Source organism: Pantoea sp. 18069 (assembly GCF_902706035.1).
Taxonomy (GTDB): Bacteria; Pseudomonadota; Gammaproteobacteria; order Burkholderiales; family Burkholderiaceae_C; genus Comamonas.
Genome location: NZ_CACSJA010000006.1, coordinates 113,374 through 169,069, shown reverse-complemented (window position 1 = coordinate 169,069; position 55,696 = coordinate 113,374). Strand labels below are relative to the sequence as shown.

Annotated in this window: 52 protein-coding genes and 11 pseudogenes (2 of these 63 running past the window's edge); 29 read left to right on the top strand and 34 right to left on the bottom strand. The window is 62.5% G+C overall.

Features of this window, described 5'->3' with window-relative positions:
• From GVL12_RS07450 to GVL12_RS07435, 4 genes and pseudogenes are all read right to left on the bottom strand, one after another.
• On the bottom strand, positions 1-880 hold the 5' portion of the coding sequence (locus GVL12_RS07450; RefSeq protein ID WP_159912432.1) for an IS30 family transposase. It extends 281 nt beyond the left edge of the window; the window shows 880 of its 1,161 coding nt (coding positions 1-880); its start codon is at positions 878-880; the stop codon falls past the left edge of the window.
• A 62-nt stretch (positions 881-942) separates the two neighbouring features.
• Positions 943-1,230, bottom strand: a pseudogene (locus GVL12_RS26525) (transposase); the annotation flags it as partial.
• Between the two features lie 68 nt (positions 1,231-1,298).
• Positions 1,299-1,526 (bottom strand): annotated as a pseudogene (locus GVL12_RS07440) (transposase); the annotation flags it as partial.
• 59 nt (positions 1,527-1,585) lie between these two features.
• Positions 1,586-1,829 (bottom strand): annotated as a pseudogene (locus GVL12_RS07435) (DUF2958 domain-containing protein); the annotation flags it as partial.
• A 242-nt stretch (positions 1,830-2,071) separates the two neighbouring features.
• Between GVL12_RS07435 and GVL12_RS07430 the strand changes: the two are divergent.
• Positions 2,072-2,377 carry a helix-turn-helix domain-containing protein gene (locus GVL12_RS07430; protein WP_159912428.1) on the top strand — a complete coding sequence of 102 codons (306 nt, stop codon included), beginning with the start codon at positions 2,072-2,074 and terminating at the stop codon, positions 2,375-2,377.
• A 33-nt stretch (positions 2,378-2,410) separates the two neighbouring features.
• On the top strand, positions 2,411-4,129 hold the full coding sequence (locus GVL12_RS07425) for an Alw26I/Eco31I/Esp3I family type II restriction endonuclease (protein WP_159912426.1): 1,719 nt from the start codon (positions 2,411-2,413) through the stop codon (positions 4,127-4,129).
• Here the strand turns inward: GVL12_RS07425 and dcm are convergent.
• Together dcm and GVL12_RS07415 are read right to left on the bottom strand one after the other, a co-directional pair.
• Complete coding sequence (dcm, locus tag GVL12_RS07420) at positions 4,119-5,300, bottom strand: DNA (cytosine-5-)-methyltransferase (protein WP_159912423.1); 1,182 nt, start codon at positions 5,298-5,300, stop codon at positions 4,119-4,121. The two genes, GVL12_RS07425 and dcm, sit on opposite strands and share 11 nt — an antisense overlap.
• Positions 5,290-6,966, bottom strand: a complete 1,677-nt coding sequence (locus tag GVL12_RS07415; protein ID WP_159912422.1) for an N-6 DNA methylase — start codon at positions 6,964-6,966, stop codon at positions 5,290-5,292. Before GVL12_RS07415 ends, dcm begins: the two co-directional genes overlap by 11 nt.
• A 668-nt stretch (positions 6,967-7,634) precedes the next feature.
• Here GVL12_RS07415 and GVL12_RS26520 point away from each other — a divergent pair.
• A pseudogene (locus GVL12_RS26520) lies at positions 7,635-8,408 on the top strand (transposase); the annotation flags it as partial.
• Between the two features lie 231 nt (positions 8,409-8,639).
• A pseudogene (locus GVL12_RS26515) lies at positions 8,640-8,911 on the top strand (transposase); the annotation flags it as partial.
• A 37-nt stretch (positions 8,912-8,948) separates the two neighbouring features.
• Here GVL12_RS26515 and GVL12_RS26510 read toward each other — a convergent pair.
• The 15 genes from GVL12_RS26510 to GVL12_RS07330 all read right to left on the bottom strand — a co-directional run bounded on the left by GVL12_RS26510 (position 8,949) and on the right by GVL12_RS07330 (position 22,093).
• The gene (locus tag GVL12_RS26510) at positions 8,949-9,176 is read right to left on the bottom strand and encodes a hypothetical protein (RefSeq protein WP_235033820.1); all 228 of its coding nucleotides are present in this window, start codon (positions 9,174-9,176) and stop codon (positions 8,949-8,951) included.
• Positions 9,177-9,206: 30 nt separating this feature from the next.
• On the bottom strand, positions 9,207-9,371 hold the full coding sequence (locus tag GVL12_RS07395; RefSeq protein WP_159912416.1) for a hypothetical protein: 165 nt from the start codon (positions 9,369-9,371) through the stop codon (positions 9,207-9,209).
• A 22-nt stretch (positions 9,372-9,393) separates the two neighbouring features.
• Positions 9,394-10,260: a class II aldolase/adducin family protein gene (locus GVL12_RS07390; RefSeq protein ID WP_159912414.1), complete on the bottom strand. Its 867-nt coding sequence runs from the start codon at positions 10,258-10,260 to the stop codon at positions 9,394-9,396.
• A 414-nt stretch (positions 10,261-10,674) separates the two neighbouring features.
• Positions 10,675-11,589 (bottom strand): LysR family transcriptional regulator, encoded by a 915-nt coding sequence (locus tag GVL12_RS07385; protein WP_159912412.1) that lies wholly within the window; start codon positions 11,587-11,589, stop codon positions 10,675-10,677.
• 84 nt (positions 11,590-11,673) lie between these two features.
• Positions 11,674-13,473 (bottom strand): ABC transporter ATP-binding protein, encoded by a 1,800-nt coding sequence (locus tag GVL12_RS07380; protein WP_159912410.1) that lies wholly within the window; start codon positions 13,471-13,473, stop codon positions 11,674-11,676.
• On the bottom strand, positions 13,452-14,297 hold the full coding sequence (locus tag GVL12_RS07375) for an ABC transporter permease (protein ID WP_159912408.1): 846 nt from the start codon (positions 14,295-14,297) through the stop codon (positions 13,452-13,454). Before GVL12_RS07375 ends, GVL12_RS07380 begins: the two co-directional genes overlap by 22 nt.
• Positions 14,294-15,289 carry an ABC transporter permease gene (locus GVL12_RS07370; RefSeq protein ID WP_159912406.1) on the bottom strand — a complete coding sequence of 332 codons (996 nt, stop codon included), beginning with the start codon at positions 15,287-15,289 and terminating at the stop codon, positions 14,294-14,296. Before GVL12_RS07370 ends, GVL12_RS07375 begins: the two co-directional genes overlap by 4 nt.
• Before the next feature lie 60 nt (positions 15,290-15,349).
• Positions 15,350-17,002 (bottom strand): ABC transporter substrate-binding protein, encoded by a 1,653-nt coding sequence (locus GVL12_RS07365; protein ID WP_159912404.1) that lies wholly within the window; start codon positions 17,000-17,002, stop codon positions 15,350-15,352.
• An 87-nt stretch (positions 17,003-17,089) separates the two neighbouring features.
• Positions 17,090-17,338: a hypothetical protein gene (locus GVL12_RS26505; protein ID WP_235033819.1), complete on the bottom strand. Its 249-nt coding sequence runs from the start codon at positions 17,336-17,338 to the stop codon at positions 17,090-17,092.
• A 76-nt stretch (positions 17,339-17,414) separates the two neighbouring features.
• Complete coding sequence (locus GVL12_RS07355; protein ID WP_159912400.1) at positions 17,415-18,041, bottom strand: bifunctional 2-polyprenyl-6-hydroxyphenol methylase/3-demethylubiquinol 3-O-methyltransferase UbiG; 627 nt, start codon at positions 18,039-18,041, stop codon at positions 17,415-17,417.
• Positions 18,042-18,177: 136 nt separating this feature from the next.
• Entirely contained in the window at positions 18,178-19,536 is a 1,359-nt protein-coding gene (locus GVL12_RS07350; RefSeq protein ID WP_200843565.1) for a cell wall metabolism sensor histidine kinase WalK, read from the bottom strand.
• On the bottom strand, positions 19,533-20,225 hold the full coding sequence (locus tag GVL12_RS07345; RefSeq protein WP_159912398.1) for a response regulator transcription factor: 693 nt from the start codon (positions 20,223-20,225) through the stop codon (positions 19,533-19,535). The genes GVL12_RS07350 and GVL12_RS07345 overlap by 4 nt, the downstream gene beginning before the upstream one ends.
• Positions 20,226-20,235: 10 nt before the next feature.
• Positions 20,236-20,544 carry a hypothetical protein gene (locus GVL12_RS07340; RefSeq protein WP_159912396.1) on the bottom strand — a complete coding sequence of 103 codons (309 nt, stop codon included), beginning with the start codon at positions 20,542-20,544 and terminating at the stop codon, positions 20,236-20,238.
• A 4-nt stretch (positions 20,545-20,548) separates the two neighbouring features.
• Positions 20,549-21,019, bottom strand: a complete 471-nt coding sequence (locus GVL12_RS07335) for a Spy/CpxP family protein refolding chaperone (RefSeq protein ID WP_159912394.1) — start codon at positions 21,017-21,019, stop codon at positions 20,549-20,551.
• Positions 21,020-21,397: 378 nt separating this feature from the next.
• Positions 21,398-22,093, bottom strand: a complete 696-nt coding sequence (locus tag GVL12_RS07330) for a FadR/GntR family transcriptional regulator (protein ID WP_159912392.1) — start codon at positions 22,091-22,093, stop codon at positions 21,398-21,400.
• A 185-nt stretch (positions 22,094-22,278) separates the two neighbouring features.
• Between GVL12_RS07330 and GVL12_RS07325 the strand changes: the two genes are divergently transcribed.
• The 9 genes from GVL12_RS07325 to eda all read left to right on the top strand — a co-directional run bounded on the left by GVL12_RS07325 (position 22,279) and on the right by eda (position 30,554).
• Positions 22,279-22,962 carry an amino acid ABC transporter permease gene (locus GVL12_RS07325; RefSeq protein ID WP_159912390.1) on the top strand — a complete coding sequence of 228 codons (684 nt, stop codon included), beginning with the start codon at positions 22,279-22,281 and terminating at the stop codon, positions 22,960-22,962.
• Between the two features lie 13 nt (positions 22,963-22,975).
• Positions 22,976-23,626, top strand: coding sequence for an amino acid ABC transporter permease (locus GVL12_RS07320; RefSeq protein WP_159912388.1), 651 nt, complete (start codon positions 22,976-22,978; stop codon positions 23,624-23,626).
• Entirely contained in the window at positions 23,610-24,338 is a 729-nt protein-coding gene (locus GVL12_RS07315; RefSeq protein WP_159912386.1) for an amino acid ABC transporter ATP-binding protein, read from the top strand. Before GVL12_RS07320 ends, GVL12_RS07315 begins: the two co-directional genes overlap by 17 nt.
• Before the next feature lie 37 nt (positions 24,339-24,375).
• Entirely contained in the window at positions 24,376-25,143 is a 768-nt protein-coding gene (locus GVL12_RS07310; RefSeq protein ID WP_159912384.1) for a transporter substrate-binding domain-containing protein, read from the top strand.
• A gap of 62 nt (positions 25,144-25,205) precedes the next feature.
• Positions 25,206-26,216, top strand: coding sequence for a zinc-binding alcohol dehydrogenase family protein (locus tag GVL12_RS07305; protein ID WP_159912382.1), 1,011 nt, complete (start codon positions 25,206-25,208; stop codon positions 26,214-26,216).
• A gap of 5 nt (positions 26,217-26,221) precedes the next feature.
• Positions 26,222-27,367, top strand: a complete 1,146-nt coding sequence (locus tag GVL12_RS07300; RefSeq protein ID WP_159912380.1) for a mannitol dehydrogenase family protein — start codon at positions 26,222-26,224, stop codon at positions 27,365-27,367.
• A 38-nt stretch (positions 27,368-27,405) separates the two neighbouring features.
• Positions 27,406-28,944: a UxaA family hydrolase gene (locus tag GVL12_RS07295; RefSeq protein ID WP_159912378.1), complete on the top strand. Its 1,539-nt coding sequence runs from the start codon at positions 27,406-27,408 to the stop codon at positions 28,942-28,944.
• Positions 28,944-29,903 (top strand): sugar kinase, encoded by a 960-nt coding sequence (locus GVL12_RS07290; RefSeq protein ID WP_159912376.1) that lies wholly within the window; start codon positions 28,944-28,946, stop codon positions 29,901-29,903. Before GVL12_RS07295 ends, GVL12_RS07290 begins: the two co-directional genes overlap by 1 nt.
• 6 nt (positions 29,904-29,909) lie before the next feature.
• Entirely contained in the window at positions 29,910-30,554 is a 645-nt protein-coding gene (gene eda / locus GVL12_RS07285) for a bifunctional 4-hydroxy-2-oxoglutarate aldolase/2-dehydro-3-deoxy-phosphogluconate aldolase (RefSeq protein WP_159912374.1), read from the top strand.
• Positions 30,555-30,618: 64 nt separating this feature from the next.
• On the opposite strand, the pseudogene GVL12_RS07280 reads toward eda, so the two are convergent.
• Positions 30,619-30,738: pseudogene (locus GVL12_RS07280) on the bottom strand (transposase domain-containing protein); the annotation flags it as partial.
• Positions 30,732-31,190 carry a transposase gene (locus GVL12_RS07275; RefSeq protein ID WP_159912456.1) on the bottom strand — a complete coding sequence of 153 codons (459 nt, stop codon included), beginning with the start codon at positions 31,188-31,190 and terminating at the stop codon, positions 30,732-30,734. The gene GVL12_RS07275 and the pseudogene GVL12_RS07280, both read right to left, overlap by 7 nt.
• Positions 31,191-31,234: 44 nt before the next feature.
• Between GVL12_RS07275 and GVL12_RS27020 the strand changes: the two are divergent.
• Positions 31,235-31,420, top strand: a pseudogene (locus GVL12_RS27020) (AlpA family phage regulatory protein); the annotation flags it as partial.
• Positions 31,421-31,467: 47 nt separating this feature from the next.
• Here the strand turns inward: GVL12_RS27020 and GVL12_RS07265 are convergent.
• The 4 genes from GVL12_RS07265 to GVL12_RS07250 all read right to left on the bottom strand — a co-directional run bounded on the left by GVL12_RS07265 (position 31,468) and on the right by GVL12_RS07250 (position 34,173).
• A complete protein-coding gene (locus GVL12_RS07265) occupies positions 31,468-31,782 on the bottom strand; it encodes a DNA-binding transcriptional regulator (protein ID WP_159912370.1) in 315 nt (104 codons plus the stop codon).
• A complete protein-coding gene (locus GVL12_RS07260; protein WP_159912368.1) occupies positions 31,779-32,117 on the bottom strand; it encodes a type II toxin-antitoxin system RelE/ParE family toxin in 339 nt (112 codons plus the stop codon). The genes GVL12_RS07265 and GVL12_RS07260 overlap by 4 nt, the downstream gene beginning before the upstream one ends.
• A gap of 395 nt (positions 32,118-32,512) precedes the next feature.
• Positions 32,513-33,172 carry a flavin reductase family protein gene (locus tag GVL12_RS07255; RefSeq protein ID WP_159912366.1) on the bottom strand — a complete coding sequence of 220 codons (660 nt, stop codon included), beginning with the start codon at positions 33,170-33,172 and terminating at the stop codon, positions 32,513-32,515.
• A gap of 5 nt (positions 33,173-33,177) precedes the next feature.
• Positions 33,178-34,173, bottom strand: a complete 996-nt coding sequence (locus GVL12_RS07250; RefSeq protein ID WP_159912364.1) for a tripartite tricarboxylate transporter substrate binding protein — start codon at positions 34,171-34,173, stop codon at positions 33,178-33,180.
• A gap of 385 nt (positions 34,174-34,558) precedes the next feature.
• On the opposite strand from GVL12_RS07250, the gene GVL12_RS07245 reads away from it, so the two are divergent.
• From GVL12_RS07245 to GVL12_RS07225, 5 genes are all read left to right on the top strand, one after another.
• A complete protein-coding gene (locus tag GVL12_RS07245; protein ID WP_159912362.1) occupies positions 34,559-35,767 on the top strand; it encodes a CaiB/BaiF CoA-transferase family protein in 1,209 nt (402 codons plus the stop codon).
• Between the two features lie 121 nt (positions 35,768-35,888).
• The gene (locus GVL12_RS07240) at positions 35,889-37,109 is read left to right on the top strand and encodes a CaiB/BaiF CoA-transferase family protein (RefSeq protein ID WP_159912360.1); all 1,221 of its coding nucleotides are present in this window, start codon (positions 35,889-35,891) and stop codon (positions 37,107-37,109) included.
• A 1-nt stretch (position 37,110) separates the two neighbouring features.
• Positions 37,111-37,575 carry a MaoC family dehydratase gene (locus GVL12_RS07235; protein WP_159912358.1) on the top strand — a complete coding sequence of 155 codons (465 nt, stop codon included), beginning with the start codon at positions 37,111-37,113 and terminating at the stop codon, positions 37,573-37,575.
• Positions 37,576-37,612: 37 nt separating this feature from the next.
• Positions 37,613-38,587, top strand: coding sequence for a tripartite tricarboxylate transporter substrate binding protein (locus tag GVL12_RS07230; RefSeq protein WP_159912356.1), 975 nt, complete (start codon positions 37,613-37,615; stop codon positions 38,585-38,587).
• Positions 38,588-38,593: 6 nt separating this feature from the next.
• Entirely contained in the window at positions 38,594-39,547 is a 954-nt protein-coding gene (locus GVL12_RS07225; RefSeq protein WP_159912354.1) for a D-2-hydroxyacid dehydrogenase family protein, read from the top strand.
• A 110-nt stretch (positions 39,548-39,657) separates the two neighbouring features.
• Here GVL12_RS07225 and GVL12_RS07220 read toward each other — a convergent pair whose 3' ends face one another.
• Entirely contained in the window at positions 39,658-41,949 is a 2,292-nt protein-coding gene (locus tag GVL12_RS07220; RefSeq protein WP_159912352.1) for an acyl-CoA dehydrogenase, read from the bottom strand.
• Between the two features lie 306 nt (positions 41,950-42,255).
• A pseudogene (locus tag GVL12_RS26855) lies at positions 42,256-43,291 on the bottom strand (transposase).
• A 235-nt stretch (positions 43,292-43,526) separates the two neighbouring features.
• Here GVL12_RS26855 and GVL12_RS07210 point away from each other — a divergent pair.
• Positions 43,527-43,789 (top strand): annotated as a pseudogene (locus tag GVL12_RS07210) (IS21 family transposase); the annotation flags it as partial.
• Positions 43,790-43,941: 152 nt separating this feature from the next.
• On the opposite strand, the pseudogene GVL12_RS07205 reads toward GVL12_RS07210, so the two are convergent.
• Positions 43,942-44,085: pseudogene (locus tag GVL12_RS07205) on the bottom strand (IS3 family transposase); the annotation flags it as partial.
• A gap of 492 nt (positions 44,086-44,577) precedes the next feature.
• Here GVL12_RS07205 and hisD point away from each other — a divergent pair.
• Genes hisD through GVL12_RS07165 form a run of 7 tightly spaced genes read left to right on the top strand, consistent with a single transcriptional unit; the run spans position 44,578 to position 51,302 of the window.
• Positions 44,578-45,897 (top strand): histidinol dehydrogenase, encoded by a 1,320-nt coding sequence (gene hisD, locus GVL12_RS07195; RefSeq protein WP_159912350.1) that lies wholly within the window; start codon positions 44,578-44,580, stop codon positions 45,895-45,897.
• Between the two features lie 2 nt (positions 45,898-45,899).
• The gene (locus tag GVL12_RS07190; RefSeq protein ID WP_159912348.1) at positions 45,900-46,661 is read left to right on the top strand and encodes an SDR family NAD(P)-dependent oxidoreductase; all 762 of its coding nucleotides are present in this window, start codon (positions 45,900-45,902) and stop codon (positions 46,659-46,661) included.
• Positions 46,658-47,671: a LacI family DNA-binding transcriptional regulator gene (locus GVL12_RS07185; protein WP_159912346.1), complete on the top strand. Its 1,014-nt coding sequence runs from the start codon at positions 46,658-46,660 to the stop codon at positions 47,669-47,671. The genes GVL12_RS07190 and GVL12_RS07185 overlap by 4 nt, the downstream gene beginning before the upstream one ends.
• A gap of 51 nt (positions 47,672-47,722) precedes the next feature.
• Complete coding sequence (locus GVL12_RS07180; protein ID WP_159912344.1) at positions 47,723-48,706, top strand: tripartite tricarboxylate transporter substrate binding protein; 984 nt, start codon at positions 47,723-47,725, stop codon at positions 48,704-48,706.
• A 25-nt stretch (positions 48,707-48,731) separates the two neighbouring features.
• The gene (locus GVL12_RS07175; RefSeq protein ID WP_159912342.1) at positions 48,732-49,742 is read left to right on the top strand and encodes a tripartite tricarboxylate transporter substrate binding protein; all 1,011 of its coding nucleotides are present in this window, start codon (positions 48,732-48,734) and stop codon (positions 49,740-49,742) included.
• Positions 49,742-50,452: an RraA family protein gene (locus tag GVL12_RS07170; protein ID WP_159912340.1), complete on the top strand. Its 711-nt coding sequence runs from the start codon at positions 49,742-49,744 to the stop codon at positions 50,450-50,452. The genes GVL12_RS07175 and GVL12_RS07170 overlap by 1 nt, the downstream gene beginning before the upstream one ends.
• 52 nt (positions 50,453-50,504) lie before the next feature.
• The gene (locus GVL12_RS07165; RefSeq protein ID WP_159912338.1) at positions 50,505-51,302 is read left to right on the top strand and encodes an HpcH/HpaI aldolase/citrate lyase family protein; all 798 of its coding nucleotides are present in this window, start codon (positions 50,505-50,507) and stop codon (positions 51,300-51,302) included.
• 63 nt (positions 51,303-51,365) lie between these two features.
• Here the strand turns inward: GVL12_RS07165 and GVL12_RS07160 are convergent.
• From GVL12_RS07160 to GVL12_RS27015, 3 genes and pseudogenes are all read right to left on the bottom strand, one after another.
• A pseudogene (locus GVL12_RS07160) lies at positions 51,366-51,527 on the bottom strand (IS30 family transposase); the annotation flags it as partial.
• Positions 51,528-51,732: 205 nt separating this feature from the next.
• A complete protein-coding gene (locus tag GVL12_RS07155) occupies positions 51,733-52,683 on the bottom strand; it encodes a D-2-hydroxyacid dehydrogenase (protein WP_159912336.1) in 951 nt (316 codons plus the stop codon).
• 121 nt (positions 52,684-52,804) lie between these two features.
• Complete coding sequence (locus GVL12_RS27015; protein ID WP_368855040.1) at positions 52,805-53,257, bottom strand: hypothetical protein; 453 nt, start codon at positions 53,255-53,257, stop codon at positions 52,805-52,807.
• 467 nt (positions 53,258-53,724) lie between these two features.
• Here GVL12_RS27015 and GVL12_RS07145 point away from each other — a divergent pair, with 467 nt between their 5' ends.
• On the top strand, positions 53,725-54,483 hold the full coding sequence (locus GVL12_RS07145; protein ID WP_159912332.1) for an HpcH/HpaI aldolase/citrate lyase family protein: 759 nt from the start codon (positions 53,725-53,727) through the stop codon (positions 54,481-54,483).
• Positions 54,484-54,558: 75 nt separating this feature from the next.
• Positions 54,559-55,557 carry a tripartite tricarboxylate transporter substrate binding protein gene (locus GVL12_RS07140; protein WP_159912330.1) on the top strand — a complete coding sequence of 333 codons (999 nt, stop codon included), beginning with the start codon at positions 54,559-54,561 and terminating at the stop codon, positions 55,555-55,557.
• Positions 55,558-55,676: 119 nt separating this feature from the next.
• Here the strand turns inward: GVL12_RS07140 and GVL12_RS07135 are convergent, their stop codons facing one another.
• Positions 55,677-55,696, bottom strand: the final stretch of a protein-coding gene (locus GVL12_RS07135) for a LysR family transcriptional regulator (RefSeq protein WP_159912328.1). 916 nt of this gene lie beyond the right edge of the window; only the last 20 of its 936 coding nucleotides appear in the window; its start codon lies off the right edge, out of view; it ends in the stop codon at positions 55,677-55,679.

Sequence of the window (55,696 nt, the reverse complement as noted above, 5' to 3'; positions counted from 1 at the left end):
TCAGCGATTTCATCAAGCCTTCTGGGAGTCTTTTGACTTCACGCGTTAAAGCCTTTACCACGCGGAATGTGTCCTTACCATCAACCTGAACCAGTAGCGCGAAGCGCGAATGACGTTCCACCAGCGTTGCGATGTGGCTGTTCTTCGTTCCTGTGACCAAATCACCTTCCCAATGTCCAGGAACCGCGCGGTCCTCGATCTGCGCGGGACGGTTGTGGATAGACACGGCGTCAGTAATCTGCCCACGAGGAGACTCCTTGCCCAGGCCTGCGCGTGCCCGCCGCATTGAGCGACGAGTACGAAGATGCGCCATCAGCTCCTTCTTCAACACCCTGCGTGCCTGCACAAAGAGGCTGCGATAGATCGTCTCGTGCGATACCTGCATGCTGGCAGTATCCCGGTGTTCTCGTCGCAGCCATCCAGAAATCTGTTGAGGAAACCACTGCCGTGCCAGTTTCTGAGCCACAAGCCGGTTCAGCTCTGGATTTAGTGCCAGGGCACAAGGCTGGGGGCGGCGTGCTTGCTCCCAGGCCCGCTCCTCGGCTAATGCCGCACGATACTGCCCGACACCACCATTGCGATAAACCTCTCGGCTAATCGTTGAGGGAGAGCGGCCAAGTCCCGCGGTGATCTGCCTGAAGGAGTGCCCGGCCGCTAAGCCGCGAGAGACCTGCTCGCGATCATGTGCCGACAACGCCGAAGCTGCTCGTTTACGCGCTGGTCTGTAGATACCTCCTGCCAGCGCGAGAACTCCATGCACCGACCCAGGATTTTTGAACAACGCACGACCGAGGTCACTGATGGAATCTCCCGCTTTCCATCGCTCCCACAATTCGCGCCTCTGCGCATCAGACAGTCCGGGACGTCCCAATCTAGCCATAAATTTCCACCTCGCTGCAACCTTGTACCAAAGGTGTTGCAGTGACGGGTTGAATCCAAGGCGGCTTTTTTTGCGATATCGCGCTCCATCGTGAGCCTAGCTACTTGCGCTCTCAGTCGAGCAATCTCCGCCTGCTCGGGCGTGACTGCCGGAGCCTTTGCCTGTGCCTTGTCTTCGGGCACTCCTGCCGCCTGGCACTTTGCATCGGCCCTGACCCAGTTCGTCAAACTGGCCTTGGGCATGCCCAGCGTCGCAGCCACGACCGACGCAGCGCGCCCGGCCTTTACCTGCCGCACGGCCTCCTGCTTGAACTCCAGCGTGTACTTCGCTCTCGTTTGCTTCTTGTTCAATTCATGCTCCTGTCCCGGCATTCTCCGGGCTGGGGCTATGCACTCCAGAATTCGGGGGCAACCTCATCTTGCCACTCTCGCAAACGTCTCCAGCATGTCATGCCACTGCCGTAACCCAGAGCTTGCGGCAGGTCTTCCCAAGGGATTCCTGTCTCCAAAACATAAAGGATGCCTTGGAAGGCGGCCTCATCGCTGACCGCCCGCGTGCGAGGGCCTCCTTTTGTTGAAGGACTGAACACTGGGATCAACGGCTGCAGCTTCTGCCACAGCTCTTTGCTAACGCGACGACGGGCCATGAGAGCGCGAATCTTACCCACAAAGCAGGCTTGAGCAGCGGTCGTGTTAGCGGCTCTTAGGAGATAGCGGCCAGGTCAGACAGCTTCGCAGTGCCCAGTGCAGGCATGCCAATTCCCACGTCGATCAGGCAGAGGGCGACATCGCCGCCGGCTGGGTCGAGCGAGGCCGAGAGCTCAGATCACATGAGCATCCGGAGTAAATAGACGTACCACGGGTTTCGGGTCGGTGTACTGCCCGGCGGCGCGGGCCTGACTGCTCATCAGCAGGCGCATGCGCTCGTCGGTGGTGATGAGCGTGGTCATGTGGCTGCACTCCCACAAATGTACCGAGCCTCCGATGCGCTTTTCTGCCCTTGTACGAAAGCACGGATGCGTAAGCCCACGCATCCACAAAAAAGTAGAAGCACAAAAGCGTATGTACGGAAGTCAGGAAAGAGACTGATCAGGCTCTCTGGTTATGAAGAGAAAGCGCCCTAAATAGAACACTATAGATTGTAGCTCTATAGAACTCTTTTAATTGTAATGTCAATTTTTAGGATTTAAGCATGACGAAGGTCAAATCCTCCTTGCCAGATGCGATACGAATTATTCGGAAAGCTCGTGGCCTGAGCCAAGAGGCGTTCTCTGACGTATCAAGTCGTACTTACTTGAGTTCATTGGAACGAGGCCTAAAAAGCCCAACACTGAAAAAGCTGGAAGAGCTATGCGGTGTTCTGGGCGTTCATCCACTAACACTATTTCTAATTACATACGCCGGAAAAGATGCCATCGCAACTGAAAGCCTTATCTCCATTGCTCGCAAAGAAATTATCAAGCTAAGCGCCCCAGCAATACTCCCAAAAGACAAATAATCCTCCAGATCCTTCTGGAATTTAAGAAGACATATGAAAATAGTAAAAATCATCAAAGTTCCAGATTTCGATAAAATCCTAGAGAAGTATATGGAAAATAATGAAAAAACAAAACCAAAATATAGCAACGATGAATTTTTAGAATATTCAAGGAAAATTATAGCGCATCCGAACTATCGCGAAATGCCCGATATTTTTGGAGATCGAGGGGAAATCCAATGGGAAGCCCCGTCAAACCGGCAATCTGGGAAATTTCAGGACACGCATCACAAGCGACGTGAATGGTGGCGTCAAAAAGCTCTCTCTATTGGCATTGATCCCAGCATTGGTGACACTTGGATAAGCAAAACAGCCAAAGCCATACACCCTTTTGGGAGTAAGCCATGCAAAAAATGCGGAAAAATTCTTAATATCGCATACGCTTATCCAAACCAACACTTATTCGCTCGGATTAAAAGACTGCCATACATAGACGACACGTTCGAGTTATCAATTATTGAACATGTCTGTGATTTGTTAAACCGCCTTGAAGATAAATTTGGGCCCAAAATATACAATGATCTTCCAATCCTCTTTGCAACCACATCTATTATTATCCCCCCTCTAGCAAAGAATCTTAATACTTGGAAGAAATTCTTAATGGATGTCTATATTCCGGAAGAGCCCCGTATGCTAAGCCCCGGCGCGATGTCGAACCCTCCTGACCGGCTCGACGGTTTTCACTCATTTAACCGCTGCTGCCGCGCCTCCGCTGACACTGGTCGAACGACAGAGAATCTTAGATCTTATGTAACAGATCGGCGCGTCTTTGAGTACTGGGTGGATGGCGATTGGGTTGCAGCAGACCGCCTGATGGGTCAAGTGAGATCCAATTCAATTTTCGAGCAGGAAGTTTGCTTTAATACAAAGCAAGGCGGCATTCATCCAAAGCCATGTCAAGCTGACCATATAGGCCCAATATCACTCGGATTTACACATCGCCCGCAATTTCAGCTTCTTTGCAAAAGCTGCAACAGTGGAAAAAATAATAGAATGTATCTGAGTGATGTAAGATTACTGATTGCCGCCGAGAATGCTGGTGAACGTATCATCTCGTGGTTCGCTAAAGAGATCTGGGATCGCAGAAAAGCCGCTGTCGCAGACGCAGAAACCGCTCTTCGCCTCAGCAAGCTTCTACGGGACAATCGCCATACCTATATGTTTCTTCTAAAGGAACTCTTGGATCGTGGCTTTTACACATTTCTTGCCAGTCTTCTCCACTTGCAAGAAGCAGACTTTAATCCAGAGTTTTCAGGCTTAAAAGCAAGGAATCATCTCACATACTTTGACTCCATAACAAAAAGACCAAGGACAACAAAGTATGCAAATGAGCAGAAAGCTCGAAGAATTCGAATTGCGTTTACATCCCTAGCTGACTACCACAAGAAAAATAATCGAAGCGCATTCGTTATCCAAAACAATCATTCCGAGATTGAGTTTTCGGCAGGATTTAAGAGGCTCGAGATATTGAAATCAGTCACAAACGATCTCGATATAAAGATTGCAAAAATAGTGGGTAAAGTTGAATTATCCGAGTCTGATCTTAGAGAATTGGCAAGAACTCTTTCTGATATCATGTTTTCAAACTCTGAATCATTTTCCTCAGTTCAATATCATTTCGATCGCGGTATGGTAGAAGTAGCTAAGGAACTAGATGAAATGTGGAGTACCGACCGTTATGTGCGATCGGCTCCTAACGAAATTATCGAGTGACCTTAGCAAGATATTGTGCGGCAGTAATATCGCAGCGCATTAGTGCTTGATAAGGCGTGATGCTTCTATGGCGATAGCCGAGATCGCCACCATCTTGCCCAGGTATAAGTGCTGGCAGGTCATCTAGAGCGTCCTTCACGGATGGGGGGTATGGCAGATCACTGATCAGGTCGCTAGCGGACAAGTTAGAGAGCATTGGCGGAGGAGATTCAGGAACTTTGCCAGTGTTATCACCAACGATAATTACTCTGCTGCGCCTCTGGGGGAGTGCATAGTTTTCAGAATGAAGCTTCCATACAATCAGTCTTTTCGCATGCTTCGACAGTTCAGCTTTAACCATTTCGAAAACTCTACCACCATCCATGCTGAGCAAACCAGTCACATTTTCAAATACAAAAACGTCTGGCTTTAATACTGCAAGTAGTCCGCAGTAGTCTCTAAATAGCCAATTCCTTTCGTCATCCATAGAGCGCTTGTTACCTGCGGTCGAAAAGCCTTGACATGGGGGGCCGCCAAGAACACAAAGCGGCAAACCTTTTTTCCTTGTCTCTTTCACCTCTTTCAAAATCTTATTTTTTACACTTTCGTCAGTAATGTCGCCGACAACAATATTTGATTGAACGTTCATCCGATAAGTTTCGGCGAAGCTCGCTTCTAATTCATTTCCAACAAGTGTTGTCCATCCTGCCCATAAAAATCCTAAACCTAAGCCGCCAGCTCCGGCAAATAGGTCTACGGTTTGACCAACCACATTCAAGTGCCGCGCAACCTGAAATCCTAGCAACGGGGGGACGGCATTTCCGATTTGCGTAGTGACAGAGCCCTTGTTACCTGAAAAGACAAAATTATCAGGAAAGGATTGCAGCCGAGCTGCCTCCCGGTGAGAAAGGGTTCTATGCTGCGCCCCGCTGTAGTCGTAATGAATGTGACATCCATTTCCAGGCCTAGTGAAATAGGTATTGATGGTGTAAGACGGTCTGTCTGGGTGCAGACGTCCATAATATGTAGATCGACTCCCCTCACCTTTAGAAAAACTTATTCTAATATTTTTTACCCGTTCAGAAGGAATATCTTCAGGAAGATCCTTCCAATTTCCTCCTGGCGGAACGGATCTGCAGATACGCAGGTCAAGCTCACTAAGATTTGCAGCATAATGATTTTCAATTCGCATGTTTTTTATTCCAGTCAAGCTCAATAAGCCTCTTTATTTCTGAAATGTCATTTCCAAAATTTTTATCAAACACAGCCAACAGTCCCAAATAGACATCGTGAGGAATACTGTACCAATTGGCTACCTGAAGCTCTATTTCTGCGGCACATGATTCGGAAGGCTCTCTCAACTGATTTCTTACTAATTCTGATATGATTTTGACGTTTTCTTTAGAGAATAAATTTGGTACTTTAATACGACGCATAGCCCCAACAGACAGGTGATTAGTACTGATAGACGCTCGCACTTGTGATTCAAAGACGATAGAGTTAAAAACTGCCAATAATGCCAGCATCTGCTCATCTGACATTTTTTTTGGCACGAGTACATTCAACGAATTTCCAGTCACAACGCCAGGATTAATAACTGTAGCTATCACTCGACGGATGGAACTTTGTCTGGCAACGTCTCTCCAGACAATTCGCTTCAGTGCTGAAGACTTTGGAGGTGAAATATCTTCATTTAAAAAACCTACATCTCCGAAAGTCTGAGAGTAACGAGTAACTTGCCTACCTTTTATAAATTGATAAACCCCGGTATCTGAAAGTTTTTCTGCAATTCTGGTTTCATCCAACTCTCTACCGATTTTAAACAGGTCATTATTCCCACATTCGTAGTCACCAAGCTTTAGCAAATCAGCAAAATATGGCATCGCTCTTGCAATTTCTTGAGAGCCATTAAAACCTATCGCATAGTTATTTTCTTCCAAATAAGATATGGGAATTTTAAATGCAGATGATTGCAATCCCTGATTTTTCTCTAGGTGCTGAACGACCTCGAGCATGCCATGCTCTTCCCTTGGCCATACTTTGCAGCCTAAAAAATACACCGCGGATTGGTCTACTCCCTCAAAAAGATTTGCTTCAGCTGGATAATGATGAATAGCATCTATAGTATTTTGCGAAAATAACCAAGCCCTTAAAGGTGCAGAAATTTGATCACCAAAAATGGTAGCCGGAGCAACGACAGAAAAATACCCTTCTGGTGCAACCAACTGTACTGAGGCCTCTATTCCGCATCTAGCCAAGTTTGCGCCCCAGCCGGAGAATTTCCTCAATGGCTTAGAATGCGGATAAAAAACCTCGAGTAGAGAAACTTGCTCTTTTAATAAAGAAACGTATTTTTCCTTGGCCTCTGAATCAAGCTTCGCTAATTCTCTATTGTCCGGTTTTATTGTTTCCCAAGGAGGATTTGTGATGCATACATCAAAGGAATTTCCATGCTTCACCGCAAACCAAAAAGAATCAAGCACTTGGACATCTACATGGGCGACTACAACACCAAGGTCTTTCAGCTTCCGTAAAATTGCTTTTTTGGCTACTTCGACAGCACCAGAATCACAATCCCATGCTGAAATTTGAAGAGAATGCAATGGAATTTTTCCTTGTCCGTGCATTGCTTCAAGCAACCAACACAGCAGCCTCCCATCCCCGCAGAACGGATCTATAATTTTCAGATCGTCACGTGCATCAAGACGGCTGGCAACATCAATCGCCATTGCCTTCCCTATTTTCTCATGCGTATAGAACCTACCAGTTAATCTCTGTTCTAGGTTTTTTCCAACTCCAAATGTTGTGTCTACTGAGGAGACAACCTCAAGAAGTTGATTAAGATTTGATGCAAACATTATCGCGCCTAAAGTGAGTTTCTATTTCGAACCGCCGATCTCACATCAGGAGCTGCATCTAAAGGAATGTGTGTCGCAGTGCCCATATAAGACTTTGCTTCCTGAAGAAACCAGTCCTTCAGAGTCATGCCATCGCGAGCAAGAGTCGAGTAAAGCTGTCTCTTAATCTCTGGATCAATCTCTATGACGATCCTGCCGCTGTTACCGATACTCATGGATAGTGTCTCGCCGTGCTATGTGATGTATGTAATGTTACATCAAGATCCTCTCTCAGGCGAGCATCAATTGGGTATTGGCGGTCATGATGATGACTTCTAGCAATGATGGAATGCAGCAGCGAATGACGCGGCAAGATGGGTTGCTGCGTGCCCCTGCCGCCTAGGGAGCGCGACAAACTGAAAAGCGAACTGGAAAAGGCCAACTTGTTCATCGCGGTCCAAAAAAAGTTGGTGCGCTGCTGGCCCTGCTCGAACAGGGCGACAAGCCCGGGAGCACCTGATGGCTGGCGTACAAGAGCTCACCCCGGCGCTGGGCACGGGCGCTGCTTGTCGAGCCTTGGGCTTGTGGCGTGGCGCCCCGGCGCGGCGCGGCGCGGCGCCAAGCACAGTAGCACCTCAATCGAGGGAGCGCCGCCGCGTCTCGCTGCCCGACCAAGCCCGTCCCTGGTCCTGAATGCGCAGGAGCGCCAGGCGCTACTGGACGCGCTCAATGGCGAGCGCTTCGCCGATACGGCGCCAGCGGCCGTGCATGCTACGCTGTTGGACGAGGGGCGTTACCTGGGCTCGTTGCGTACCATGTACCTTTTGCTGACCGCCCAGGGTGGCTCGCGCAAGCGGCGCACTCAGCTCACCCACCCGGCCTATGCCAAGTCCGAGCTGCTGGCCACGGCGCCCAACCAGGTCTGGTCCTGGGGCATCACCAAGCTCAAGGGTCCGGCCAAGTGGACGTGCGTCCACCTGTACGTGATCCTGGACATCTTCAGCCGCTGTGTCGTGGGCTAGATGATCGCCCCGCGCGAGAGCACCGAACTGGCCCGGCAACTGATCGCCAAAACCGTGGCGCGCCATGCCATCACGCCGGGCACTCTGACCCTACACGCTGACCGCGGTGCCAGCATGCGCTCCAAGTCCGTGGCCGCGCTGCTGGTCGATCTGGACATCGCCAAGAGCCACAGTCGCCCGTATGTCTCGGACGACAACCCGTACTCGGAATTGCAATTCAAGACGATGAAGTATCGGCCCGACTTCCCGGCGCGCTTTGGTTGCATTGAGGATGCCCGAGCGCACTGCCAGTTGTTCTTTGCCTGGTACAACACGATGTACTGCCATTCGGGCATCGGCTACATGACGCCGCACAACGTGCATCACGGTCACGCCGACGCCATGCTCGTCACACGCCAGGTGACGCTGGATGCTGCCTTCCTGGTGCGTCCCAATCGATTCAAGAACAAGAAGCCGCAGCCCCATGCACTGCCCACCGCGGCATGGATAAACCCACCATCACCAGAGAAAAACCCCGACCGAAATCCACAACCCTGCACAGTAAATTCATGACGCCGGGTGTAGCAAAGTCATTGACACGTTCCGGAACCTCTGCAAAAAACTCCCGCCCCAATGTGCTACGCCTAGGCTCATGCTCTGAGAAAATTCGAGTCATGAAGCAAGCCGACCAGTCTGAACCTGACGACGAAGCGAACGCGTAAGCGTGAGTTTCTTGGCGAGATGGAGCGCGTGGTTCTGTGAGAAGCATTGGTCGCGCTGGTCACGCCCTACGCACCTGAAGGCGGGCGTGGGCGACCATTATTTGCCGTGGAAACCATGCTGCGCGATCCGGCAGTGGAGGAGGGCTGCACGACATGCCGCTGTTCCGTGAGTTTTCAGGGCTCCATTGGGACGCTGCAGTACCCAATGGGACCACGATTCTTCGGTTTCGCCGGCTGCTGGAAGATATGTGCTGCCAAAATAACTCGCGATAAGGTCCCCTTAACGCGATCTTTGGCCTTTTGAAGGGTGCTGCTGACGGGCGCGCCACTGCCGCTGGTCAAGGCCATCCCGTACGCCATCGCAGTGGCCTGCCTCCTGTACGGCTTCGAGCGCATCACGGAGATTTGACGCTTTTTCCCGTACCACCTGGCGCTCAAAGCGTTCGGACGCGATGCGCCAGAGCATCATGCCGATGCATAGCAGGCAGCGTTCTGAGGAGTTGGGCATCGAGTTTCTCCGAGATGAAACGTCAGCGGCTCATTGCCGGCGGATCGGGAAGGCGGCGTTCGCGCCCCACGTCGCCACCATCAGGCCGCCATCCGGAGCAACTGCCAGGCCCACCGGACTGCTCAGACCGTCCACGATCACCGTGCGAACGCCTTGACGGTCGACGCTGCTGACCGTGGTGCTGCCATAGTCCACGACATAAGCGGCAGCTGCCGAATCAGTCCAGCACTTCCGGCTCGGCGGCGATCAGGCCCTGGTACAGCGCATCGAAGGCGTACACGGCCCCTCCGGCTCGCCCCACCTGCGAATGTGTCAGCGCGGCGGTCGCCGCGTCGATGGGCACGGGTGTGCCGGCGGCCTCGGCCAGCAGCTGGACCCGGCAGGCGTTGTCCAGCGCGATGTACCACCAGGCCGCGGCCTCGACCGAGGGGCCTGCCGTCAGAATGCCGTGGTTCTTCAGGATGACGGCCTTGCGCTGGCCCAAGGCCTTGGCGATGCGAAATCCTTCGTCGGTCTCCAGCACCACCCCGCGGAAGTCGTCGAACAGCGCATGATCCTGGTAGAACGCGCAGCTGTCCTGCGTCAGCGGGTCCAGCGGGCGGCCCAGGGTCGACCAGGCCTTGCCGTAGGTGGAATGCGTGTGGGCTGCCGCCACCACGTCGGGGCGGGCTTCATGCAGCGCCGCGTGGATGGCAAAGGCCGCACGGTTGAGGGGCGCGTCGCCCACGACGATCTCGCCCTCGCTGCTCACGAGCAGCAGGTCCGAGACGCGGATGCGCGAGAAGTGCAGACCCAGCGGGTTGACCCAGAAATGGTCGTGGAACTCCGGGTCGCGCGCGGTGATGTGGCCGGCCAGGCCCTGGTCGAACCCGTAGCGCGCAAAAAGCCGGAACGAAGCCGCCAGCCGCTGCTTGCGGTGCAGCCGCTCGGCTTCAATGCTTCGCTCGGGCTGGGGTTCGAACCAATCGCGGCGCTGCGGCGCGCGACTGCGAAGCTTCTCGATGCTGGGAGGAAAGACCGGCTGGGGGCGTTGCGCCAACGCCGGCGATCCGGTGGCAGCCACGCTTTGAAGGATGGCGGACATGTTCAGGCCCCCTTTCGTGCGCCGGCATGGCCCGGATCAACAGCCGTGCCTTGCGGCAGATGGGTTTGCGAGGCTTTCGGGCTCGGGATCATTCCGGTGAATTCGACGGACATGGTACTCCTGGGTTCGACATGGGGAATCTGCAGGGCTCCCAATGCGGATCAGCAAGCCCTAATCAATACATAAAGTTATCAACAAAATATGCAAATCCGAAATAATAAAAAGGAGCATCGATATCCGCGTTCTATCGTTTGTCGGGACGCGCGTTTGTCGACACGCCGGGCATAAGCCCCGTTTCCTGACACCGCCCATGACCACCCGGGCCTGCGCGCTTCGGTCAGCCAAGTGGTGATGTTCAGACAGGTGCAATGGCCCAGCGCCCTTCACCAGACGCCCGTGCGCCGGCAATCTGAATCAGGCCGCGGCGGACACCTTGGCTGGGCCTTGCAGCAGACGCAGCATGCTGTCGGCAAACGCATCGACGGGGGCCTGCAACCGGGCCGGGATCTTGCCGTGTACCAGCCACAGATCGACGGCAGGCTTGAAGTCCGATACGGGAATGATGTCCAAACGGTCGCTAAAGCCGCTGCGCTCGAAGAGCGGCTCGGGCATCAGCCCCAGCCCCAGGCCGTTCACCACGCTCTCCATCTGAAGGTCTCGCGAGTAGGTGTCCAGGCGCACGCGCAGCAGCAGGCCTTTCTCGGCCAGAGCGCGCTGCAGCCCAGCGCGAAACCCGCAGCCGTCTGGATTGAGCACCCAGCCCGCTTCGCTGCAGTCGGCCAGGCGGTAGCTTCGCTTGGTCCATTGGCCTTTGCGGCCGAGCACCACCAGCCGCGTCGATCGCAGGACGCGCCCTTCGACATGACGGGGCAGCACCTTGCCCCTTCCCTGAAACACGGCGGCCGCATCCAGTTCGCCCAGCCCGATGCGCTCGGCCAGCTGCGCACTCCAGCCGGTGGAAACCTGCGGCTCAAGCTCCGGCCATAGCCCACGCAGCTCGGCCAGCACGGACAGCAACGTGAGTTCTCCCAGGCCCTGTGTCAGCCCCAGACGCAAGCCCCCCGTCGGCGGCAGATCGGAGGCGGCCAGGTCGCGCACCGTCTCAACCGCCTGCAGCACGCTACGGCACGGGTCGTACAGGCGCTGGCCCAGCGTGGTGGGCCGAAGCGGCTTGGTTTGCCGGTCGAAGAGCGCGATGCCCAGCTCGCTTTCGAAGCCCTGGATGCGGCGCGTGAGGATAGGTTGCGTCAGGCCCAGTTCCTGTGCGGCGCGGCTCAGCGACTCGCTGCGGATCACCGCAACGAATGCTTCGATGTCTTCTACTTTCATGCAGGAAACGAATATAAGAGATGATTAAACATTGCTTGTTCATCATATCCCGGGGGTAGCACGACAAGACCTTGGGGCTTTCGCTTAGGCCACGGCATCTGCCACGGCCGGGGCTGGTGCCGATTGCGCGACCGCCAGCCCGGACGGGATCGACTCCAGCAACGCGAGCGTGTAGGGCTGCTGCGGCCGGTCGAAGATTTCGGCGACGGTGCCGTGTTCGACCACGCGGCCGTGGCGCATGACCGACACCGTGTGTGCCAGCTGGCGCACCAGTGCCAGATCGTGAGAGACAAACACATAGGTCAGCCCCAGCCGCGCCTGCAGCGACAGCAGCACTTCGACGATGTCTGCCTGCACGCTCACATCCAAGGCCGAGGTCGGCTCGTCGAGCACGATCACATCGGGCCGCAGAACCAGAGCGCGGGCGATGGCCACGCGCTGGCGCTGGCCGCCCGACAGCGCGGTCGGCTTGCGCTGCAGCAGCTGCGCACCCAGTCCCACATGCGCCAAAGCCTCGCGCACGCGTTCGGCGCGCTCTCGGCCCGTGCCGATGCGAAACCGCTCCAGCGGCTCGGCAATGATGTGTTCGACCTTCCAGGTCGGATCCAGCGAAGTGAACGGGTTCTGGTAGACGAGCTGCAGCTGTCGGCGCAGCCCGCGCAGCGATTCGAAGGAGCGCCCGGCGATGGCCTCGCCCGCGACGGCGATGCTGCCGCTGTCCGGCTGCTCCAGGCCCAGCAGCAGGCGGATGGTGGTGGTCTTGCCCGAGCCTGACTCGCCGACCAGCGCATGGGTGGTGCCTGGCGCGACCGAGAACGACAGGTTGTCGACGGCCCTGTGCGCGCGGCCGTCGACACTGAACGTCTTGCTGACCCCGCGAAAATCGATCTTGGCCGCGCCGCTGGCGGGCTGGTTCAGCCGCTTCAGTCCGTGTGCGCGCAGCGCGTCGTAACGGTCTGGGTTGAGCGCAGGCACGTCGGCATGCAGCTTTCTCGCGTACGTCGATGCCGGCGCGGAGAACACGGCAGCGGTGCTGCCCGCTTCCTGCACAGCCCCGTCCTTGAGCACCACCAGCGTGTCAGCGCGCTCGGCCGCGATGGCCAGGTCGTGGGTGATGAGCAGCAGGCTGATGTTGCGCTCTTGCTGAAGCTTAGAGAGGAGATCGAGGATGCGCTTCTGGATGGTCACATCGAGCGCGGATGTGGGTTCATCGGCGACGATCAGCGCGGGCTGCGGCAGGACCGCCAGGCCGATCAGCACGCGCTGCAGCATGCCCCCCGACAGTTGGTGCGGGTAGGCGTCGTAGATGCGCTGAGGCTGGTCGAGGCCGACCTGCGCGAATACATCCAGGATCAGCGCCTTGCGGACCGCCGCGCTGCGCTCACCCAGCAGCGCAGCCGCCTCCTGCGCCTGGGCGCCGATGGTGCGCACCGGGTTGAGCGCATGGGCGGGATCCTGCGGCACGAAGCCGATGGCGCGTCCGCGCAGCGGGCGAAACCGACGGTCGGACCAGCCAAGCACTTCCTCGCCCTCGAACGCGATGCGCCCGGTCGCCAGCCCAGCCTCCGGCAGCAGCCGGAGCACGGCACGCGCGATGGTCGATTTGCCCGAACCCGACTCGCCGATCAACGCCATGCTCTGGCCGCGCCCGAGCTCGAAGCCGACATCGGTGACGACTTGCTGCGCGCCGTAGGACACCGACAGGCCCTCGACCCGCAGCAGCGGCGCCGTGGCCGGGCGCGCGGGGCTCGCAGCGGCAGCCGCCAGCGATGGTCTGCCAGGGCGGCGAAGCAGCCAGCGCGGCTCGAAGCGGCGGAAGGCGGCGATCGGTCCCTCCGGCGGGGTCCACGCCTCTGCGGGATTCAATGTGTATTGCGTAGCCATCTGCTGATCCTGTTCATGGAGAGGACGGTGACGATGGTGATGAAGGCCGGTGCATAGACCAGCCATGGCCACTTGAGGTAGTCCTTGCCGATGGCGATCAGCAGGCCCCAGTCGGAGGCCGGTGGCGGATCGCCATAGCCCAGGAAGGCCAGGCTGGCGATCACCAGGATCGACAGCCCGAACTGCAGCACCGCCAGGGACACGACCGAGCGCGACGCATTCGGCAGCACGTGGTGCAGCAAGATGTACCAGCGTGAGCCTCCTTGCAGGTAGGCGGCTTCGATGAAGGTGGCCTGGCGGGTCTTGATGACCTCTGCGCGCATCACCCGGGCAAACACGGCCACGGCCGAGACGCCGGTGGCGATCGCTGCGTTGGTGGTGTCGAAGCCCAGCGCGGTGACCACGATGACGGCCAGCAACAGATTGGGGATGGCCAGCAGCACGTCGACCAGCCGCGCCAGCACGATGTCGGTCCACCCCTGCAGAAAGCCGGCCAGCAGACCGATGAGCCCGCCCGCGAACACCCCGATGGCCACGGCGATCAGGGCACTCGCAACCGAGGACGCGGTGCCATAGACGATGCGGGTGTACAGGTCACGTCCCAGGTGGTCCGTGCCCAGCCAATGCGCGGCACTCGGGCCGAGCAGCTTGTTGGCCGGCACGCCATTGGCCGGGTCGAAGCTGGTGAACAGGCCGGGAACGAGTGACCAGGCGATGATCACGGCTATCGCCAGGAACGACAGCAGCACACTCAGCGGCGGCCGTGGCAGCCGCGTGGCGCGCTGGGCGACCGGCGTTGGGGATGGAGAGAGGACGGCACTCATGCGGGCACCCCCGCAGCGCTCTTGCCCGTTGCAGCCGCGGGTCGGCCCTCACCCAGGAGTTTGACCCGCGGATCCAGCAGCGGATAGATCAGGTCGGCGAGCAGGTTGACGGCCACGAAGACCACGGCCGCCAGCGAGACCACGGCTTGCAGCACAGGCAGGTCCTGGGTACTGACCGAGCGTTGAACCAGGCTGCCCACGCCGGTGCGGCCGAACACCGTCTCGGTGATGAGCGAGCCGCCGAGCAGTTCGCCGACGGTCAGCGCGATCACGGTCACCACAGGCAGCGCGGCCGGCTTGAGCAGGTGGCTGACGAACAGGCGCGTCTGGCCCAGGCCTCGGCCACGCGCGACCGTGGCGTACTCCTGCCGGGCTTCGTTGTCGAGGTTGGCGATCAGCACTTCGGCGATTTGCGCCGACACCGGAATGCCCAGGGCCACGGCGGCGAAGAGCGTCGCCCAGACGCTGTCGGGCTCGATCACGTTGAACAGGCCGAAATGGAACCCGAAGGCATGGATGAGCACCAGCCCGATCACGAAGTTGGGCACCGACAGGAACAAAGACGGCGCGCCGCGCAGCAGGCCTTGCCCGAAGCGCCGTGGCAGGAACCGTGTGCCGTAGGCAATCCCGAACGCCAGCACCAGCGCCACGGCGAGCGCTGTCGACGCCAGTATCAGTGTCGAGGGCAACACCTCGGCGATCAGCGTGGCGACAGGCCGGCTCGAACGCATGGACTGCCCCAGGTCGCCGGTCACGAAGTTCGACAGCGAGGTCCAGAGCTGCTCCGGAATCGGCTTGTCCAGCCCCTGCGCGGCGATGATTTCCTGGATCTCCGCCTCGCTGAATCCGCTGTCGGGACTGCGCAGGAGGTTCGTCACCGGGTCGCCCGGCAATATGCTGACCACGACGAAGGTGAAGACGTAGGTCAGCAGGATGACCACCAGGGCTTGGGTCACCCGCTTGGCGCTATACCCCAGGTAGGCGTTGTTCATGGAGAAGCCTTCTTGAACGATGGACGGCCCGGCCAGGCCATGGCGGCCGGCCGGCACTTCTTACTTCGCCTTGGTGGCCGTGTAGTAGCTCGCGTAAGCCACGCCGTTGTATTTCTCGCCCTTGATCTTGGGCGACTGCACGTAGATGCGCTGCACGATCTGTGTGCGGGGAATGAAATAGCCCTGCTCGAGCACGTGCTTCTGCAGTTCGTCCAGCAGGGGCCGGCGGCTGTCGATGGTGGCGGCGCTGGCGATCTTGTCGCGCAGTTCATTGAGCGTCTTGTCGCGGTCGCCGAGCGCGAACCAGTTCTCGCCATTGTTGGCATCCGTGAGGATGCTCGCCACGGTGCCCGCGTCGATGAAGCTGCGAGTGACCTCGTAAGCCGGCACGCCCGCCCCGCCGATGCGGACCTTCTCGCCATAGGTCGGCACGTCATAGGCGCGTATGGTGACGCGCCAGCCAATCTTGCCGAGCTGCTGCGCGATCAGCTCGTCGATGGCCTTGGAGGTCGCAAGGTACGGGTTGGAATTGAGCGTCAGGGTCAGCGGCTTGCCGTCCTTGCTGCGCTGGCCCTTGCTGTCTTTCACCCAGCCTGCCTCGTCGAGCAGCTTCTCCGCGCGGCGCGGATCGTAGGCGAGCAGCTTGCTGTGGTCGGCGGCGCCGGGCACGTTGCTTTGGATGAACGACGTCGCCAGCTTCCAGTCGGGGGTGTAGACCGTCTCGAGGATCTCCTGGCGGTTGAGGCCAGCCTGAAGCGCCTGGCGCACCCGCACGTCGTCGAAGGGCGGCAGCTTGGTGTTGATGGCCAGGCCGTTGACGAAGCCCAGGTAACGCGGGGTGGCGACGCCAAAGCCCCCTTGCTTGAGCGACTTCAACTCCTGCGGCGATGCGTTGTACGCGATATCGGCCTGTCCCGACTGCACGGCGGACACCCGCAGCGATGGCTCGGACACCAGCCGGTAAGTGATCGAGTCGAGGTGGGCCGGCCCGGTGTGGCCGACCGCAGCCGGTCCCCAGTTGTAGTCCTTGCGCTTGACCAGCTTGACGAAGCCCCCCTCCTTCCAGGATTCGACAACGAAGGGGCCGCTTCCCGCGCTCTTGCCCAGATCGGCCTGTTGCGAGGCTGGCAGCGCCAGTGTCTTGGGAGAAATCAGGATGGAGCCGTGATAGCCCAAGGTCGGGATGAAGCCGAGCGTGGGCGCCTTGAAGAAGACCTGGACCGTGGTCGGATTGACCGCCTCGGCACGCTCATACGTCTTCGGAAACAGGCCGATCGGATTGATGCCATCGCTCTTGCGCCCGGCGTGCCAGATGTCCAGATTGGCCACCACCGCGGCCGCATCGACTGGCGTCCCGTCGGAGAAGGTAACGCCCTTCTTCAGATGCAGCGTGAACTGCGTGGCGTTGGCGTTTTGCTCCCAGCGTTCGGCAATCCACGGGCTGCTCTTGCCGTCCTCATCGACATAGACCAGCTTGTCCGTGACATGGCCCCAGATGTGTCCCTGAAAGCTGGAGATCGCGCTGTTGTTCGGTATCCACGTGTTACCCAGCGAATCGATCAAAAAGGTGACATCGCCACCGCTGCGGGGCGCGTCGGCGGCCTGCGCAGCGCCGAGGCCGGACAGCCCCAGAACGAGTGCCGACGAGATCGAAGAAAGCGTTGCCACCCAGCGGCGGCGAGAAGGCGAATGAGGCGATGCAAACGAAGTCATGAGCAATACCGGAGATGTGATCGATCTGTATTGCAACAGGTTTGATCATGTTCGTTTGCGCATAATTTGCAGATTGTTATGTGATTTTTACATTTTCATCAAAGCCTTCAGATGCGTTGATTTATGGGCACCAACGCGCAGACATGGCGGCTTCAGCCATGCCTGAGACATCGCCTCGCCGCCGCTGGAAACCTCACCGTGCCGGAGTTCAACGGCAATTTCTTCTTCAATACCCTGGGCAGCTTTGCCCTGAACCCCAAGACGGTCAAACGCAGCTGATAGCTTGGCGTGGCACGTGACATGCCGGGCAGCCCGCATGACTGCCTCATCAATCAAGCTAAAGCCATCGCGCTTTGGCTGAGCTTGCGGCAGCGGCGAGGTCCGCAGATGCGTAGTGGCGTGAAGCCAGCGCTCAGCGCCTGCGCCAAGCGCTTGCCAGCCAAGGCTGCTGTTCGATAGGCAGGCCCGCCGGACGGTAGAAGTGCTCGAGCTCCTCGAAGCCGGCGGCCGTCATCAAGACGCGCCAAGTGGGCCAGTCGTGAAACACGCCGTAGCGCTCACCGTTCCAGCCCTCCTGACCATTGCCGCGCGGGTTGGAACTGAACAGCACACCGCCCGGCCGCAGGCAGGCATGCAGCTGGCGCAGCACCTGAGGCAGCACCTGGCTGGGCACGTGGAACAGCACGGCATTGGCAAACACCCCGTCGAAGCGCTGGGCGGGCAGATCGAGCTGCAGAAAGCTCTGCTCCAGCACCTCGCAGCCGCTGTGCGCGCGCGCCATCGCCGCCGAACTGGGCGCGCCTTCCAGGCCCACGGCACGGTGGCCCATCTCCTTGAAGGTGCGCAGGTCACGCCCCGGGCCGCAGCCGAAATCCAGCAGGTCAAAAGGCGCTGGTACGGCGATGTGCTTGAGCAGCGCCGCGATGTTCTGGCTCACATCGTGGTCACGCGTGCCCTCCCAGAAGCTTTGAGCGTGCTGCTCATAGTGCGCCAGCGTGCGCGCGGCAATCTGTTGCAGGTCTTCGGAACTCTGTGTCATGCCGCATCATTGCATACGCCAGCACCCTGATTCCGGGGCTATCTCCGCCGGAGCGAACTGCCGGCGTTCCTACGGCGTCACACGCAGCTGCGGATGGCAAGGTTCAAATCGCGTATGCAGACCAGGGCAGCTGCGCTCAGCCCAGCGGCAGGGTGACGGTGACGCGCAAGCCGGGCCGGGCATTGCCGAGCACCAAAGTGCCGCCATGCGCCTGGGCCACCAACCGGCACAGGTACAGGCCCAGGCCCACGCCGCCGGTGCTGCGCTGGCGCGCTGCATCCGCGCGGTAGAAAGGCTCGGCCAGGCGCTCAATCTGGTCCTCGGGCACGCCGCTGCCAAAGTCACGCACCTCGATCTCCAGTCCCGCCGATGTCTGCTGCAGGTGCAGCCGGGGTCCGGGCTTGTCCTGCCCGCCATAGCGCAAGGCGTTGTCCAGCAGATTGCGCAGCAGCAGCCGCAAGCGTGTCGCGTCGATCAGCACCGGCGGCATGGCAGCATCGACTTGCAGGTCGATGGCAGGGCTGCCGAAATGGCATGCATTCATCTCCTGGACCACGGCACGGGCCAGGGCAACGATGTCGGTCGGCTCTTTGTGCAAGGCGCTGTGGCGCCCCGCCAGACGTTCGCTTTCCAGCAGATCGGTGATGAGACGGGCCATCTCTCCCAGATCACGCAGCAGGGCGTCACGCTGGGGCTGCACCTCGTGCGTCGCCGGCAGCAGCTCGGTATGCAGACGCGCCCGGGTCAGCGGGCTGCGCAACTCGTGGCTGATGGCCAGCAACAGCGCACGCTTGGCCTCCAGCATCTGGTGGATGTCCTGCCCCATGGTGTTGATCGTGGCGGCCAACTGGCCCAGTTCGTCGGGACGCAGCGCATGGCGCACGGGAATGGACGCCTCGAAATTGCCCGCACCAAACCGCAGGGCGCCCTGGCGGATATCGTCCAGCGGGCGCAGCAGGCGGCGCACATACCAGTACGCCAGCGCCGTCAGAAAGAGCACGCCGCCCAGAGTGAGCCAAATGGCCCCCGAACGATGCGCACCGTCCAGCACCGCACGGTTCAAGGCAAATTCAATCGTATGCCCATCGGCCGTCTGCTTGCGCAGCAACTCGCGGCTGTCACCGTCCCATGGGCCACGCCCGCCGCGCCAGCGCACCACAGGGCGGTCCTCAGGATGCGATATCCACTGAACCTGCGGTCCCTCGATACGCATCATGATGGGCAAGCGCTGCACAATGGCCTGGGCTCGCTCCACACTCGGCGGGCTGCCGATCTCGGTCACCAGCCTGTCCACGTAGTCCGCCAGCAAGGGCCGCGCGGCATCACGCCAGCCCACCGAGAAGGCGCTCTGCACGCCGCCGATGAAGGTGACCGTCATCGCCAGCGCCAACACCAGAAACAGCAGCACCAGGCGCAGGTGGATGGACCGCCGCACCGCCTGGCGCGCACGGCGATGCCATGGCCCGCAGGCTGGCTGGCGGCATACGCGGCTCAAGCGGCGCTCCGCCGCAACGCCAGCGAGTATCCCGCGTTGCGCAGCGTCTTGATGCAGTCCAGCGGCTCGAGCTTCTTGCGCAAGCGGCTCACCACGATGTCCACCGCTCGGGTGTAGAGATCGGCCTCGCGGCCGCGCAGGTGATTGAGGATGTCGTCGCGGCTGTACACCCGGCCGGGCTCACGCGCCAGCAACAGCAGCAACTCGAACTCGGTACCGGTGAGTTCCAGCGCCGTGCCCTGGCGCAGCACGCTGCGCCGCACTGAATCGATCAGCAGACCCTCGAAGCACAGCGATGCCGCATCGTCCGCCGACGCGACTGATGCCGGACGGCGGCGGCGCAGCACCGTCTGCACCCGCGCGACCAGCTCCCGCGGCTCGAAGGGTTTGGGCAGGTAGTCGTCGGCGCCCAGTTCCAGCCCGACCACGCGGTCCATCACGTCGCCGCGCGCCGTGAGCATGATGATGGGAAGATCGCTCTCGCGCCGGATCGTGCGGCACAGCTCGAAGCCATCCATTTCCGGCAGCATCACGTCGAGGATTGCGGCATCAAATCCACCCGCCCGCAGCAGCGCCAGACCATCGCTGGGCCGCAGCGCCTGCGACAGTTGGAGTTCAAAGCGCAGGAAGTAGGTGGCCAGCGGCGTACCCAGTTGGTCGTCGTCATCGATGAGCAGAATGCGTTGCATGCACGGATTCTCACACTGTGCGCATACTGGCGCGCTGTTCATGGCGCAGGATAAGGCGGCGCACACGGCGCTTGGCCTCCATGGCCAGGGCGTCGAAACGGTCGGCAGCCGCCATCACCTCGGGCAGCGCCGCTGCGGCACCGGCCGGCCGGCTCGCCAGCAGACGCAGGGCGTGCTCCCGATCGAATCGCGGACCCCAGACGAGCGACATCCATTCCTCGTGCGGCGAGGCTACACCTGCCAAAAATAGTGCGCCATGGGCCCGGGCACTGCGGGCCAGGTCGCGCGTCGCGGCGCAGCTCTCCGAAAGTTTGTTCATGGACTCAGCCACGTTGGAACCAGCCCGGGCGGCGCTGCATGAAATCGCGCACCTGTTGTTGCTGGGCAGGCCGCAGGCTGTTGTAGAACTCGGCCATGGCGGCGACCACGGCCGGCGAATGCGACTGCACAGCGCGCATCTTGTCATCGATCAAGGTCTGGGCTGCCGCGCTGTCGAACGTCTCACCGGACACCAGTGCCTGGATCTGAACACGCGGGTCTGCCGTCTGCGCGCCCATGAACGCGCTGCGCTGCGCCTGCAAGGCGTCTGCCAATGCCTGGAGCTTGAGCTGCTGCGCGCCATCGAGATCCAGCTTGCCAGTGATGCGGCCCACCATCTTTTCGCGCATCTCGGCCATGCGCTCTGCGGACTTGGGACCATGGTGGTGGGAAGCACTGGAGCAGGCGGAAAGACTGCCGACCAGGAGAGAGGCAGCAAAGATTCCCAAGAGGGTTTTACGGGTCCAGGCTTTCATCACGCACATCCTTTTCAGTCACACAGAAGATGACTTCATGGTGCGCGCTCCTGCCGCCTCCTGGGTCTCACCGAGGTATCGCTTCTTTTCGTTTTGTTTCAACCGATAGGAACGGACCCGCAAAAGGAAGGAACGGCACGCGGTCAACAAGGGCAAGCGGGCTAGCCACTTTTTGGCCGCGGCAAGCGCCATGGGTTCCTTGAGAACCTCATTCTCCACAGTGTTCTGGCCATGCATATGCTGGAGCAAATGAGCGGTCCTGAAAGCCTGCCCAAGCCGTGATGCTTCGCGCATGCATGGTCAGGCCAATTCAGATTTCGAAAAAATTGGCCTGACAGTTTAAATGCTTTCACGCACCACAGGCCTGACCAAACTCTTTCAAGGCGTGACCCAGCGCTCCGCCGCCGCACGAATGTGGGAGCGTATGGCCGCTTCCGCCGCAAGAGGGTCGCGCGACTGCAGGCAGCGCAGGATCTGCTCATGCTCGTTCAAGGCAGCATTCCACACCGGCTCGCCCTCGAGGAGGGTTCGCATGTGGTTTGCCAGCGGTTCGCGGCGCATGTCGAACAGCGTGCCGACCAGGCCGACCATCACCGAATTGCCCGTCATCTCGGCGATGCGTACATGGAATTCCCGGTCGTGGTCCAGCACGTCGCGGCCGGCGGCGATGTCGGCGCGCATGCCCTCCACGCTGTCTTGCACCCGCGCCAGGCCCTGCGGCGTGGCATGCACGCAGGCTTGCACGATCACCGCGCCCTCGAAGGCTGCGCGCGCATGCATCACCTCGACAGGGCTCTCGCCCATGAAGGCCGGCAGACGGTTGCGCCACATGCCGCGCTGGCACACATACACCCCCGATCCCATGCGGATTTCCACCTGGCCCTCGATCTCCAGCGCGATGAGCGCCTCGCGCAATGAAGGCCGGGATACGCCAAGTTGCTGCGCCAGCTCGCGCTCGGGCGGCAGGCGCTGCCCCTCCTTGAAGTCACCCTGCTGTATCAGCAGGCGCACCTTGTCGGCAATCAACTGGTAGAGGCGCCGCGAGGCGTCGATCGGCTTGAAAGAATCGTCCATTCGGGAATGCAGAGTGAATACAGGTTCAGGGTAGCAGGCGATAGGCCTTCAACCGAGTATCGGCCTTACCAATTGATGGCAGCTCAGGGTAAATACGGTAAGGCCAAATTCCCTCATAGGTTAAATTGGCCTGACCAAATTTCAATAACAGACAAGCGGTTGCGACCGAGCACGGATCCCCCACCTTGAAATACGACTTCGACTTCAGCGCCCCGCTGGCCTATTGGCCTGACCTGCTGGCCGGCGCATGGACCACACTGGCCCTGTCCCTGGCCTCCACCTTCTTCGGTTTCCTGCTGGGCGTGTTTTGCGCGCTGGCCAGCACCGGACGCAGCCTTTGGCTGGCGCGGGTGGCCAGCGTCTATATCGAGGTGATCCGCAACACGCCGCTGCTGGTGCAGGTCTTCATCGTGTATTTCGGGCTGTCCTCGCTGGGCCTGCAGGTGGGCGCCTTCACCGCTGCCACGGTGGCCCTGGTGGTCAACGTGGGGGCCTACACCAGCGAGATCGTGCGCGCCGGGGTGGAGTCCATCCCCAAGGCCCAGCTGGAAGCTGCCGACACCCTGGGCCTGAGCCGCTGGCAGACGCTGCGCCACGTGGTACTGCCGCCGGCCATCGAGCGCGTGTTCCCGGCGCTCACCAGCCAGTACGTGCTGCTGATGCTGGCCTCCTCCATCTGCTCGCAGATTTCGGCCGAAGAGCTGACGGCGGTGGCCAACCGCGTGCAGTCCGACACCTTCCGCTCGGTGGAGACCTATGTGCTGGTGGCCGGCGCCTACTTGCTGATGTCGCTGGTGATGCGCGCTGTGTTCTGGCTGGTGGCGATGGTGGCCTTCCCCCGCCTGCGCCGCCTCGGCACACCGCTTTGAACGGAGCAGCGCCATGGGTTTCCTGAACGCCGCACACCTGCAATTTCTGTTCGACGGCCTGCTGTGGACCATCGGGCTGTCGCTGATCGCCTTTGCCGGCGGCGGCGCCCTGGGCTTTCTGGTGGCGCTGGGCGCCTCCTACGGGCCGCGCTGGTCACGCCTTCTGGTATCGCTCTACGTCAAGCTGGTCCAGGGCACACCGCTGCTGGTGCTGCTGCCGCTGGTGTATTTCGGTCTGCCTTCGCTGGGCTTGAATATCGCACCGCTGGCCGCCGCCGGCATCGCGCTGTCGGTCTACGTGTCGGCCTACCTGGGCGAGATCTGGCGCGGCTGCCTGGCCTCCGTGCCGCGCACCCAGGCCGAAGCCGCCGAATGCCTGGCCCTGCGCTGGCACCAGCGGGTGCGGCATGTGCTGCTGCCGCAGGCCATCAAGATCGCCACACCGCCGACCGTGGGCTTCATGGTCCAGATCGTGAAGAACACCTCGCTGGCCTCGGCCATCGGTTTCGTGGAGCTGGCCCGCGCCGGCCAGATCATCAACAACTCCACCTTCGAGCCCTTCGTCATCTTCATGATCGTCGCGGCCCTGTACTTCGCCCTGTGTTATCCGCTGTCGGTGCTGAGCCGCCGCCTGGAGAGGAGCTTCCATGTCGCAAATCGTTGAGGTCAAAAACATCTCCAAGTGCTTCGGCAGCACCCGTGTGCTGGAGGACGTGTCCTTCACCGTGAAGAAGGGCTCGGTGGTGGCCATCATCGGCCAAAGCGGCTCGGGCAAGAGCACCGCGCTGCGCTGCATCGACCGGCTTGAGACCGTGGACCAGGGCCATATCCGCGTCTGCGGTCACGAGGTGACGGCGCCCGGCCTGGACCTGCACCAGTTGCGTCGCGATGTGGGCATCGTGTTCCAGAGCTACAACCTGTTCCCCCACCTCACGGTGGAGGAAAACATCATGCTGGCGCCGCGGCTGGTGCAAAAGGTCAAGACGGCGCAGGCGCGCGAGCGCGCCCGGCAAGTGCTGGCCCAGGTGGGTCTGGCCGAAAAGGCCGGCAACTACCCCTCGCAGCTCTCGGGCGGACAGCAGCAGCGCGTGGCCATTGCCCGCTCGCTGGCGATGCAGCCGCAGCTGATGCTGTTCGACGAGGTCACCTCCGCGCTCGACCCCCAGCTCACCGGCGAGGTGCTGCGCGTGATGGAGAAACTGGCGGCCGACGGCATGACCATGATTTTGGTGACCCACGAAATGGCCTTTGCCCGCAAGGTCGCCGACGAGGTGATCTTCATGCACAAGGGCCGCGTCTGGGAGCACGGCCCGGCCTCCATCCTCGACAACCCGGCGACCACCGAGCTGCGCGACTTCGTCGGCAACGGCCTCTGATTTTCCCGCCCCCCGTTCCACCACACAGGAGACAAATATGAAAAAAACGACTCTTAGATTCGCCACCGTGGCAGCCGCAGCCGTCATGCTGCTGGGCACGGGCGCTGCCCGCGCCGACCTGCTCAAGGACATCCTCGAGGCCAAGAAGATCCGCATCGCGCTGGACACGGGATCGCCGCCCTACGGCTTCGTCAACGAAGCGATGAAGCCCATCGGCTCCGATGTGGAGACCGCGCAGTTGCTGGCCCAGGACCTGGGCGTCGCGCTGGAGATCGTGCAGACCACCAGCCCCAACCGCATCCCCTTCCTGCAGACCGGCAAGGCCGACATCGTGGTGGCCTCGCTGTCGGTGACGCCCGAGCGCGAGAAGGTGATCGACTTCTCCACCCCCTACGCCCAGATCCTGGCCGTGGTGGCCGGCCCCAAGGACGTGACCATCAGCGGCTTTGACGACCTCAAGGGCAAGCGCGTGGCCACCACGCGCGGCTCGAACAACGACAAGGTGGTGACGACCGGCGCCAAGGATGCACAGATCGTGCGCTTCGACGACGACGCCACCCTGGTCACCGCCGCCGTGAGCGGCCAGGCCAGCATCATCGCCACCTCGCCGGCCATCGTCAGCACCGTGCTGCAGAAGGCGCCGCAAAAGGACATGGTCACCAAATTCACCATGTCCACCGTGCCCCTGGGCATAGGCCTGCGCAAGAACGAGCCCGAGCTCAAGGCCTGGATCAACGACTGGGTCACCAAGAACACGGCCAACGGCAAGCTGGTCGCCATCTACAAGAAATACCACGGCTCCTGAAGCGAGCCTGCGCATCCCCGCCGGCGCGCCGGCACAACCCCCTCAAGCCCCCTGGAACCATCATGCTGACCGTCATCTGTGAAACCCCCGGCACCCTGCGCGCCGAGCAACGTGAGCGCCCCCTTCGCGGCGAAGGCGAAGTGCTGCTGCGCGTCAAGCGCGTGGGGGTGTGCGGCACCGACCTGCACATCTTCACCGGCAACCAGCCCTTCCTGCAGTACCCGCGGGTGATGGGGCACGAACTGTCGGGCGTGATCGAGGAGGCGGTGCCGGGCGGGCGGCTGCAGGTGGGTGATGTCTGCTATGTCATGCCCTACCTGTCCTGCGGCACCTGCGTCGCCTGCCGGCAGGGCAAGACCAATTGCTGCGTCAACATCCAGGTACTGGGTGTACACCGCGACGGGGCGTTCACCGAGTACCTGTCCCTGCCGGAAGCCTTCGTGCACCGCGCCGAGGGCGTGACGCTGGACCAGGCCGCCATGGTCGAGTTCCTGGCCATTGGCGCACATGGCGTGCGGCGCGGCGACGTGAAGCCCGGCCAGCGGGTGCTGGTGGTCGGCGCCGGCCCCATCGGCATGGCTGCGATGATCTTCGCCCGGGCACGGGGCGCCATCGTCACCGCCATCGACGGCCGCCAGGACCGCGTCGACTTCTGCCAACGCGAGCTGGGCGTGACCCACGCCGTCACCCTCGGCGAAGGCGACACCGAAAAGCTCGCCGCCGTGACCGACGGTGAATTCTTCGACGTGGTGTTCGACGCCACCGGCAACGCCAAGGCTATCGAGCGCGGCTTCGGCTTCGTCGCCCACGGCGGCACCTACGTGCTGATCTCGGTGGTGCGCGACACCATCAGCTTCTCCGACCCCGAGTTCCACAAGCGCGAGACCACCCTGGTGGGCAGCCGCAACGCCACCACCGAGGATTTCGAGACCGTGATCGCCGCCATGCGCGACGGCCTGGTGCCCACCGCCGCGCTCAACACCCACCGCATGGCGCTGGCCGACGTGCCGACCGACTTCGCGCAACTTCTCGACCCGGCGCGCGGCGTGGTCAAGGCCATCGTCGAGGTCTGAAGAGCATGGCCCAGGCGATCCTCCAATTCGGCACCAGCCGCTTCCTGCAGGCCCACGTGGACCTGTTCGTGCACGAGGCCCTGGCAGGCGTTGCCGGTGCCGGCGATGCGCTGGGCGGCATCACGGTGGTGCAGACCACGGACCGTGCCGACGGCGCAGCGCGCATCGCCGCGCTGGCCGCCAGCGGCGGCTACCCGGTGCGCATCCGCGGCCTGGCGGGCGGCGAACGCATAGACCGCACCGTCATGTGCACCGCCGTGCGCGAAGCCTGGCAGGCTGGCGCCCAATGGCCCGCGCTGCGCGCCGCGGTGGCAGGTGAGGTGCAAGTCATCGTCTCCAACACGGCCGACAAGGGCTACCTGCTGGACGAACGCGATGGCCCTTTTGCGCTGGCCGCCGACAGCCGCGCACCGCACAGTTTCCCCGCCAAGCTGCTGGTGCTGCTGCATGGCCGCTGGCAATCCATGCCGCGCGCGCCGCTGACGCTGCTGCCCTGCGAGCTGATCGAACGCAATGGCGAGGTGCTGCGCGACGTGGTCATCGGCCTGGCGCGCGACTGGCACACGCCCAACGAATTCATCGACTGGCTGGCACAGCATTGCGTGTGGGCCAACTCGCTGGTCGACCGCATCGTGTCCGAGGCCATAGCGCCCGTGGGCGCGGTGGCCGAGCCCTACGCGGTATGGGTGGTGGAGCGGCAGGCGCGGCTGGTGATGCCCTGCACCCACCCCTCCATCGTGCTGACCGACGACCTGGCCTTTCACGAGCGCCTCAAGCTGTTCCTGCTGAACGCCGGCCACACCTGGCTGGCCGAACGCTGGCTGGAGCGCAGCCTGCCTGCCGGCCTGACGGTGCGCGAGGCCATGGCCGACGATGCGCTGCGTGCCGGCCTGGAAGCCCTGTGGGCCCATGAAATCCTGCCGGTGTTCGACACCCTGGGCGCCGCCGCGCGCCAGCAGGCCCAGGCCTACCTGGTGGATGTGCGCGAGCGCTTCGCCAACCCCTTCCTGGACCACCGCATCGCCGACATCGCGCAAAACCATGCGCAGAAAAAGCAGCGCCGCCTGGGCCCCATCGTGGCCTTGGCGGCCGAACGCGCCCCGCAGCTTGCCCAGCACGGCCTGAAGGCGGCGCTGGCCTCTGCCTTCTGACCTTGTCTGACCCGATTCGCCCACTCCCAGCCCCGACGATGAAGCCCGAAAAAACCTCCCCGCCCCAGGCCATCCAGTTGGCGGCGGCCGACAACGTCGCCGTGGCACGCCAGGCTCTGGAGCCCGGCAGCACCGTGCTGGTGAACGGCCGCGCCGTGACCGTGTCCGAACCCATCGCCTCCGGGCACAAGCTGGCCCTGGTGCCCATACCCCGGGGTAAGCCGGTGCTCAAGTACGGCCAGGGCATAGGCGTTGCCACCGCCGACATCGCCGCCGGCCAGCATGTGCACGTGCACAACGTGGGCATGGCCGAGTCCCTCCACGCGCATGCCGCCGGCGCCGGTTACCGGCCCACCGCGCCCGCCGCCGCGCCACTCACCTTCGAGGGCTACGTGCGCGCCGACGGTCGGGTGGCCACGCGCAACTACCTGGGCGTGATCTCCAGCGTCAACTGCTCGGCCACGGTCTGCCGACATATCGCCGACGCATTCAAGGGCGAGGCCCTGGCCGCCTTCCCCCATGTCGACGGCGTGGTCGCCATCACCCATGGCAGCGGCTGCGGCATGGGCGGCAATGGCGAGGGGCTGGAGTTGCTGCAGCGCACCCTGCGCGGCTATGCCAACCATCCCAACTTCGCCGGCGTGCTGGTGATAGGCCTGGGCTGTGAAGTCAACCAGATCGCCCCGCTGGTCGAGACGCTGCAGGCGCGTTCGCCCGGCATGTTCGCTACCCTCACCATCCAGGACGAGGGCGGCACCCGCGAGACCATCGCCCAGGGCAAGCAGCTGATCGCCGAAATGCTGCAACAGGCCAACCAGGCCCGGCGCCAGACGGTGCCCCTGCGCCATCTGGCCGTGGGCCTGCAATGCGGCGGCTCGGACGGCTACTCCGGCATCACCGCCAACCCGGCATTGGGCGCTGCGGTGGATCTGCTGGTCCAGCACGGCGGCACGGCCATCCTGTCCGAGACGCCCGAGATCTACGGCGCCGAACACCTGCTGACCCACCGCGCCGCCACGCCCGCCGTGGCCGACAAGCTGCTGCAGCGCCTGTCGTGGTGGGAAGACTACGCGGCCCTGCACGGCGGCGATCTCAACAACAACCCCTCGCCCGGCAACAAGGCCGGCGGCATCACCACCATCCTGGAAAAGTCCCTGGGCGCGGTCGCCAAGGCCGGCAACAGCGGTCTGATGGAGGTGCTGGAATACGCCGAGCCGGTGCGTGCACACGGCCTGGTGTTCATGGACACACCGGGCTACGACCCGGTATCGGCCACCGGCCAGGTGGCGGGCGGCGCCAACCTCATTTGCTTCACCACCGGTCGCGGCTCCACCTACGGCTGCAAGCCCACGCCCTCGCTCAAGCTGGCCACCAATACGCCCATGTTCGAGCGCATGCGGCTGGACATGGACTTCGACTGCGGCGGCATCGTCGAAGGCCGCCAGACCATTGAGGAAGCCGGCGCGGCGCTGCTGCGCCTGATGATCGCCACGGCCTCGGGCCAGGCCAGCAAGAGTGAGGAAAACGGTCTGGGCGACAACGAATTTCTACCCTGGCAACTTGGAGCGGTAATGTGATGGCCAGTTTGAACGACAAGCTTTTCGATGTGCTGACCGTGGGCGAGCCCATGGCGCTGTTCATGGCCGCCGCGCCCGGCGAACTGCACGCCGTGCATGACTTTCGCCGCGCGGCTGCCGGCGCCGAACTGAACGTGGCGACCGGTCTCGCCCGCCTGGGCTTGCGTACCGGCTACATCACCCGCCTGGGGGATGACTCCTTCGGCCGCTTCCTGGCGAATGAGTTGGACCGCGAGGGCATAGACCGCAGCCTTGTGCGAGTCGACGCCAGCCGCCCAACTGGCTTCATGCTCAAGACCCGGGCTGCCGACGGCAGCGATCCGCAGATCGAGTACTTCCGCCGGGGCTCGGCGGCCAGCGCCCTGGGCCCGGCCGATGCACCCGCAGGCGTCTTTCCCGCGCGCCACCTGCACCTGACCGGCATCACGCCTGCACTTTCGCAAAGCGCGCGGGAGTTGGTCTTCCATCTGGCACGGCAGGCACGTGCGGCCGGTGCCACCATCTCTTTCGACCCCAATCTGCGGCCACGCCTGTGGCCGAGTCCGGAAGTCATGGCGCAAACCATCAACGCCCTGGCGGCGCTGGCCGACACCGTCTTGCCTGGCCTGTCCGAAGGCACGCAGCTCACCGGTCACACCACGCCCGAAGCCATCGCCGACTTCTACCTGGAGCGCGGCGCGCGCCAGGTGGCGGTCAAGCTCGGTCCTCAGGGCGCGTTCTACAAGCGCAAAGACGGCCGCAGCGGCATCGCGAATGGCGTCACGGTCGAGCGCGTCGTGGACACCGTGGGCGCAGGGGACGGCTTTGCCGTAGGTGTGGTCAGCGCCATGCTTGAAGGCCTGGACTTTGCGGCCGCCGCGGCCCGGGGCAATGCCATTGGCGCGCGCGTCGTCGGGTTTCCCGGCGACTCCGACGGGCTGCCGACGCGCGCGCAACTTGCAACCCACTTGAATTCCTGACCGATGATGAAAACCTCCACCCCGCAACTCAGCGCCGCCGACGTGATGCGCGACGCGCCGGTGATTCCCGTGATCGTGCTGAACGACGTGCGGCAGGCCGTTCCACTGGCTCGCGCCCTGATCGCCGGCGGAATTCGCATGCTGGAAGTCACCTTGCGCACCAGCCAGGCGCTGGCATGCATAGAGGCCATCGCCAACGAAGTGCCCGACGCCGTGGTCGGGGCCGGAACCGTGCGCAGCGCCGCCGACGCCGTCGCGGCCAGTCAAGCAGGCGCACGCTTTGCGGTCAGCCCAGGATTTACGCCAGCCGTTGGGCGCCAATGCCGTGACCTGGATCTCCCGCTCTTGCCAGGTGTCGCCACCGGCAGCGAAATCATGATGGCGCAGGAAGAAGGCTTCAAGGCGCTGAAATTTTTCCCAGCAGTCCAAGCGGGTGGACTGTCCATGCTGAAGGCTTGGCAAGGACCCTTCGGCGATGTGATCTTTTGCCCAACGGGCGGCATTCATTCTGGTAACGCCCATGAGTTCCTTGCACAGCCCAATGTCGCATGTGTGGGCGGATCATGGCTGGTCCCGGGTGATGCCTTGGCGCGCAGCGATTGGAGCGCCATAACGTCATTGGCGCGAGTGGCCTGTGAATTGAAGCAATAGAAGCAAAGGCAGAGTAACAGCGCGGCAATCCCATGTTGACCGTTGCCAGCCACCCAGGTATTTATCAGGAGTTAGTAGCCTGCCAGCGATGCGGCAGCAATTCCTTGATCCGGCTGGCCCGGTGCGTGGGCAAGCGCGTGAGCACGTCCTTCAGATAGGCACAGGGGTCATGCCCGTTCATCTGTACCGGCGTTTCGTCGGCATGCAGCACTCGATGCGAATGTCTGATGAGGTGGCACTGGAAGCAGCTTGTGCGACCATTTCCTGGGACTGCATCACCGGCGAGCCCAGCGTCATAGCGATGAAGGCGGGCACGGTGCTGGCATGAGGCGGATGCGCTGGGGCACGAACAGGCTGTGCATTGGCCCCTGACGGAGCAGCCGCATCGTCGCGGCGCGCAGCGATGTCGTACGCAAGCGCATACGCCGTATCGCAGGCGGGCTGGTGCTGGCCCAGACGATGCTCCTTGAGCCAGCGATGCAGCACATTGGCATTCATGCCATGTTCACGCGCCGTGGTGGCAATCGATGCGCCAGGCTGCAGGCACGCGGCGATCAGTTCAGCCTTGAACTGTGGTGTATAGGTGCGGCGCGTGCGCGGCACCGAATAACGAGGGGATTGAGCGTTTTTGAGCATCGTGTGCACGGTGGTTTCGTGGACGCGATCTTGCTCGGAGGTCTGTGCAGCATCAAGATGGGATTACCGGCCGCAACCACGCATGCGGCGGGCTCGCCAGACCAGTTGCTGGCTTTGCCGCAGTTGCAGGGCCAGACTGGTTTGGTCGGTCCGCCATCTATCAGCAGATGAGAGAACGGTTCTTCCCTCAATCCGTCTTGGTCGGGTCAATGGCTGCAACGTGGTCTGAAGCGGCCATCCAGGCGCGGTTCAGCGGCGTTTTCCGCAAGGGCTGTGCCTACACGGAAGCGAGTCGCTGCACCGTGTCTGGAAACTTCTCCACCATGCGCAAGATGAGCGCAGCTTGGGCGTTTGGCTTGGCGCGGCCTTGTTCCCAGTTTTCCAAGGTGCGGGGGTTGGTGCGCAGGTAGTGGGCGAACACGGTGCGCGATAGGCCAAGTCTGTCGCGCAGGCTGACAATTTCTGCGGCCTGAATTTCAATCTCAGGTTGCAATTTCACCGCGTGGCTGCGCAGGGTGCGCTTTCCAGTGCGCTGTTCCTTGAGGGCGTCAAAGCCTTCGGTCAACTCTGCAAAGATGTCGCGTTTTGTCATTGTCGGGCCTCCAATTCTGCCTTGAGCATCAACTTGAGTGCGGCCTTCTGCTTGGGGCTCAAGTTGTCCATTTCATCCTTGTCGTAGAGGGTGAAAAGCCAGAACTGGTTTTTTCCATCCCACCAGTAATAGATCACCCGCAGCCCGCCGCGCTTGCCTTTGCCACGCCGGGGGTCTGCATGACGAACCTTGCGCAGCCCCCTTGTGCCCTCGATCACATCACCAGCTTCCGGATTTTTCATCAGACTTTGCTGCAGGGCGCGGAAGTTCTCGTCGTCCAAATAGTCGAGCCGGTAACGCGCAAAGGCGGGCAGCTCTACAAAGACAGCTTTCATGGTGGAATTATACGCAAGTTGCGTATGAATATGAATCATGAGATAGCCGCCCCAAGATCTCCTCTGTGACAGCCCTCTGAATCTCCGAACATCCGCGCTTGCTCTCGGTGCCTAGAGCGGATTTCATATTGCTAAAAGGCATAGCCGAAACGGGCGAACCATTCTTGTGCATCCCTGGTCGTCACTGTGTCGATCACCTTCGACAGGGCCTCATCAGGGGCGTCTCGACTATGGACGACTTTAAGGCGCAAATCCAAAGAATAAGAACGAAACGTGTTTTCTCAGCTGCGCTGACCATGCGCCACCTGTAGCGGCCGCAAGCGACCACGGCGGATCGGCGGATACAAGGCGAAGTGGGAAACATGTCTCTTTTTCTTTCTTGGGTTGCAGGGGTGTCAGCCAGCGGAGCCTTCGCCACCGGGTGGCTTTTGCAGCATCGGGCGGTGAAAGACTTCTCCCAGACCGCTGTAGAACGGACCTCCCAGCCGGGCCACCGGCCGCATTTTCTGGGAGTCCACTCGGTGGCCGTCATAGACCTCGTTCGAAAGGTGAAACGCCACCACTTCACCGATGTAAAGGGTGTTCAGCCCCCGCCCCAGCGTCACTGCCTGGTCGAGGCGGCATTCCATCTGCACCGGCGACGACGCGATGCGCGGCGCCCGCACATGGCGGCTGGGCAGCAGCGCCAGGCCCAGCGCTTGGGCCTCGCTGATGTCCGGCGGGTATTCCCTGGCGCTCAGGTGCATCTCCTCCATGGTGGCTTCGGTGGCCACGTTGACGACGAACTCGCGGCTGGCCAGGATGTTGCGGGCCGTGTCCTTGATGGCGCCGTCGCCGGCACGCAGCGCAATGTTCACCGCGAGCATCGGCGGGGTGGTGGCGACGTAGTTGTAGGAACTGAAGGGCGCGGCGTTGACGCGCCCTGCGGCATCGACTGTGGTGATCCAGGCGATCGGCCGGGGCACCACGCAGCCGACCAGCAGGCGGTAGGCGGTTTCGGTGTCGAGCGCGTCGCGCTCGACACAGGTGAAGTCGGTAGGTTGTGGGCGGGTCATGGTGCTCAATCGGTCAGCTGCAGGTTGGCGGCGCGCACCACCTTGTCCCACTTCTCGCGCTCGCGGCGTATGAAGTCGGCGGTTTCGCGCGGTGTCATCTTGGTGGGAATCAGGCCCTGGCTGTCGAACTGGGCGAGCACCGCCTTGTCATCCATCGCGGCAACCAGCGCCGCATTCAACCGGGCGATGACCGGCGCGGTCGTCCCGTCGGGCGCGATCAATACGTTCCAGATCGTGGCGTCGAAGCCGGCAACGCCGCTCTCGGCCACGGTAGGCACATCCGGCAGCTGGGCGAAGCGCTTGCTGCTGGTCACGGCCAGCAGCCGCAGATTGCTGTTCCTGGCCTGCGCCACGGCGCCGGAGCCAGTGAGCACCCCGACATCCACCTGGCCGCCCAGGACATCGGTCACCAGGGGCGCATCGCCGCGGTAGGGGATGTGTGTGCCGTCCATGCCGGTCTGGCTCTTGAGGTACTCGTAGCCCAGATGGCCGGGCGAGCCGTTGCCCGAGCTGCCGTAGGAGATCTTGCCCGGGTGGGCCTTGGCATAGGCGATCAGCTCCTGGAGGTTGCGCACCGCGAGGCTGGAGCGCACGCCGATCGCCAGGCCCAGCGATCCCATGTGGCCGACGACGGCCAGGTCTTTCTCGGCGTCGTAGGGCAGCTTACGGCCCAGGAGCTTGAGCGTGACCATCGAGCCCACGCCGCCCACCCCCAGGGTGTAGCCGTCGGCCGTGGCCTTGGCGACCGCGTCGGTGCCGATGGCGCCGGCCGCACCCGCGCGGTTGTCGATCACCAGCGGCTGGCCATCCATGCGCGACTGCATCGCCAAGCCCAGCACCCGGCCGGCGACGTCGGTCGAGCCCCCGGGCGGAAAAGGCACGATCAGCTTGATGGCGCGGTCGGGCCAGGCATTTTGCGCCAGGCTGCCCAACGGGAGGGCGGCGGTGGCCAAGGCCGCCAGCAGGCTGCGGCGGCGAAGAAGCGGGTCAAATGAAGCCATGGCGTGTCTCCTTGTGGATTCTTCACCCTCGTGGACCGAGAGCTGATTTGCTGCATTGTGAAAGTGGCGCCCCGGCACTGCCATTCCCCGGCGGCGCAAAGCTGCTATGCAAAGACTGTGGGGGTGGGAAGACCCCAGGGACGCACAGCAACCCGGCTGCGATCGCCACGAAAGAACATGGCGAGCGCCGGCATCCCACCTGGGCGTGCGCGTTATGCGCCCCAGCGCCTTACAGGTTTGCGGGCTGCGTCATAGCCCGCGGCCCGCTGCCTGCCTAGACTGGCAGCAGCAATGACAACGCGGCTGCCCATGCCTTTCGCCGCACTGGTCCGCGCCACCGCATCGCAGCACATAACAACAGCCCGACACGGGCAAAGGAGACAGCATGCAACCACAGGCCGCGCCCACCACGCCCGCGGAAGTTCACCACGGCGGCCCACTGGCCGGCTTTGTCGTTCTGGACCTGAGCCGCGTGCTCTCCGGCCCCTATTGCACGATGATGCTGCGCGACCTGGGCGCGACCGTCATCAAGGTCGAGCAGCCACTGGTAGGCGACGAGGCCCGCCATTTCCTGCCGATCGCGCCGGGCGGCCAGTCCGCCTATTTCGCGGCCATCAACCGCGGCAAGAAATCCATTGCGCTCGACCTGAAAAAGGAGGCCGACCGCCGCGTGCTCGACCAGCTGATCGCCCGCGCCGATGTTCTGGTCGAGAACTTCCGCCCCGGCGTGCTGGACAAGCTGGGCCTGGGCCATGCCGCGCTGTCGAGCGCCCACCCGCGCCTCGTCTACGCTTCCATCTCGGGGTTTGGCCAGACGGGGCCTTACCGCAGCCGGCCCGCCTACGATGTCGTCGTGCAGGCCATGAGCGGCATGATGAGCATCACCGGCCACCCCGGCGGCGCGCCCACGCGCACGGGCTCCTCCATCGGCGACCTCGCCGCGGCCATGTTCATGTGCAGCGGTATCCAGTCGGCGCTGCTGCAGCGCGCCCGCACCGGCCAGGGCTGCCATGTCGATGTCGCCATGTTCGAGGCGCAGATCGCCCTGCTGGAAGGGGCGATCCCCGAGGTGTTCTGTACCGGTGTTTCGCCTCGGCCGATCGGTGCCAGGCATTCGGGTGCGGCGCCGTTCGATGCGTTCCAGGGCCAGGACGGCTACTTGGTCATCGCCGCGGGTTCGGACCATCTGTTCACCGCATTGGGCGCGGTGATCGGCACTGCGGGCCTGACCGATGCGCCGCAGTTCGCCACGCGCGCGCTGCGCGTCGCCCATCACAGCGAACTCAAGGCCGCCATCGAGCAGCGCCTGGCGCGCCAGCCGATCGCGCATTGGCTGGCCTTGCTCGAGCGCGCCGGCGTGCCTGCGGGGCCGCTCAACGACGTGGCAACCATGATGCAGGACCCGCAGGTCGCCAGCCGCGGCGTGCTGCCTCCCATCGCCGGCGGCGGCGGCGGCGGGCAGCGTGCGCCCGTCACGCCCATCATGCTGTCGAGCCAGCCCTACCCGGCGCAACTGCCGCCGGTGCCCGCGCTCGACGAGCACCACGAAGCCGTGCTGCGCTTCGCCGCGGGCGAGCCCAGGGCGCTGGACTGAGCGCGCGGCCCGGCTGCCCATTGATATCAGCTATGCGCATGTGCTAGGTGGCTCGCAATGCGTTTTTCACTCAATTGAAATCTCCGCACACGGCGTGCGGACCCTCCAGGAGACCATGACGATGAGTGCTTTATCCGGTGTGCGCGTGCTCGATCTGAGCCGCGTTTTTTCAGGCCCCTGGGCCGCGCAGATGCTGGCCGATTTCGGCGCCGATGTGATCAAGGTGGAAAGGCCAGGGCGTGGCGACGATGTGCGCCACCAGGGCCTGCGCGTCAAGGACAGCACGGGTGCCGACACCTGCGAGACTTCGTCCTTCATTGCGATGAACCGCGGCAAGCGCTCGATCACCGTGGACATGTCGCAGGCGGCCGGCCAGGAGCTGATCCGCGAGATGGCCAGGCACTGCGACATCGTGATCGAGAATTTCAAGGCCGGCGATCTGGCTCGCTACGGCCTGGACTTCCCCTCGCTGCAGGCTGTCAATCCCCGGCTCGTCTACTGCTCGATCAGCGGCTTCGGCCAGACCGGCCCCTACAGCCACCTGCCCGGCTATGACCCGATCTTTCAGTCGATGAGCGGGCTGATGAGCATCACCGGCCAAGGCGACGACCAACCCGGCGGCGGCCCGATGCGCGTGGGCTTTTCGGTAGGCGACATCACGGCGGGCTTCTATGCGGTCAGCGCCATCCTAGCGGCCCTGCGCCACCGCGACGTGGTCTCGGGCCAGGGCCAGCACATCGACCTGTCGCTGCTGGACTCGCAGGTGGCCGCCATCTCGCATGTGGCGATGATGTACCTGACCTCGGGCCAGCAGCCGCCGCGCCTGGGCAATGCCTCCCCCATCACCTGCCCCTGGCAATCCTTCGACTGCCTGGATGGCCAGATCGTGGTGGCCGTGGGCAACGACACGCAGTTCGCGGCCTTCTGCCAGGTGCTTGGCGCACCCGAGCTGGCCAGCGACGAACGCTTTCTCACCAATCCCCTGCGCGCCAAAAACCGCCTGGTGCTCGTGCCGCTGCTCGCCGACATCCTCAGGACCCGCACGGTAAAGGACTGGTACGCCGATTTCGATGCGGCCAGCGTGCCGAGCGGGCCGATCAACGGCTTCGAGCAGGTCTTCGCCGACCCGCAGATCGTGCACCGCGAAATGCTGCTGCAACTGCCGCATGCGAGTGCCGGCAGCGTGCCCCAGGTGGCCAACCCGGTGAAATTCTCCGCCACGCCGGTCGACTACCGGCGCGGCCCACCGGTGCTGGGCCAGCACACCGACGAAGTGCTGCGCGAACTGCTGGGTCTCGATTCGGACGCCATCGCTGCGCTGCACAGCGGCAAGGTGGTCTGAAATGCGCATTCTTCAGACACCGCAAGACTTCCTCGGCATAGTCGGACAAACGCTCGGCACCAGCGGCTGGTTCACCATCACCCAGGCGCATATCAGCGACTTCGCACGCGTGACCGGCGACGACTTCTGGATCCATGTCGACACCGAGCGTGCGGCGCGCGAGATGCCTGCAGGCAAGACAATTGCCCACGGCATCTACATGCTGTCGCTGGTTCCCTTGCTGCAGCGCGACATCTTCCGCATCGAGCGGCGCGGGCGCGGGCTGAACTACGGCTCGAACAAAGTGCGCTACACCGCGCCGGTGCCGGTGGGATCACGCGTGCGGCTGCACCAGACGCTGGCCGGCGCCGAACGTGCGGGCCAGGCCACGCGCATCGTCACCCGCTGCGAGTTCGAGATCGAGGGCGGCGAGCGCCCCGCCCTGGTCGCCGAATTCATCCTGCACCTCGAAGACGCGCCCGCCTGACGCGCGCAGCCATTTTGATAACAACGGAGACAACCCCATGATCCAACGCCGCCTCATCACCGCGGGCCTGCTGGCCACTGCCAGCCTCGGCGCTGTCACCACTCCCTTGCTGGCCCAGACCAGTTGGCCGACCCGGCCGGTGCGCCTCATCGTTCCCTATCCCGCGGGTGGCCCGGTCGACCAGCTGGCGCGTACCATCGCGCCCAAGCTGGGCGAGCAGCTCGGCCAGCCCATCGTCATCGACAACCGCGCCGGCGCCAGCGGCACCATCGGCATCGATGCGGCAGTCAAGGCGGAGCCGGACGGCTACACCTTCGGTTTCGGCGCGCCGGGCGGCATCACCGTGCTGCCGCACCTGCGCAAGCTGCCGTATGCGGTCGAGGGCATCAACTACATGTCGCTGGTCGCGCGCGTGCCCCAGGTCATTGCCGTCAACCAGAAGCTGAACGTCAACACCCTCGCGGAACTCATCGCACTGGCCAGGAAGGAGCCTGGCAAGATCGCCTATGGCTCCGCGGGCAACGCCACCACGCCGCACCTGGGCGCCGAGCTGCTGGCGCAGGAGGCCAACCTCAAGATGCTGCACGTGGCCTACAAGGGCGCGGCTCCCGCAGTGACGGCCTTGCTCGCTGGCGAGGTACAGGTCATGACGGCCGACCTGTCGGGCCTGCTGCCCTTCCAGTCCCGGGGAATCAAGATCATTGCCGTTTCCGGGCCGCAGCGCGTCGACGTGCTGCCAGGCGTGCCGACGACCGTCGAGCTCGGCCTACCGGCGGTCCACGTGGAATCCAACTACGGCATCATCGAGCCGGCCAACGTGCCACCGGCCATCAGCAAGAAGCTGCGCGAAGCGCTGGTCGCGGTGCTGGACATGCCGGCCATCAAGGCGCAGATCGCCACGCAGGGCGCATTGGCCATGTCAAGCACGCCCGAGGAATACCGCAAGCTGATGCAGCAGGAGTCCGTGAAATGGGCCGGCGTGCTCAAGAAGGGCAACATCACGCTGGAGTAAGCGACGATGACACGCATTGCCATTCTTGACGACCACCAGCAGCTTGCGCTGGACATGGCCGACTGGGCCTCCCTGCCGGGGGCCGAGGTGGTCAGCTTCGCACAGGCGCTCACGGGCCAGGCGCTGGTCGATGCGTTGGCGGATTTTGACGTGGTGGTCGCCATGCGCGAGCGCACGGCCTTTTCGGCCACGCTGATCGGGCAGCTGCCGCGCCTGCGGTTGATCGCCAGCACCGGCCTGCGCAACGCGGCCATCGATCTGGCGGCCTGCCAGCGTGCCGGCATCACCGTGACCGGCGCGCGCGGAGCGAAAAATGGCCTGGCCGTGACGGCCGAAACGGCCTGGGCGCTGCTCCTGGCGCTGCACAAGCGGGTGCTGGCGTCGCACCTCGCGACCACGCAGGGCTGCTGGCAGCCTCTGCTGGCGCTGCCGCTGGAGGGCCGGGTTCTGGGACTGGTCGGACTGGGCAATGTGGGCCGGCACATGGCCCGCGTGGGCCAGGCGTTCGGCATGCATGTCATCGCCTGGAGCCCACACCTCACCGACGAGCGTGCGGCGCAGGCGGGCGTCAGGCGTGTCGACAAGCACGAACTCTTCGCCACGGCCGATGCGGTGTCGTTGCACCTGGTGCTGTCGCCCGAGACGGCCCGGGTGGTGGCGGCCGCCGAACTCGCTGCGATGCAGTCGCATGCCTTTCTCGTCAACACGGCGCGCGCCGGGCTGGTGGATGAAACGGCGCTGGTCGATGCGCTCGCCTGCGGCCGCATCGGCGGCGCGGGGCTGGACGTGTTCTGGCAGGAGCCGCTGCCAGCCACGCATGCACTGTGTGCCTTGCCCAACGTGGTGCTCACGCCGCACCTGGGCTATGTCACGCAGGAAAACCTCTCGGCCTTCTACCGTAACGTGGTGCACAACATCCGCCTCTGGATGGACGGGGGCGCGCCGCAGTTGCTGGGCTGAAGCCCGCTGCCTCCCATTCCGGGTCGGGGCACGGAATCCATCGAGCCGATGCACGGCCCGCCCTGCCGTTCACGGCAGGGTCGATAACGCGAATTCCAGGGGGGACCGTTTCAGGACGGCAGCTCGAGCACCTGCTTGGCCAGGATGCTGCGCTGGATCTCGTTGCTGCCCGCGAAGATCTTCGCGCCCAGGCAGTTGAACAGCGGCGCCACGACCTGCATGTCGATCTCGTCGTCGCAGCTGTGGTCACGCAGGCCGCCATACTCATCGGCCAGCTCGACCAGCAGCAGTGCCAGACGCTCCCAGGTTTCGGTCGACCAGATCTTCAGCATGGAGATGCTCGCTGGAATGGCCTCGCCGCGCTTGGCGATTTCGGCAAAGCCGGCGTAGGCCGCGCCAAGGTCGGCGGTGTCCAGCTGCAGCTCGGTGAAGCGCGCGCCGAAGAGCGGATCGCCGAAAAGGCCGCGCTGGCGCGCGAGCTTCTCCACCTGTACCAGCGTGTGCTGCGAATGCTTGGGACTGCCGGTGAACAGCCGCTCGAAGCCAAGCAGCGCCTTGGCCACGGTCCAGCCCTGGTTGAGCTCGCCCACCAGATTGGCGCGCGGCACGCGCACGTCATCGAAGAATACTTCGCAGAACTCACGCTCGCCCGCGATGTTGCGGATCGGGCGCACGGTCACCCCTGGCGTCTTCAGGTCCAGCAGCAGGAAGCTGATGCCGGCCTGCTTCTTGACGGTCTTGTCGGTGCGCACCAGCATGAACATGTGCGTGCCGTCCGCCCCCCAGGTGGTCCAGGTCTTCTGGCCGTTGACGATGAAATCGTCGCCATCAATGACCGCTTCGGTGCGCACCGCCGCCAGGTCGGAGCCCGCGTTGGGCTCGGAATAGCCTTGGGTCCAGACATGCTCGCCGGCCAGGATGGGCGGCAGAAAGTGCGCGCGCTGGGCATCATTGCCAAAGCGCATGAGAATCGGGCCGACCATCACCAGGCCCTGGTCCGGCGAGCGCGCACCCCCCCAGGCCTCGGTTTCCTCGATGTAGGCAATGAGTTTTTCGGCGGACAATCCCATGCCACCATGCTGCCTGGGCCACGCCGGGGCAATCCAGCCCAGGCGCGACAGCGTCAAGTACCAGTCGCGCGATTCGGCCCAGGACTGGCGGTAGGGCATGTGGCGCCGCGCTTGCGGATAGTGCGCGGCAAAGAGCGCGCGCACCTTGCTGCGGAACTGTGCCTCCGGCATCGCATCCCAATCCTGGTCGGCCGAGAAATCCTCGGCGGTGCTGGCCAGCGCCGGCGCTGCGCCTGGCGTCTGCAGTTGCGCATAGCGTTTCCGGTGCGCGCCCGCAGTGCCCCAGCGGCTGCCCAGCAAGAGTGCGCGCTTGAAGTACAGGCCCACGTCATACTCGTTGGTGGTGCCGATGGCGCCGTGCAGCTGGATGGCCATGCGCGTCATCTCGACGCCCGCATGGGCGCAGCGCGCCTTGGCCCGGCTGGCGTTCGCGGCCAGCGCCTGGGGCGTGGGGGCATGCGCCGCGGCCGAAACCACGTCACGCAGGCAGGCCGACGCCAGCTCGACCTGGATCAGGCCATCGACGAGGCGGTGCTGCAGCGCCTGGAAGCTGCCGATGGGTTTGCCGAACTGCTCGCGTGTGGTGAGGTAGTCGCGCGTGAGTTCGAGGCTGCGGCGCGCAATGCCGGCCAGCTCGGCGGACTGCGCGATGCGGGCGATCTCGTTGGCATGGCCCAGCGCCTGGATGACCGCATCGCCCTGGGCGATGGGAACCGCGCGGGCCTGGTGGAAAGTCAGCGTCGACAGCGCGCTGCCATCCACACCGAAATGGGCTTCCAATGCCGCGCCCGGGCTGGCGCCATCGACCCAGACCAGGGCCGCACCATCGCCCTGCCGGCAAAAGACCAGCCAGCCATCGGCGCCCGGTCCGGGGCGCACGAACCGCTTGCGCCCGGTGAGCGTGCCGGCATCGGCATCGAAAATCGTCGCCGGGCTGGCGCTGACCTCCAGCGTGCCCGCAGCCTCTTGCCAGGCCACACCGGCAATGGCGTCGCCGCTGTGCAGCCGTGCCAAAAGCGCGTCACGGGCCGGGCTGGCGCTGAGGTGTGCCAGCAACGCGAGCGGATGCACGCCCGCATCGACGAAAGGCTCGGGCAACAGATGGCGACCGACCTGTTCGGCGATGGCCGACACCTCGGCAATGCCCAGACCCAGGCCGCCATGCTCTTCGGCGACCAGGATGGACAGCCAGCCCAGGTCGGCTATCTCCCGCCAGACAGCGCGATCGAAGCCGCCGCCTTCGTCTTCGAGCCGGCGCACGCGCTGGCGCTGGTCAGTGGCGCCCAGGTAGTCGGCAGCACTGTCGGCAAATAACTGGGCGGATTCAGACATGGCTTCCTCCAGGAAGCTGCGTGCGACTGCGAGGGCCGCTGAAGGTGAACGTGGGCATGATTTGGCGCATGGACATTCTCTTTGCTTTGAGGCGCAGCCTGTACACCCACAGGCGGACAGACCTGGGCACAGGTGCGCAACGACATTGATGCGAGGTGCAGATGTTCCATTGGAGCATTGCCAGGCCAGGCCGTCGCCCCTGGCAAGCGCACAACAGCTATGCAAAAGCGGAAAGTCGCAGCGCGCGCGGGGCGCGGCCACTGACGCGCTGCGCGGAACGTGTCAATGACTTTGCTGCACCAGTTGTCATAAATTTACTGTGCAGGGCTGGTTTATTTTCTGGGCGTTGGTCTCCGATGCTGGCGGGTTGATCCAAGCTGCGGTAGGCAGCGCATGGGGCTTGGGACGACGGCCCTTGAAGCGCTGCGGTGTCGCAAGGAACGCTGCATCCAACGCGAGCTGACGCGTATCGCGCAAGGCTGCAGCCTGACCGTAGTGCGCCGCCTGTGGCGTCATGTCGCCGATGCCCGAATGGCGATGCTCGGTGTTGTACCAAGCGAAGAGCGCTTGGCAGTGGGCCCGAGCGTCCTTGATACAGCCGAACCGCGCCGGGAAGTCGGGCCGGTACTTCATCGTCTTGAACTGCGACTCCGAGTACGGGTTATCGTCCGAGACGTGTGGCCTGCTGTGGCTCTTGGCGATGTCCAGTTCCACCAACAAGGCGCCACCGGCTTGGAGCGCATGGCCGCGCCTCTGTCGGCGCGTGCAGCGTGAGCCTGCCGGGCTGCACGTCGTGGCGCGAAACACTGGCGGCGATGAGCTGCTCGGCCAGATCGGCGCTCTCGCGCTCGGCGATCAACCAGCCTACGACGTGGCGGCTGAATATGTCCAAGATCACGTACAAGTGGAAGCAAGTCCACTTGGCCGGCCCTTTCAGCTTGGCGATGTCCCAGGACCAGACCTGGTTCGGCACGCTCGCCAGCAACTCGGGCTTGACGTAGGTCGGGTAGGTGAGCTGGCGGCGACGCTCGCACGAGCCACCTTGGGTGTTCAGCAGGCGATACATGGTGCGGCACCGAGCCCAGGTATCGGCTCTCGTCGAGCAGCGCGGCGTGCACCGCCGCAGGGGCTGTGTCGGCGAATCGTTCGCTGTTCAAAGTGTCCAGCAGCAGCGCGTTCTCCTGCGCATCCAAGGCCAGCGGCGGGCGCGCTCGCGGCGCACGCCGGGGCCTGGGGCCGACCATGGCTGGCGGGCTGGCACCCCGCGCGCGGTGGCCCCCAGGGCCCGGCAGGCGGCGCTGGCGCCCAGCAGCGGCGTCAACTCGTGCACGGCGGCGATCACAGCAAGTCGCCGGTGTCGTCGATCGGCTTGCCCAGCAAGGCTGCAAGTTTTTTTGGACATCGATCACCAGCAGCGCCTTGTCCAGGCGCAGCTTGAAGTTGTCGCGTCTCGGGTAAGCTGAGCGATGTGCAGCGTCTGAGCACGGCGGGGGTAGGCCTTGGGGCCACGCTTGATCGGCGCCAAGGCGGCCAGCTCAGCTGCCTTACGCTGGCGACGCCAGGTGCTCAGGGACAATGCCCACCTGCAGCCGTTGCCGATCACCGGCATGGCGTACTTCACCGAAGTCCAGCGCCCGGTCTGCGACAACAGCTGCGTGCGCATCGCGCACAGCAGCTATGCAGCGCGCCCGGTGCCCATCGGAGCCAAGGTGATGGTACGGCTCTTCGAGCTGTGCATCGAAATCCGAGACCTTCACACGCAGCAATTGCTGCGCCCCACGCCTTGGCAGACCGGCCCGGCAGCGTGGTGCTGCCCATGAATGAGCGGGTGTTCAACCCCTAGCGCGCAACACGCTCATCCTCGGCCAGGCCAGCGCAGCAATCACGGAGCAGCGCGTGCTCAAATGGCGATTGTGGCAGTCATGCTCAAGGATCCAGGGCAACGGGTAAGGCCGCCTGACCAGCCCCCACTGCAGTAGATAAATCCCAGCCTCACGCCCGGGTGCGCTCAAACGCCTGCGGGCTGACTCCGCCCAGATGACTGTAACGGCGTGACCGGTTGTGGAACACCTCGATGTAGTCAAACACATCAGCCTGGGCCAGATCCCCGGTCTTGTAGATGCGGATGCGGATGCGGATGCGCTCATCCTGCTCGCGCACATCCTCGGGCTTGGCCCGTAAGGCGTTTTCCATCCCACGTTTTCCTTCGTTCACCCAGCCATTAACTTCGGAGGGCGACAGGTCGTATGCTGGGCTGGCTTCGGTCACCATCGCCTGGCCTTGATCCCCAGTACAACGCGCTCTTGCGCTTGGCTGTCCATCGCTTGATCTCGTCTCCTGCCTTCATCTTTCAGATCCTTTTTTCCAAGTTTAGGACCTGTGCAGGTTTTTACGGGATCAATACATGAATGCCCAGTGCATCGAATGGCAGATGCCGGGTGAGCCTGCCAGAGCCGCCCCGCCCGCCCACTCGGCGAACTGAGAGCCGGTCAGCTCAGTTTCACACCAACAGCGGCCGACTCCCGGATTTAAAAAATTTGCGTCGATTAAGGGTTTTTACGGAATTGCATACGCATGCAAGACAAGCACATTGCATACGTATGCAAACCAACTTTCCAGGATGCAAGAATGATCAAATATCTCAAGCGTGGCAAGGACGTGCAGGTCCGCGCAGACGACGACGCCAAGGTGCGCAACACCGTAGAAGCCATCATCAAGGACATCGAGTCGCGCGGTGACGTCGCTGTGCGTGAGTACAGCCGCAAGTTCGACAACTGGAATCCGGCCGATTTCAGGCTCTCGCAAGCCGAGATCGAAGCTGCGCGCAAGAGCCTGTCGGCGCGTGAAATTGAAGACATTACTTTCGCGCAAACACAGGTGCGCAATTTCGCACAGATCCAGCGTGATTCCATGAAAGATGTGGAAGTCGAAACTTTGCCGGGAATCGTTCTGGGCCACAAGCACATTCCGGTCGATGCAGTGGGCTGCTATATCCCGGGCGGCAAGTACCCGCTGCTGGCGTCGGCGCACATGAGCGTGCTGACGGCCAAGGTCGCAGGCGTGAAGCGCGTGGTCGCTACGGCCCCGCCCTACCAGGGCAAGCCGCACCCCGCCATCGTGACCGCCATGGCAATGGCCGGCGCCGACGAAATTCTGGTCCTGGGCGGAGTCCAGGCCGTGGTGGCGATGGCCGTGGGCACGCAAAGCATCGCATCAGTCAACATGCTGGTGGGCCCGGGCAACATGTTTGTCGCCGAAGCCAAACGCCAGCTGTTCGGCCGCGTAGGCATTGACCTGTTCGCCGGCCCCACCGAGACCTTGGTCATCGCAGACGAGACGGTGGACGGCGAAATGTGCGCCGTCGACCTGCTGGGCCAGGCCGAGCACGGCCCCACTTCGCCCGCAGTGTTGCTGACGACCAGCGAGAAGCTGGCACGCGAGACCATGACCGAGATCGAGCGTCAGCTGAAGATTCTGCCGACCGCTGACACCGCAGCGCAAAGCTGGGCCGAGTACGGCGAAGTCATCGTCTGCGACACCGATGAAGAAATGCTGGAAAAAGCCAATGAAATGGCGTTCGAGCATGTCCAGGTGATGACCCGCGACCCGGATTACTTTCTCGCCCGCATGACCAATTATGGCGGCCTGTTCCTGGGGCCACGCACCAACGTGAGCTTCGGCGACAAGGTGATTGGCACCAACCATACGCTGCCAACCAACGGCAGCGCACGCTACACCGGCGGTCTGTGGGTCGGCAAGTTCCTCAAGACCTGCACTTACCAAAAAGTGCTGACTGATGAAGCCAGCGCAATGATGGGCGAATACTGCTCACGCCTGTGCCATATGGAGAACTTCGCCGGGCATGGCGAGCAGGCCAATCTGCGCGTGCGCCGCTACGGCACTCGGGCCGAGGTGCCTTGGTATCAGCCGGTGCCGGCAAAGGACTGATGATGCTGCCGAAAACTCCAAGCTTTCGGGTGGATGGACAGCGCGCCCTGGTGACGGGTGCCGGCCGGGGCATTGGTTTCGCCGCGGCTGCGGCGCTGGCAGACGCCGGTGCTGCCGTCACCCTGGTCGCGCGCTCGGAAGGCGAGCTGCGCAGCGCCTGCGAGCGCATTCGTGCAGCGAGCGGCAGCTGTGATTATCTGGTGCTCGACGTGACCGATGCGCGCGCCGTGAGCGAACAGATCTCCGCGCGCGGACCGTTCCAAATCCTCGTCAACAACGCCGGCATGAACCGCCCCAAGGAATTGGTGCAGCTTGAAGAAGAGGACATCGACGCGGTGCTCAACCTGAACGTGAAGGCCGCCTTTCACGTCACTCGCGCCGTCGCGCGCGGCCTGCTTGCGGACCGCTTGCGCGGCTCGATCATCAACGTCTCGTCGCAGATGGGCCATGTGGGTAGCCCGCGCCGCACGCTGTATTGCGCCAGCAAGCACGCTATCGAGGGCATGAGCAAAGCCCTGGCTTGGGAGTTGGGAGCTTCAGGCATCCGGGTCAATACCGTCTGCCCCACCTTTATCGAAACAGAAATGACTGCCGACATGTTCAAGGACGAAGCGTTTCGTGAATGGGTGGTCGGCAAGATCGCACTCGGCCGGCTGGGCCGCACCGAGGAGATCATGGGGGCTATCGTATTCTTGGCCAGTGAAGCTTCCAGCCTTGTCACCGGTAGCGCGCTGATGCTCGACGGCGGCTGGACCGCAGCATGAAATCTTCTGCTACCGCCCAAGAAGTTGCCCGCCTGGCAAAGGTGTCGCAGTCAGCGGTGAGTCGCAGCTTCACGCCCGGCGCGAGTGTCTCCGAAGACACCCGCGCCAAGGTGATGGCGGCGGCCAAGGTCTTGGGCTATCGGCCCAACGCCATGGCTCGAAGCCTGATCACGCGACGCAGCCGGATCATCGCCCTGGTCATGAGTTACCTGGAAAACCAGTTCTATCCGCTGGTGATCGAAAAGCTCTCCCAGAAGCTGCAAAAGCAGGGCTATCACGTGCTGATGTTCATCAGCGATCTCGACGAAGCGGACGACGTGATCGCCGAGATTTTGCAGTACCAGGTCGATGGCATCGTCATGGCGTCCACCACCTTGTCGCCGGCCCTGGCCAAAAACTGCCAAGACGCCGGCGTTCCCATCGTGCTTTTCAACCGTGTGCCGGATATGAGCGCACAGGCCCGTTACAGCACCAGTTCAGTCACATCCGACAACTACCGTGGGGGGCGCATGGTCGCTGAGCTGCTGCTGTCGCGTGGCCATCAAAGAATGGCCTTCCTCGCTGGCCTGGAAAACTCGTCGACCAATCTCGAACGCGAACGCGGCTTCAACGAGGCACTGCAGGAAGCCGGCACCAACGTCTTCCGCAAGGCGATCGGCTACTACAGCTTCGAGCGCGCCAAGCAGGCTACACGTGAGCTATTCGTCGGCGCCGAGCAACCTGATGCCATTTTCGTGGCCAACGACCATATGGCCATCGCCTCCATGGACGTGCTGCGCTGCGAACTCGGCCTGCGCATTCCCGATGACGTGAGCGTGGTCGGCTTCGACGACGTTCCGCAGGCGGCCTGGGGTGCTTACCAGCTGACCACCGTGGTGCAAAGCGTGGAAAACATGGTCGTCGCCACCATCGAATTGCTGCACGAGCAAATGCAGCGCGACGTGCAGCCGCGCAACATCGTCGTCCCCAGCCAACTGGTGGAGCGTGCTTCGGTCCGCCCAGCCCCCTAACGAGTTCTCTTGATCAGTTCAAAGATTATTTTCAGCAGCCAAAGGAGCTCCATGAAATTCGATACTCGTAAACTGCTTACGGCCACTGTCTACGTCTTCTCAATGACCGTCGTGGCACTCCCAGCCGCGGCCCAGTCCTGGCCGCAAAAGCCGGTGAAATATGTCGTCCCGTTCTCGTCCGGTGGCGTGTCTGACGGCGTGGCGCGGCTGATTGCTTTGCATCTTGCCGACAAGTTGGGACAGCCAGTGGTGGTGGAGAACAAGCCTGGCGTATCGGGAATCGTCGGCACGCAGGCAGTGGCGCGTTCGCCTGCGGATGGCTACACCCTAATTGGCGGCACCATCACCACCCATGCGGTCAATCCCTTCTTCAACAAAAACCTGGGTTACGACCCGAAGAAAGACTTCGTTCCTATCAATATGGTGGGCACGGTAAGCAACGTGCTGGTGGTAGCCAGCGACAGCCGCTTCAACTCGGTAAAGCAGATCGTGGCCGAACTCAAAGCCCAGCCCGATAGCCTGACTTATGGCACAGCGGGAGCGGGCACCTCCCAGCACCTGTCAGGTCAACTGTTTCAGAGTCTCACTGGCACGCAACTGCGCCAGATCGCCTACAAGGGTGGTTCCGGGGCAATGATCGACCTGGTGGGCGGACAAATCGACATGGTGTTCGAAACCGTTGCTGCCGCGCGTCCGATGATTGATGGCAAACGCGTAAAAATGCTGGCCGTCACGTCCAAGTCGCGCCTGGCGAGCCTGCCGGACGTCCCGTCCCTGGCCGAAGCCGGTGTGCCCAACTTCGAGATGCAGTCCTGGCAAGGCGTCTTTGCTCCTGTCGGAACACCTCAGGCCGTGGTCGATCGCCTGAGCAAAGACATCGCCGCCGTGGTTGCGCTGCCCGATGTTCAGGCCAAGCTGCGCGCGCTGGGAGTCGAGCCAGATGGCCGCGGGTCCAAGGATTTCGCCAGTTTCCAGCGCGCCGAGATAGCAAAGTGGGACAAGGTCATGAGCAGTGCCGACTTCAAAACTGAATAAACAAACAAAAGCAGGAGACTTTCAGATGTTTTATTTCACGAAGAATAGCCGTCGTATCGCGCGCCGCGCCGCGCTCGCCACCCTGGCCGTAGCTTGCGCTGGAGCCTGGGCCCAGGCCAAGCCGGGATCAAACGACTACCCGAACACCGGCCGCGTCGTGATCGTGGTTCCTTTCGCACCAGGCGGCGCCACGGACATCATCGGCCGCCTGGTGGCGGACGAACTCGGCAAGCGCTGGAATACGGCGGTGGTGGTCGAAAACAAGGCTGGCGCAGGCGGCGGCATCGGTACTGAAGCCGTCGCCCGCGCTAAACCGGACGGCTACACCCTGCTGCTCGGCACGCAAACCGCCCTCGCCGTCAATCCGACCCTGCTCAAAAGAATCGGCTACAAAGTTGACAAAGACTTCGCGCCGATTACCGCTCTGGCCGAAACACCGCTGGTGCTGCTGGCCAGCAACAAGTCGGGAGCTGGCAATGTGCAGGAGCTGATCAGCGCGATCAAAGCCAAGCCCGATGCCCTCTCCTACGGCACCAGCGGCAACGGCACTTCGCAACATTTGACGGCGCTGCTGATGCTCAACCGCATCAACGGATCCGCAGTACACGTTCCCTACAAGGGCAGCAGCCAATCGTTGATTGATCTGGCGGGCAATCAGATCGACATGCAGTTCGACAATATGGCGACGGCTTTGGCCTTTGCCAAGAACGGGCAGGCCAAGGCGTTGGCGGTGACCAGCTTGAAACGCTCGCCTTTGCAGCCCGATCTGCCCACGCTCGCCGAGTCTGGCGTGCCGGGGTTTGAGGCCGTGACCTGGCTGGGCCTGTTGGCCCCGGCCGGCACTCCGTCAGCTGTGATTTCTTATCTGAATGCGGAAGTGACAGCGGTGCTGGAAACACCCACCGTCCAGGCACGCATGGCGGGCCAGGGCTTTGTTCCCAAGCCCATGAAAGCTGAAGTATTCAGCCAATTCATCAAGGACGAGACCGTCAAGTTCGCCGACCTGATCAAAACCAACAACATCGTTATTGAATAATGCAAGCGACCTTAACTCCCGAACTGATCCGTAAGCTGCGCTCAGTCGATACGCCGACCATCTGCAATGCGCTGGAGCTCGCCATGGGCGGCCGTACCGCGCAAGGCTTTACCTACGGCAATATCGTGGCTGCGCCGCAGCCCCTGCCAGCCATCGTGGGCTTTGTGCGCACAGCGCGCATTCGTGCTTCGGCACCCTCCTTGCGCCCGCCAGAAGACGTGCGCAGCATGCGCCTGGACTACTACCGTTATGTGGCGGATGGCAGCGCGAATGCACCAGTCATCGTGGTCATGGAAGACGCCGATGACAGACCGGGAACGGGCTCGTTCTGGGGCGAAGTCAACTCGGCGCTGCACGAAGGCCTAGGCGTAGCCGGGGTGCTGACCAATGGATCGGTGCGCGATCTCGATTGTCTCTCCAAGAGCTTTCCCATCCTGGCGGGCAGCGTAGGGCCTTCGCATGCCTATGTGCATGTCGAGGAGATAGGCACGCCAGTGACCGTCTTTGGCCTGGAACTGGCGCATGGCGATTTGATCCATGCGGATTGCCACGGCGCGGTGCTGATCAGGCCCGAGTATCTGGCCGCACTACCAGACTGCATCGACCTGGTGCAGCGCAAGGAAGCGCCACTGCTGGAGGCCGTGCGCAGTGGCTCTTTCTCGCTGGCGCTGCTCGAGCAGGCGATGCGCGACTCCGAAGACATTCACTGAGCCTGACATCTCTGCCAGAGTACTTCCCCACTCCTGTTTAAAGAACATCGCTATGCAAGCACGCTACCACCCTCTGGACGATAGACTTCCTGGCATGCTGCGCAGCGGTCGTGCGCTGCGTGGAGTCTTCAATTCGCTGCCCAGCCCGGCCATCGTTGAGATGTGCGGCTACGCCGGTTTCGATTTTGTGATCATCGACAACGAGCATGGCAGCAGTGGCCTGGAGACCACCGAGAACATGCTGCGCGCGGCCCGCGCCAGCGGCATCGTGCCCGTGGTGCGCTGTCTGCGCCAGGATATTTCGCGCATTCTCGACATGGGCGCCAGCGCAGTGCAGATACCGATGGTTGCCAGCGCGGCCGAAGCGCGCGATCTGGTGCAGCAGGTACGCTATCCGGGAGTCGGTCGCCGCGGCAGCGCCTTCAGCCCGCGCGCCGCAGGTTACGGAGCCTTTCCCGGCGGCGCCCACACCGAGCGCAGCAATGCCGGCATTGCCTTGATCGTCATGCTCGAGACCCCCGAGGCAGTGGCGCAGGCGGGCGAGATTGCTGCGGTCGAAGGCGTCAATGCGGTATTCGTGGGCCCCAACGACCTGTCACACGCCATGGGCTACGGTAGCGACTGGCATTCGCCGCAGGTCGAAGCCGAGATCGAACGCGCGCTGCGCGCCATCAGCACAGCGGGCAACTGCGCCGGAGTTATCGCGCTCACCCCCGAAGACGAAGCCAAGTACGGACAATGGGGAGCGCGCTATTTCGCCGGAGTCACCACCGGCTTGATCACGCACGCGCTGCAGCAGGCCTCGGCTGCTGGCGGTCGTCTGGATAAGGTCGCCAGTCTTTCCTATTGAGCCGGCGCTGCTCCTCTAGTCTTTGGGTTGTTGCGGTGACCTGCCCCCTTCCGCCAGGCGGAGTCAAACGATGGTCGCAACACCGGGTTGTTCCGCAGATTTTAGATACTCGTTGAGTGCTTCAGCCGGTGTTCTCCAACCAAGCGTTTTGCGCGGCCTGTTGTTCAAGGTGCGGACCACAGCTTGAATCTCTTGGCCACTCCACCGAGACAACTCAGTGCCTTTAGCCACAGCTGGGCCGGAGATATGCGCGTCCTGCCGTTGCAGCGAACCCAGCTCAGGCGTGAGGAGAGGATCCATCTACGGCAGCGGGGGCCGTCCATCTCCAGGTGCACCAAGAACTGGGACAGGCCAGTACCAGGAGGAAATACTCCAAGGGAAGAGGAAAAAACACATTACCCTGCAGCAATCCCACCCTCTATATTGTGGGCTACACCCTGTTCACAGGCGCGCCTCTGACGAACGCTTCCACGTTGTCGATGAGCTGGTCGGCCAAGCTCTGTATCGCCTCTTGAGAGGCCCAAGCCACGTGGGGAGTCAAGATGAAGTTCGGCCTATCCAGCAGCGCCATGAATGGGTGCTCCGCAGGTGGAGGTTCGACCGAGACAACATCAAACCCTGCCCCCGAAATCTGACCGCTGCGCAATGCCTTGGCAAGCGCTTCTTCATCGATTAGGCCGCCACGGGCCGTATTGATGATGAGAGGCTTGCGATCCATTTTCTCGAACTCTTCGGCCCCAATCATATTGCGGGTTTCGGCGGTCAATGGACAGTGGAGCGTGATGATGTCGGAGCGTGCCAGGACGTCATCGAACGAGGTATACAGGCTTCCCATGCCGGCGTGCCCCTTAAATGCAGAAAACAGCACCGTCATGCCGAGGGCACGTGCAATCGTCGCCACGGCGTTGCCGAGTGCACCGTCTCCAATGATTCCCAGAGTGGCGCCCGCCAGATCCCGGATGGGATAATCAAAGTAGCAGAACTGCGCGGATTCCTGCCACTTGCCGGCACTCACGGATTCTCGATAGGCACAGATGCTGCGGCGAAGCGCAAATATCAGTGCGAAGGTGTGCTCTGGAACCGTGTTGCCAGCGTAATTCCGAATATTGCTGACGGTGATGCCACGCTGGGCACAGGCGTTCAAGTCAATATTGTCGGTTCCGGTCGCCGCTACCGCCACAAGCTTCAGCCTCGGGGCCTGCTGCAAAGCCTCGGCGCTGAGCTTCACCTTATTGGTGATGACAATGTCTGCGTCGGCAATCCGGTGCGCTATCTCATTCGGTTGCGTGTTCTCGTAGCACACAAGTTCGTGCTTGAAGAAAGGAAGTCGCAGGATGGTCTGAGGGGAGAGTGTAGAGCGGTCAAGGAATGCAATCTTCATGTCGGTCCTGGCGGTGTCCTGCTCCCGGGTCGGAATGAATGGACCCAGGGGAAAGTGAAAATCAGCCGCCCCTGGATACGCAGGGGCAGCAAACGGTGGTTAGGAGGAAGTGCTTGAGGCGTTAGCTCCGCATGCCTTCACGATGGGACCGATCGGCGGTGATACCTGATTGCCCTGTAAGACCTCGCCAGTGGAGATCGTCCGAGGCGACCATGGCCAGCGTGAACGACACGCTGCGTGCGGCGGCCAGCAGCGGCGCTTCCTTGCGCTGCATGAGATCGATACACGCAGGCAGTGCCTGCAGGTACTCGAGCGCGATCACCACCGCGCCGTGCCGGTCGGCATGGATCAGGTCGCCATGAGCAACCTCCATGCCAAACACGGTCACCGGCGTACCAATGTCCTCCACGTGCACATGCGCATGCGCATGCGAAGGCCACACGCTCCCGGCAAGAATGGGAAAGATCGCCGAGGTCGCGCACTGAGTCGTTGGTCGGCACGCAGGCAACGCCCAGGCCTTCGTGCAGCGCCGAGTTGACTTCGCCCCAGAACGAGCCCGTTCCCGGTCTGTCATCGGCGTCTTCCATGACCACGATGACTGGTGCATTCGCGCTGCCATCCGCCACATAACGGTAGTAATCCAGGCGCATGCTGCGCACGTCTTCTGGCGGGCGCAAGGAGGGTGCATCGTCTGCGCGAACCTGCACGCCCTTGCCGCGCTTGAGATATTTGATCATGGCTCTTTCCTAGATGGCTGTGTTTGCAGAGGTGTGAACTATTGAAGTAGTGCATACGTATGCAAACAGGGTATTCCCTGGCTCGCGGTAAATTTTTTAGCTGCGTGATTTCTGGGGAAAAGTCAGCATGCGCCCTTGGAATGTGTCGCTGCCGACGATGGGGGATCCCATTTTCAGTGGAACGCGCGGCGAGTGGCGATATGAAAATCGTCTGAGGCGCACCTGCCAAAGATATTGGACCCGCGGCGCTGGATCCATAGCATCGGAAGCCTCTTGAGCAAACACAGCTGAATGGAAATAATGCATGCGCGAAAATTCTTTGATTGCTTTGAAGGCTGCGGGCAAGATGGCCTTGAATGCCTGGGTTTCTGTAGGCTGCGGCTACCAGGCCGAACTGCTGGGACACGCGGGTTTTGATGCGGTGACGGTGGACCTGCAGCATGGTCCGTATGGATTCGACACAGCCGTGCACCTGCTGCAGGCCATCTCAAGCACCCCCGCCATGCCCATGGCCCGCAGCGCAGGCAGCACTCTGGCCGAGATCCACAAGCTCCTGGACGCCGGGGCTTACGGCATCATCTGCCCGCTGATTGAATCCGTGGACGACGCAGCCGCCTTCGCGCGGGCCTGCCGTTATCCACCCCGCGGCGACCGCAGCTTCGGCCCGGCGCGTGGGCTCACGTATGGCGGCTCCGACTACGCTGCGGGCGCCGACGACCAGATCTTCAGCCTGGCGATGATCGAAACCCTGTCCGCGCTGGATTGCATCGAGCAGATCGCACAAGTGCAAGAGCTTTCGGGCGTCTACGTTGGTCCGAGCGATCTGGGCTTGGCCATGGGGCTGGGCAGCAGCGCCTGGCCGCAGCCTGCGCTGGTCGACGCGATTCGGCATGTGCTCGAGGTGTGCCGCGCCCAGGGCAAATACACCGGCATCTACTCGTCCAGCCTTGCCATGGATCAGGCCATGCGCGAGATGGGCTTTGACCTTGTCACTCCCGGCAACGACGCGCAGCAGCTGCGTGCTGGAGCGCAGCAGCGCATCCAGCCACTGCGGGCTATTTGAGCCCCCGGCGCCAGCCCCCGTGGGCTGCGCTGCAAGCCATTTTTCTCCACCCTTGTCATGCCAACAGGAGACAGCATGTCCACCTCCATCCGTTTTCCCAAGCCCTCGCGTGCGCGCCGCGGCCTGCTGCTGGCCTGCGCCGCAGCGGTGCTGGTCCCTTCCGCCTGGTCGGCACAGGCTGCTGCCTGGCCCAGCCGTCCGGTGCGCCTGGTGGTGCCATATCCGGCGGGCGGCTCGTCCGACGTGGTCGCGCGCCTGCTCAGCCAGCCGCTGCAAGAGGCCCTGGGCCAGTCCGTCATCATCGAAAACAAGGCCGGCGCGAACGGCAACATCGGCGCCGAGTTTGTCGCCAAGGCCACTGACGGCCACACTTTCCTGCTGGCGGACGTGCTGGCGCTGGCCATCAGCAGTTCGCTGTACACCAAGCTGCGCTTTGATCCGGCCAAGGATCTGGTGGGCGCGGCCATGCTGGCCTACTCACCGCACCTGCTGGTGGTGCATCCGAGCGTGCCCGCCAACACGCTCAAGGAACTCGCCGACCTGTCTCGGCGCGAACCGCTGAACTTCGCGGTCACCGCCATCGGCAGCCCCCCGCACCTGGCGGGCGTTGCCGCGGCACAGGCCACCGGCGCGAAGTGGCAGTACATCCCCTACAAAGGAGGCGCGCAGGCTATCAACGACACGCTGGGCGGCCAGGCCCAGGTGCTGATGAACGGCATGCTTGCCACGCTGCCGCATGTGCAAAGCGGCAAGCTCAAGGTATTGAACGTATCAAAGAGCACGCGCATGGGCCTCATTCCACAGGTTCCCACCCTGGCCGAGTCGGGTCTGCCCCACTTCGAATCGGGCTCGTGGCAAGGCGTGCTCGCGCCCCGCAGCACTCCACCGGCAGTGATACAGCGCCTCAATGCCGAGCTCACGCGCATCATCCGCTCGCCCGAGCTGCGCGCCCGCCTGGCAGGACAGGGGGCTGAGGTGAGCACCATGAGCGTGGCGGATTTCTCCAGGTTCTACGCTGTCGAGAACAAGCGCTGGGCTGAAGTTGTCAAAAGTCTGAACCTGACGCTCGATTGAGCGCGCGTGTCCACATGCGGGACCCGCATGGGTGTGTAAATATCAAAAAAGGAACTGCGATGCCCGTGTACCGGCCGCGGCGTCCAGGCGCGGATGGCACCACCGAAGGGCTCGGCTGGCTACACCGATGGCACTGCCG

Coding starts and splice junctions, on each gene's coding strand:
- GVL12_RS07320 (WP_159912388.1), top strand. CDS start 22,976: ATGGGTTTCCTGAACGCCGCACACCTGCAATTTCTGTTCGACGGCCTG.
- GVL12_RS07370 (WP_159912406.1), bottom strand. CDS start 15,289: ATGAACAACGCCTACCTGGGGTATAGCGCCAAGCGGGTGACCCAAGCC.
- GVL12_RS07245 (WP_159912362.1), top strand. CDS start 34,559: ATGCAACCACAGGCCGCGCCCACCACGCCCGCGGAAGTTCACCACGGC.
- GVL12_RS07170 (WP_159912340.1), top strand. CDS start 49,742: ATGCAAGCGACCTTAACTCCCGAACTGATCCGTAAGCTGCGCTCAGTC.
- GVL12_RS07230 (WP_159912356.1), top strand. CDS start 37,613: ATGATCCAACGCCGCCTCATCACCGCGGGCCTGCTGGCCACTGCCAGC.
- GVL12_RS07335 (WP_159912394.1), bottom strand. CDS start 21,019: ATGAAAGCCTGGACCCGTAAAACCCTCTTGGGAATCTTTGCTGCCTCT.
- GVL12_RS07225 (WP_159912354.1), top strand. CDS start 38,594: ATGACACGCATTGCCATTCTTGACGACCACCAGCAGCTTGCGCTGGAC.
- GVL12_RS07340 (WP_159912396.1), bottom strand. CDS start 20,544: ATGAACAAACTTTCGGAGAGCTGCGCCGCGACGCGCGACCTGGCCCGC.
- GVL12_RS07425 (WP_159912426.1), top strand. CDS start 2,411: ATGAAAATAGTAAAAATCATCAAAGTTCCAGATTTCGATAAAATCCTA.
- GVL12_RS07365 (WP_159912404.1), bottom strand. CDS start 17,002: ATGACTTCGTTTGCATCGCCTCATTCGCCTTCTCGCCGCCGCTGGGTG.
- GVL12_RS07430 (WP_159912428.1), top strand. CDS start 2,072: ATGACGAAGGTCAAATCCTCCTTGCCAGATGCGATACGAATTATTCGG.
- GVL12_RS07315 (WP_159912386.1), top strand. CDS start 23,610: ATGTCGCAAATCGTTGAGGTCAAAAACATCTCCAAGTGCTTCGGCAGC.
- GVL12_RS07235 (WP_159912358.1), top strand. CDS start 37,111: ATGCGCATTCTTCAGACACCGCAAGACTTCCTCGGCATAGTCGGACAA.
- GVL12_RS07255 (WP_159912366.1), bottom strand. CDS start 33,172: ATGACCCGCCCACAACCTACCGACTTCACCTGTGTCGAGCGCGACGCG.
- GVL12_RS07175 (WP_159912342.1), top strand. CDS start 48,732: ATGTTTTATTTCACGAAGAATAGCCGTCGTATCGCGCGCCGCGCCGCG.
- GVL12_RS07240 (WP_159912360.1), top strand. CDS start 35,889: ATGAGTGCTTTATCCGGTGTGCGCGTGCTCGATCTGAGCCGCGTTTTT.
- GVL12_RS07275 (WP_159912456.1), bottom strand. CDS start 31,190: ATGCTCAAAAACGCTCAATCCCCTCGTTATTCGGTGCCGCGCACGCGC.
- GVL12_RS07300 (WP_159912380.1), top strand. CDS start 26,222: ATGGCCCAGGCGATCCTCCAATTCGGCACCAGCCGCTTCCTGCAGGCC.
- GVL12_RS07390 (WP_159912414.1), bottom strand. CDS start 10,260: ATGTCCGCCATCCTTCAAAGCGTGGCTGCCACCGGATCGCCGGCGTTG.
- eda (WP_159912374.1), top strand. CDS start 29,910: ATGAAAACCTCCACCCCGCAACTCAGCGCCGCCGACGTGATGCGCGAC.
- GVL12_RS07220 (WP_159912352.1), bottom strand. CDS start 41,949: ATGTCTGAATCCGCCCAGTTATTTGCCGACAGTGCTGCCGACTACCTG.
- GVL12_RS07165 (WP_159912338.1), top strand. CDS start 50,505: ATGCAAGCACGCTACCACCCTCTGGACGATAGACTTCCTGGCATGCTG.
- GVL12_RS07190 (WP_159912348.1), top strand. CDS start 45,900: ATGCTGCCGAAAACTCCAAGCTTTCGGGTGGATGGACAGCGCGCCCTG.
- GVL12_RS07385 (WP_159912412.1), bottom strand. CDS start 11,589: ATGAAAGTAGAAGACATCGAAGCATTCGTTGCGGTGATCCGCAGCGAG.
- GVL12_RS26510 (WP_235033820.1), bottom strand. CDS start 9,176: ATGCCCAACTCCTCAGAACGCTGCCTGCTATGCATCGGCATGATGCTC.
- GVL12_RS07155 (WP_159912336.1), bottom strand. CDS start 52,683: ATGAAGATTGCATTCCTTGACCGCTCTACACTCTCCCCTCAGACCATC.
- GVL12_RS07345 (WP_159912398.1), bottom strand. CDS start 20,225: ATGCAACGCATTCTGCTCATCGATGACGACGACCAACTGGGTACGCCG.
- GVL12_RS27015 (WP_368855040.1), bottom strand. CDS start 53,257: ATGACAGACCGGGAACGGGCTCGTTCTGGGGCGAAGTCAACTCGGCGC.
- dcm (WP_159912423.1), bottom strand. CDS start 5,300: ATGCGAATTGAAAATCATTATGCTGCAAATCTTAGTGAGCTTGACCTG.
- GVL12_RS07185 (WP_159912346.1), top strand. CDS start 46,658: ATGAAATCTTCTGCTACCGCCCAAGAAGTTGCCCGCCTGGCAAAGGTG.
- GVL12_RS07140 (WP_159912330.1), top strand. CDS start 54,559: ATGTCCACCTCCATCCGTTTTCCCAAGCCCTCGCGTGCGCGCCGCGGC.
- GVL12_RS07180 (WP_159912344.1), top strand. CDS start 47,723: ATGAAATTCGATACTCGTAAACTGCTTACGGCCACTGTCTACGTCTTC.
- GVL12_RS07375 (WP_159912408.1), bottom strand. CDS start 14,297: ATGAGTGCCGTCCTCTCTCCATCCCCAACGCCGGTCGCCCAGCGCGCC.
- hisD (WP_159912350.1), top strand. CDS start 44,578: ATGATCAAATATCTCAAGCGTGGCAAGGACGTGCAGGTCCGCGCAGAC.
- GVL12_RS07415 (WP_159912422.1), bottom strand. CDS start 6,966: ATGTTTGCATCAAATCTTAATCAACTTCTTGAGGTTGTCTCCTCAGTA.
- GVL12_RS07265 (WP_159912370.1), bottom strand. CDS start 31,782: ATGACAAAACGCGACATCTTTGCAGAGTTGACCGAAGGCTTTGACGCC.
- GVL12_RS07310 (WP_159912384.1), top strand. CDS start 24,376: ATGAAAAAAACGACTCTTAGATTCGCCACCGTGGCAGCCGCAGCCGTC.
- GVL12_RS07290 (WP_159912376.1), top strand. CDS start 28,944: ATGGCCAGTTTGAACGACAAGCTTTTCGATGTGCTGACCGTGGGCGAG.
- GVL12_RS07355 (WP_159912400.1), bottom strand. CDS start 18,041: ATGACACAGAGTTCCGAAGACCTGCAACAGATTGCCGCGCGCACGCTG.
- GVL12_RS07330 (WP_159912392.1), bottom strand. CDS start 22,093: ATGGACGATTCTTTCAAGCCGATCGACGCCTCGCGGCGCCTCTACCAG.
- GVL12_RS07305 (WP_159912382.1), top strand. CDS start 25,206: ATGCTGACCGTCATCTGTGAAACCCCCGGCACCCTGCGCGCCGAGCAA.
- GVL12_RS07380 (WP_159912410.1), bottom strand. CDS start 13,473: ATGGCTACGCAATACACATTGAATCCCGCAGAGGCGTGGACCCCGCCG.
- GVL12_RS07260 (WP_159912368.1), bottom strand. CDS start 32,117: ATGAAAGCTGTCTTTGTAGAGCTGCCCGCCTTTGCGCGTTACCGGCTC.
- GVL12_RS07145 (WP_159912332.1), top strand. CDS start 53,725: ATGCGCGAAAATTCTTTGATTGCTTTGAAGGCTGCGGGCAAGATGGCC.
- GVL12_RS07250 (WP_159912364.1), bottom strand. CDS start 34,173: ATGGCTTCATTTGACCCGCTTCTTCGCCGCCGCAGCCTGCTGGCGGCC.
- GVL12_RS07295 (WP_159912378.1), top strand. CDS start 27,406: ATGAAGCCCGAAAAAACCTCCCCGCCCCAGGCCATCCAGTTGGCGGCG.